The sequence below is a fragment of the Nocardia sp. NPDC056611 genome, from assembly GCF_042792755.1.
In the GTDB taxonomy this organism is placed as follows: Bacteria; Actinomycetota; Actinomycetes; order Mycobacteriales; family Mycobacteriaceae; genus Nocardia.
This window is the reverse complement of sequence record NZ_JBHTVV010000006.1, coordinates 344,805-400,008: the sequence shown is the minus strand read 5'-3', so window position 1 is coordinate 400,008 and position 55,204 is coordinate 344,805. Positions and strand designations below refer to the sequence as shown.

Annotated in this window: 53 protein-coding genes (2 of these 53 only partly in view); 28 read left to right on the top strand and 25 right to left on the bottom strand. The window is 69.6% G+C overall.

The window, feature by feature from the left end; genetic code table 11:
- Window positions 1-1,152 carry the 3' portion of an aldehyde dehydrogenase family protein gene (locus tag ACFRAQ_RS29800; RefSeq protein WP_379105496.1) on the top strand. The gene continues 378 nt to the left of window position 1, outside the view, so the window shows 1,152 of its 1,530 coding nt (coding positions 379-1,530); its start codon lies beyond the left edge, outside the window; its stop codon occupies window positions 1,150-1,152.
- Here ACFRAQ_RS29800 and ACFRAQ_RS29795 read toward each other — a convergent pair whose 3' ends face one another.
- On the bottom strand, window positions 1,153-1,998 hold the full coding sequence (locus ACFRAQ_RS29795) for an SDR family oxidoreductase (protein ID WP_379105494.1): 846 nt from the start codon (window positions 1,996-1,998) through the stop codon (window positions 1,153-1,155).
- Window positions 1,995-2,954: a patatin-like phospholipase family protein gene (locus tag ACFRAQ_RS29790; protein WP_379105492.1), complete on the bottom strand. Its 960-nt coding sequence runs from the start codon at window positions 2,952-2,954 to the stop codon at window positions 1,995-1,997. Before ACFRAQ_RS29790 ends, ACFRAQ_RS29795 begins: the two co-directional genes overlap by 4 nt.
- A gap of 69 nt (window positions 2,955-3,023) precedes the next feature.
- Here ACFRAQ_RS29790 and ACFRAQ_RS29785 point away from each other — a divergent pair, with 69 nt between their 5' ends.
- Entirely contained in the window at window positions 3,024-3,659 is a 636-nt protein-coding gene (locus ACFRAQ_RS29785; protein WP_379105490.1) for a TetR/AcrR family transcriptional regulator, read from the top strand.
- Here the strand turns inward: ACFRAQ_RS29785 and ACFRAQ_RS29780 are convergent.
- Window positions 3,607-4,149, bottom strand: a complete 543-nt coding sequence (locus ACFRAQ_RS29780) for a histidine phosphatase family protein (protein WP_357282165.1) — start codon at window positions 4,147-4,149, stop codon at window positions 3,607-3,609. The genes ACFRAQ_RS29785 and ACFRAQ_RS29780 overlap by 53 nt on opposite strands.
- Before the next feature lie 112 nt (window positions 4,150-4,261).
- Here ACFRAQ_RS29780 and ACFRAQ_RS29775 point away from each other — a divergent pair, with 112 nt between their 5' ends.
- The 3 genes from ACFRAQ_RS29775 to ACFRAQ_RS29765 all read left to right on the top strand — a co-directional run bounded on the left by ACFRAQ_RS29775 (window position 4,262) and on the right by ACFRAQ_RS29765 (window position 11,046).
- Window positions 4,262-9,358 carry an ATP-dependent helicase gene (locus ACFRAQ_RS29775; RefSeq protein WP_379105488.1) on the top strand — a complete coding sequence of 1,699 codons (5,097 nt, stop codon included), beginning with the start codon at window positions 4,262-4,264 and terminating at the stop codon, window positions 9,356-9,358.
- 174 nt (window positions 9,359-9,532) lie between these two features.
- Complete coding sequence (locus tag ACFRAQ_RS29770; RefSeq protein WP_379105486.1) at window positions 9,533-10,303, top strand: DNA-formamidopyrimidine glycosylase family protein; 771 nt, start codon at window positions 9,533-9,535, stop codon at window positions 10,301-10,303.
- A 104-nt stretch (window positions 10,304-10,407) separates the two neighbouring features.
- Window positions 10,408-11,046 (top strand): NADPH-dependent F420 reductase, encoded by a 639-nt coding sequence (locus ACFRAQ_RS29765; RefSeq protein WP_379105484.1) that lies wholly within the window; start codon window positions 10,408-10,410, stop codon window positions 11,044-11,046.
- Between the two features lie 50 nt (window positions 11,047-11,096).
- Here ACFRAQ_RS29765 and glpD read toward each other — a convergent pair whose 3' ends face one another.
- Window positions 11,097-12,845: a glycerol-3-phosphate dehydrogenase gene (gene glpD, locus ACFRAQ_RS29760; RefSeq protein ID WP_379105482.1), complete on the bottom strand. Its 1,749-nt coding sequence runs from the start codon at window positions 12,843-12,845 to the stop codon at window positions 11,097-11,099.
- A gap of 93 nt (window positions 12,846-12,938) precedes the next feature.
- Here glpD and glpK point away from each other — a divergent pair, with 93 nt between their 5' ends.
- Window positions 12,939-14,435 (top strand): glycerol kinase GlpK, encoded by a 1,497-nt coding sequence (gene glpK / locus ACFRAQ_RS29755; RefSeq protein WP_379105480.1) that lies wholly within the window; start codon window positions 12,939-12,941, stop codon window positions 14,433-14,435.
- Here the strand turns inward: glpK and ACFRAQ_RS29750 are convergent.
- The 4 genes from ACFRAQ_RS29750 to ACFRAQ_RS29735 form a co-directional block, all read right to left on the bottom strand.
- Entirely contained in the window at window positions 14,420-15,601 is a 1,182-nt protein-coding gene (locus ACFRAQ_RS29750; protein ID WP_379105478.1) for a PLP-dependent aminotransferase family protein, read from the bottom strand. The genes glpK and ACFRAQ_RS29750 overlap by 16 nt on opposite strands.
- Window positions 15,602-15,734: 133 nt before the next feature.
- Window positions 15,735-16,871: a hypothetical protein gene (locus tag ACFRAQ_RS29745; protein WP_379105476.1), complete on the bottom strand. Its 1,137-nt coding sequence runs from the start codon at window positions 16,869-16,871 to the stop codon at window positions 15,735-15,737.
- A gap of 103 nt (window positions 16,872-16,974) precedes the next feature.
- Window positions 16,975-18,195, bottom strand: coding sequence for a hypothetical protein (locus ACFRAQ_RS29740; protein WP_379105474.1), 1,221 nt, complete (start codon window positions 18,193-18,195; stop codon window positions 16,975-16,977).
- A gap of 195 nt (window positions 18,196-18,390) precedes the next feature.
- Window positions 18,391-19,794 carry an NAD(P)H-quinone dehydrogenase gene (locus ACFRAQ_RS29735; protein ID WP_379105472.1) on the bottom strand — a complete coding sequence of 468 codons (1,404 nt, stop codon included), beginning with the start codon at window positions 19,792-19,794 and terminating at the stop codon, window positions 18,391-18,393.
- A 303-nt stretch (window positions 19,795-20,097) separates the two neighbouring features.
- Between ACFRAQ_RS29735 and ACFRAQ_RS29730 the strand changes: the two genes are divergently transcribed.
- Together ACFRAQ_RS29730 and ACFRAQ_RS29725 are read left to right on the top strand one after the other, a co-directional pair.
- Window positions 20,098-20,577, top strand: coding sequence for a gamma-glutamylcyclotransferase (locus ACFRAQ_RS29730; RefSeq protein WP_357282179.1), 480 nt, complete (start codon window positions 20,098-20,100; stop codon window positions 20,575-20,577).
- Window positions 20,578-20,675: 98 nt separating this feature from the next.
- Entirely contained in the window at window positions 20,676-21,089 is a 414-nt protein-coding gene (locus ACFRAQ_RS29725) for a PPOX class F420-dependent oxidoreductase (RefSeq protein ID WP_379105467.1), read from the top strand.
- Window positions 21,090-21,182: 93 nt separating this feature from the next.
- Here ACFRAQ_RS29725 and ACFRAQ_RS29720 read toward each other — a convergent pair whose 3' ends face one another.
- From ACFRAQ_RS29720 to ACFRAQ_RS29710, 3 genes are all read right to left on the bottom strand, one after another.
- The gene (locus ACFRAQ_RS29720) at window positions 21,183-22,301 is read right to left on the bottom strand and encodes a M20 family metallopeptidase (protein ID WP_379105702.1); all 1,119 of its coding nucleotides are present in this window, start codon (window positions 22,299-22,301) and stop codon (window positions 21,183-21,185) included.
- Window positions 22,302-22,507: 206 nt separating this feature from the next.
- A complete protein-coding gene (locus ACFRAQ_RS29715; protein WP_379105700.1) occupies window positions 22,508-23,695 on the bottom strand; it encodes a M20 family metallopeptidase in 1,188 nt (395 codons plus the stop codon).
- Between the two features lie 184 nt (window positions 23,696-23,879).
- Window positions 23,880-24,584, bottom strand: a complete 705-nt coding sequence (locus tag ACFRAQ_RS29710; RefSeq protein ID WP_379105465.1) for an enoyl-CoA hydratase/isomerase family protein — start codon at window positions 24,582-24,584, stop codon at window positions 23,880-23,882.
- A gap of 205 nt (window positions 24,585-24,789) precedes the next feature.
- On the opposite strand from ACFRAQ_RS29710, the gene ACFRAQ_RS29705 reads away from it, so the two are divergent.
- Window positions 24,790-25,593 carry a purine-nucleoside phosphorylase gene (locus ACFRAQ_RS29705; protein ID WP_379105463.1) on the top strand — a complete coding sequence of 268 codons (804 nt, stop codon included), beginning with the start codon at window positions 24,790-24,792 and terminating at the stop codon, window positions 25,591-25,593.
- A 10-nt stretch (window positions 25,594-25,603) separates the two neighbouring features.
- Window positions 25,604-27,217: a phospho-sugar mutase gene (locus tag ACFRAQ_RS29700; RefSeq protein WP_379105461.1), complete on the top strand. Its 1,614-nt coding sequence runs from the start codon at window positions 25,604-25,606 to the stop codon at window positions 27,215-27,217.
- A 64-nt stretch (window positions 27,218-27,281) separates the two neighbouring features.
- Here ACFRAQ_RS29700 and upp read toward each other — a convergent pair whose 3' ends face one another.
- Complete coding sequence (gene upp / locus ACFRAQ_RS29695) at window positions 27,282-27,905, bottom strand: uracil phosphoribosyltransferase (RefSeq protein ID WP_379105459.1); 624 nt, start codon at window positions 27,903-27,905, stop codon at window positions 27,282-27,284.
- Between the two features lie 137 nt (window positions 27,906-28,042).
- Between upp and ACFRAQ_RS29690 the strand changes: the two genes are divergently transcribed.
- From ACFRAQ_RS29690 to ACFRAQ_RS29670, 5 genes are all read left to right on the top strand, one after another.
- Window positions 28,043-28,360: a type VII secretion target gene (locus ACFRAQ_RS29690; protein WP_379105457.1), complete on the top strand. Its 318-nt coding sequence runs from the start codon at window positions 28,043-28,045 to the stop codon at window positions 28,358-28,360.
- 558 nt (window positions 28,361-28,918) lie between these two features.
- Window positions 28,919-30,202 carry an NlpC/P60 family protein gene (locus ACFRAQ_RS29685; protein ID WP_379105454.1) on the top strand — a complete coding sequence of 428 codons (1,284 nt, stop codon included), beginning with the start codon at window positions 28,919-28,921 and terminating at the stop codon, window positions 30,200-30,202.
- Window positions 30,199-30,552, top strand: a complete 354-nt coding sequence (locus ACFRAQ_RS29680) for a hypothetical protein (protein WP_379105452.1) — start codon at window positions 30,199-30,201, stop codon at window positions 30,550-30,552. Before ACFRAQ_RS29685 ends, ACFRAQ_RS29680 begins: the two co-directional genes overlap by 4 nt.
- Complete coding sequence (locus ACFRAQ_RS29675; protein ID WP_379105450.1) at window positions 30,549-30,872, top strand: YbaB/EbfC family DNA-binding protein; 324 nt, start codon at window positions 30,549-30,551, stop codon at window positions 30,870-30,872. The genes ACFRAQ_RS29680 and ACFRAQ_RS29675 overlap by 4 nt, the downstream gene beginning before the upstream one ends.
- A gap of 33 nt (window positions 30,873-30,905) precedes the next feature.
- A complete protein-coding gene (locus ACFRAQ_RS29670) occupies window positions 30,906-32,144 on the top strand; it encodes a primosomal protein (RefSeq protein WP_379105448.1) in 1,239 nt (412 codons plus the stop codon).
- Window positions 32,145-32,211: 67 nt separating this feature from the next.
- Here the strand turns inward: ACFRAQ_RS29670 and ACFRAQ_RS29665 are convergent, their stop codons facing one another.
- The 3 genes from ACFRAQ_RS29665 to ACFRAQ_RS29655 all read right to left on the bottom strand — a co-directional run bounded on the left by ACFRAQ_RS29665 (window position 32,212) and on the right by ACFRAQ_RS29655 (window position 35,189).
- A complete protein-coding gene (locus tag ACFRAQ_RS29665; protein WP_379105446.1) occupies window positions 32,212-33,303 on the bottom strand; it encodes an adenosine deaminase in 1,092 nt (363 codons plus the stop codon).
- A gap of 110 nt (window positions 33,304-33,413) precedes the next feature.
- Window positions 33,414-34,700, bottom strand: a complete 1,287-nt coding sequence (locus ACFRAQ_RS29660) for a thymidine phosphorylase (RefSeq protein WP_379105698.1) — start codon at window positions 34,698-34,700, stop codon at window positions 33,414-33,416.
- 87 nt (window positions 34,701-34,787) lie between these two features.
- Complete coding sequence (locus ACFRAQ_RS29655; RefSeq protein ID WP_379105444.1) at window positions 34,788-35,189, bottom strand: cytidine deaminase; 402 nt, start codon at window positions 35,187-35,189, stop codon at window positions 34,788-34,790.
- 302 nt (window positions 35,190-35,491) lie between these two features.
- On the opposite strand from ACFRAQ_RS29655, the gene sdhC reads away from it, so the two are divergent.
- From sdhC to ACFRAQ_RS29635, 4 genes are read left to right on the top strand one after another with little or no spacing between them, the layout of a single operon-like run.
- Window positions 35,492-35,884, top strand: coding sequence for a succinate dehydrogenase, cytochrome b556 subunit (gene sdhC / locus ACFRAQ_RS29650; RefSeq protein WP_379105442.1), 393 nt, complete (start codon window positions 35,492-35,494; stop codon window positions 35,882-35,884).
- An 8-nt stretch (window positions 35,885-35,892) separates the two neighbouring features.
- On the top strand, window positions 35,893-36,324 hold the full coding sequence (locus ACFRAQ_RS29645) for a succinate dehydrogenase hydrophobic membrane anchor subunit (RefSeq protein ID WP_379105440.1): 432 nt from the start codon (window positions 35,893-35,895) through the stop codon (window positions 36,322-36,324).
- Between the two features lie 33 nt (window positions 36,325-36,357).
- Window positions 36,358-38,109 (top strand): succinate dehydrogenase flavoprotein subunit, encoded by a 1,752-nt coding sequence (gene sdhA, locus ACFRAQ_RS29640; RefSeq protein WP_379105696.1) that lies wholly within the window; start codon window positions 36,358-36,360, stop codon window positions 38,107-38,109.
- Window positions 38,109-38,876 carry a succinate dehydrogenase iron-sulfur subunit gene (locus ACFRAQ_RS29635; RefSeq protein ID WP_379105438.1) on the top strand — a complete coding sequence of 256 codons (768 nt, stop codon included), beginning with the start codon at window positions 38,109-38,111 and terminating at the stop codon, window positions 38,874-38,876. The genes sdhA and ACFRAQ_RS29635 overlap by 1 nt, the downstream gene beginning before the upstream one ends.
- 61 nt (window positions 38,877-38,937) lie before the next feature.
- Here ACFRAQ_RS29635 and ACFRAQ_RS29630 read toward each other — a convergent pair whose 3' ends face one another.
- The gene (locus ACFRAQ_RS29630; RefSeq protein WP_379105436.1) at window positions 38,938-39,561 is read right to left on the bottom strand and encodes a PadR family transcriptional regulator; all 624 of its coding nucleotides are present in this window, start codon (window positions 39,559-39,561) and stop codon (window positions 38,938-38,940) included.
- Window positions 39,562-39,688: 127 nt separating this feature from the next.
- Here ACFRAQ_RS29630 and ACFRAQ_RS29625 point away from each other — a divergent pair, with 127 nt between their 5' ends.
- Both ACFRAQ_RS29625 and ACFRAQ_RS29620 read left to right on the top strand, forming a co-directional pair.
- Window positions 39,689-40,150 carry a hypothetical protein gene (locus ACFRAQ_RS29625; protein WP_379105434.1) on the top strand — a complete coding sequence of 154 codons (462 nt, stop codon included), beginning with the start codon at window positions 39,689-39,691 and terminating at the stop codon, window positions 40,148-40,150.
- A gap of 162 nt (window positions 40,151-40,312) precedes the next feature.
- Window positions 40,313-41,203 carry a phenylalanine 4-monooxygenase gene (locus ACFRAQ_RS29620; protein ID WP_379105432.1) on the top strand — a complete coding sequence of 297 codons (891 nt, stop codon included), beginning with the start codon at window positions 40,313-40,315 and terminating at the stop codon, window positions 41,201-41,203.
- On the opposite strand, the gene ACFRAQ_RS29615 is transcribed toward ACFRAQ_RS29620, so the two are convergent.
- Both ACFRAQ_RS29615 and ACFRAQ_RS29610 read right to left on the bottom strand, forming a co-directional pair.
- Complete coding sequence (locus ACFRAQ_RS29615; RefSeq protein ID WP_379105430.1) at window positions 41,200-41,820, bottom strand: TetR family transcriptional regulator; 621 nt, start codon at window positions 41,818-41,820, stop codon at window positions 41,200-41,202. The two genes, ACFRAQ_RS29620 and ACFRAQ_RS29615, sit on opposite strands and share 4 nt — an antisense overlap.
- Window positions 41,810-43,324 (bottom strand): MFS transporter, encoded by a 1,515-nt coding sequence (locus tag ACFRAQ_RS29610; RefSeq protein WP_379105428.1) that lies wholly within the window; start codon window positions 43,322-43,324, stop codon window positions 41,810-41,812. Before ACFRAQ_RS29610 ends, ACFRAQ_RS29615 begins: the two co-directional genes overlap by 11 nt.
- 240 nt (window positions 43,325-43,564) lie before the next feature.
- Between ACFRAQ_RS29610 and ACFRAQ_RS29605 the strand changes: the two genes are divergently transcribed.
- From ACFRAQ_RS29605 to ACFRAQ_RS29595, 3 genes are all read left to right on the top strand, one after another.
- Window positions 43,565-44,236: an ester cyclase gene (locus ACFRAQ_RS29605; RefSeq protein WP_379105426.1), complete on the top strand. Its 672-nt coding sequence runs from the start codon at window positions 43,565-43,567 to the stop codon at window positions 44,234-44,236.
- 18 nt (window positions 44,237-44,254) lie between these two features.
- Window positions 44,255-45,559: a serine hydrolase gene (locus ACFRAQ_RS29600; protein WP_379105424.1), complete on the top strand. Its 1,305-nt coding sequence runs from the start codon at window positions 44,255-44,257 to the stop codon at window positions 45,557-45,559.
- Window positions 45,560-45,657: 98 nt separating this feature from the next.
- Complete coding sequence (locus tag ACFRAQ_RS29595) at window positions 45,658-46,113, top strand: DUF6294 family protein (RefSeq protein WP_379105422.1); 456 nt, start codon at window positions 45,658-45,660, stop codon at window positions 46,111-46,113.
- Here ACFRAQ_RS29595 and yhjD read toward each other — a convergent pair whose 3' ends face one another.
- From yhjD to ACFRAQ_RS29580, 3 genes are read right to left on the bottom strand one after another with little or no spacing between them, the layout of a single operon-like run.
- Complete coding sequence (gene yhjD / locus ACFRAQ_RS29590; RefSeq protein WP_379105420.1) at window positions 46,114-47,145, bottom strand: inner membrane protein YhjD; 1,032 nt, start codon at window positions 47,143-47,145, stop codon at window positions 46,114-46,116.
- Between the two features lie 30 nt (window positions 47,146-47,175).
- Entirely contained in the window at window positions 47,176-48,201 is a 1,026-nt protein-coding gene (gene trpS, locus ACFRAQ_RS29585) for a tryptophan--tRNA ligase (RefSeq protein ID WP_379105418.1), read from the bottom strand.
- Between the two features lie 21 nt (window positions 48,202-48,222).
- Entirely contained in the window at window positions 48,223-49,158 is a 936-nt protein-coding gene (locus ACFRAQ_RS29580) for an oxygenase MpaB family protein (RefSeq protein WP_379105416.1), read from the bottom strand.
- Window positions 49,159-49,272: 114 nt separating this feature from the next.
- Here ACFRAQ_RS29580 and ACFRAQ_RS29575 point away from each other — a divergent pair, with 114 nt between their 5' ends.
- The gene (locus ACFRAQ_RS29575) at window positions 49,273-49,911 is read left to right on the top strand and encodes a TetR/AcrR family transcriptional regulator (RefSeq protein ID WP_357282208.1); all 639 of its coding nucleotides are present in this window, start codon (window positions 49,273-49,275) and stop codon (window positions 49,909-49,911) included.
- On the opposite strand, the gene ACFRAQ_RS29570 is transcribed toward ACFRAQ_RS29575, so the two are convergent.
- From ACFRAQ_RS29570 to ACFRAQ_RS29555, 4 genes are all read right to left on the bottom strand, one after another.
- Entirely contained in the window at window positions 49,912-51,036 is a 1,125-nt protein-coding gene (locus tag ACFRAQ_RS29570) for a PQQ-binding-like beta-propeller repeat protein (protein ID WP_379105414.1), read from the bottom strand.
- A gap of 111 nt (window positions 51,037-51,147) precedes the next feature.
- Window positions 51,148-51,669, bottom strand: a complete 522-nt coding sequence (locus tag ACFRAQ_RS29565; protein WP_379105412.1) for a barstar family protein — start codon at window positions 51,667-51,669, stop codon at window positions 51,148-51,150.
- On the bottom strand, window positions 51,669-52,169 hold the full coding sequence (locus ACFRAQ_RS29560; RefSeq protein WP_379105410.1) for a ribonuclease domain-containing protein: 501 nt from the start codon (window positions 52,167-52,169) through the stop codon (window positions 51,669-51,671). Before ACFRAQ_RS29560 ends, ACFRAQ_RS29565 begins: the two co-directional genes overlap by 1 nt.
- Window positions 52,166-52,972, bottom strand: a complete 807-nt coding sequence (locus ACFRAQ_RS29555) for an exodeoxyribonuclease III (protein ID WP_379105408.1) — start codon at window positions 52,970-52,972, stop codon at window positions 52,166-52,168. The genes ACFRAQ_RS29560 and ACFRAQ_RS29555 overlap by 4 nt, the downstream gene beginning before the upstream one ends.
- 69 nt (window positions 52,973-53,041) lie before the next feature.
- Here ACFRAQ_RS29555 and ACFRAQ_RS29550 point away from each other — a divergent pair, with 69 nt between their 5' ends.
- The 3 genes from ACFRAQ_RS29550 to ACFRAQ_RS29540 all read left to right on the top strand — a co-directional run.
- The gene (locus ACFRAQ_RS29550) at window positions 53,042-53,896 is read left to right on the top strand and encodes an alpha/beta fold hydrolase (protein ID WP_379105406.1); all 855 of its coding nucleotides are present in this window, start codon (window positions 53,042-53,044) and stop codon (window positions 53,894-53,896) included.
- 82 nt (window positions 53,897-53,978) lie between these two features.
- Window positions 53,979-54,803 (top strand): SAM-dependent methyltransferase, encoded by an 825-nt coding sequence (locus ACFRAQ_RS29545; RefSeq protein ID WP_379105404.1) that lies wholly within the window; start codon window positions 53,979-53,981, stop codon window positions 54,801-54,803.
- 183 nt (window positions 54,804-54,986) lie between these two features.
- Window positions 54,987-55,204, top strand: partial view of a family 1 glycosylhydrolase gene (locus ACFRAQ_RS29540; RefSeq protein ID WP_379105402.1) — the 5' end (the start) only. The gene runs 1,165 nt beyond the window's last position; only the first 218 of its 1,383 coding nucleotides appear in the window; the start codon lies at window positions 54,987-54,989; its stop codon lies off the right edge, out of view.

Here is a 55,204-nt window from a genome sequence, read left to right as displayed (position 1 = left end):
GGTCTGTCGCGGCAGCTGTACGGGCGGACCATGCCGTCGGAGCGGCCCGGCCACCGGCTGATGGAGACCTGGCATCCACTCGGCGTGGCCGGGGTGATCTCGGCGTTCAACTTCCCGGTCGCGGTGTGGGCGTGGAACACCGCCATCGCGCTGGTGTGCGGGGACACGGTGGTGTGGAAGCCGTCGGAGACGACGCCGCTGACCGCGCTGGCCTGTCACGCGCTGCTGCGCCGGGCGGCGGTCGACGTGGGCGCGGATCCCGAAGTGCACCAGCTGATCCAGGGCCCGGCGGCGGTCGGCGAGCAGCTGGTAGACGATCCGCGGGTGGCGCTGGTGAGCGCGACCGGGTCGGTGCGGATGGGTCGGCTGGTCGCGCCGCGGGTGGCGGCCCGGTTCGGGCGCTGTCTGCTGGAGCTGGGCGGCAACAACGCCGCCATCGTGGCGCCCTCGGCGGATCTGGAGCTGGCCACCCGGGGCATCGTGTTCGCGGCCGCGGGCACGGCCGGTCAGCGCTGCACCACGCTGCGCCGATTGATCGTGCACGCCGAAGTGGCCGAGCCGCTGCTGAATCGAATTTCGGCGGCGTATCGGCAACTGCGCGTGGGTAATCCGCTCGAGGAGGGCGTTCTCGTCGGGCCGCTCATCAACGAGCGGGCCTACGACGGCATGTGCGCGGCGATCGATCGGGCACTGGCCGACGGCGGCGAACTGCTGTGCGGTGGTGAGCGTTTCGAGGGGCCGGACGAGAACGCCTTCTACGTCCGCCCGGCCCTGGTGCGCATGCCCGAGCAGACCACGGTGGTGCGGGAGGAGACCTTCGCGCCGATCCTGTACGCGATGACCTACCACGATCTGGATACCGCCATCGAGCTGCACAACGCGGTGCCGCAGGGTCTCTCGTCGTCCATCTTCACCCGCGATCAGCGGGAGGCGGAGCGGTTCCTGGCCGCCGACGGGTCGGACTGCGGCATCGCGAATGTCAATATCGGCACCTCGGGGGCCGAGATCGGCGGCGCGTTCGGCGGCGAGAAGCAGACGGGCGGTGGCCGCGAGTCCGGGTCGGACTCGTGGAAGGCGTACATGCGCCGGGCCACCAACACCGTCAACTACTCCACCGAACTGCCGCTGGCGCAGGGCATCCGGTTCGAGTGACTAGTCCTCGGCGTTGATCGCGCGCACCTGCTCCTCGTAGCGTGCGCGCGCCTGCTCGTCGGCGGGGTGCAGGGCCCGGTCGCCGTTGAAGAGCCGGCGGACCAGCCGGACCGCGGGCTCGGGCGCGGCGGCCAGGGCGACGTCGATGGGGCCGAGGTAGTTCGGGACGGCGACCTCGGCGCGACGGCTGCGGACCGTGCCGACGATGGCCTCGGCCACGTCCTCCGGGTCGACGGTGGGCATGCCGCCGCCCAGCGCGAGGCCCGAGGACAAGCGGGTGCGCACGGCCGAGGGCATGACGCAGCTGACGCTGACGCCCCGCGGCGCGAACTCCAGACGCGTCGCGGCGGAGAGGCCCACGGCGGCGAACTTGCTGGCGTTGTACACGGCCAGGCCGGCGACCGGGATCTTGCCGGCCAGTGACGCCACGTTCACCACATGGCCGTGGCCACGCTCGATCATGCCGGGGACCACGGCGCGCATGCCGTGGATGAGTCCCCAGACATTGACGTCGATGGTGGTGTGCCCCACCGCGTCCGCCTCGTCGAGGAAGGCGCCGGCGGGCATGACGCCGGCATTGTTGACCAGGATGTCGACGCGGCCGAAGTCGGCGACGACCTTGTCCCACTGGGCCCGATCGCGCACGTCGAGCTCGAACGCCTGCCCGTCCAGCGCGGCCGCGGCGGCCTGCGCGGCGGCGGTGTCCACGTCGGCGATGGCGACCTGCGCGCCCTTGCTCGCGAACAGTTCGGCCGTGCACTGGCCGATGCCGCGGCCCGCGCCGGTGATCAGGACTCGCGCGCCGGCGAGATCGATGGCCGGGTAACCGTTTCCGAAGAGGCTCATGCGAAGACTCCCTGCTCGACCCGGCCGCGGAGGCTGCCGAGGCCGTGTTCGAAGGTGGGCAGACGGCGGCGGCCGTCCATGAAGTTCGGGCCCATGACCGCGAGGTCATCGGCGGTGGCGTCGATGCGCAGCACCTTGACGCCGCTCGCGCGCAGCAACGCGATCTCGGCATCGAGCTTCTCGCTCATGCGGTTTCGCAGCTGCCGTTCGACGAAGTGGCCCGCACTGGTGACGGGCAGGCGGCCGGTGGAGGCCATGGGCGTGATCACCACGACCTCGTCGAGCCCGGCCGGGATGAGCAGGTCGGCCGAGGCGGTGGACGCCGCGCCGCCGTCGATGAACCGCCGGCCCGCGATCGGGACCGCCGGGAACCAGCCGGGCACCGCCCACGAAGCCCGCAGGGCCGCACCGAGATTCGTGTCCGGCGCGGACGGCGATCCGAACGCGACGCGTTCACCGCTGGCATTGTCCATGGCCACCAGCCAGGTCGCCGGGTGCTGGACCCAGTCGCGGCCCGGCTCGAGACGTTCGGCCAGGGACTGCAGCCAGGCCGGGTTGCCGCCCCCCAGCGGCAGCAACCCGCTGCCCGCGGTGAGCAGGGCGTGCCCGTTTCCGGGGCGGGCCAGCAGTTCTCGGACCGCGCGGCCGGGTGCGCCCAGGCGCGGGCGCGGCAGCGGCGGGAATCGTCCGGGCTCCGAACGCATGTGGGCGGTGAGGATCGGGTTGGTCGAGGTGCCGCGCTGCATGGCGACCAGTTCGTCGACGGCGATCCCGCTGCCCAGCATGGTGAGCGCTTCCGCGCCCGCCGAGGTGCCGATCATGACGTCGGCGGTGCGGGGATCCCAGTCCAGGACGTCCTGGACGGCGGCGAGCGCGGCGACGATCCAGGCCATCCCGACGGTGCCGCCGCAGCCGATGGCCAGGCCACGTCGCTGTGGCCCGTTCCTAGTACTCATGGTTTCACACACTAGCAGTTTTCAAATACCGTCGGTATCCCAAATCTGGGAGAACCTAGAATCTCAGTCATGGCACGACTGACCAGGACCGAGAGCCAGGCCCGCACCCGCGCGGACCTGCTGGCCACCGCGCGCGACATGTTCCTGACAGACGGCTACGCCAAGACCAGCCTGGAACGGGTGGCCGAGGAGGCCGGGTACTCCAAGGGCGCGGTCTACTCCAACTTCCGGACCAAGTCGGCGCTCTGCCTCGAGGTGCTCGCCCTCATACACGAGACCAAGTTCGGGGAGGTCAGCGAACTGCTCGCGGGCGAGGACACCTTGGAGACCCGGCTCGACCGCTTCCAGGACTGGGCCGAACACACTCTCGGCGACGTCGGCTGGACCATGCTGGAATTCGAGTTCGCCATCGTGGCTCGGGACGACCCGGCATTGCAGGCCGCCCTGGTGTCGAACCTGAGCCTGGTGCGCGGCACGGTCGCGGCGCAATTGCAGGCGCTGGCCGACTCCACGGGCCTGGCGCTGCCGATGCCGGCCGAGGACGCCGCCACCGCGGTGCTGAGTCTCGGTCTGGGACTGGGCATTCAGCGCGCCATCGATCCGAGCCTGCCCGCCCGGCTGATCACCGACGCCGTGCGGGCCATGGTGCTGGCTAACGGAAGTGCAGCGTCCATTCGCCGCGATAGTGCAGCCGGGTCACGCTGACCGGCGGAACGTCGATGCGCCAGAACGAATTCGCGGGCGCGTCCAGGGTGACGAGCAGTGCGGCGCGGATCACCGCCGGGTGCGTGATGGCGATGGTCGGCTCACCGTCGAGAGCGATGTCGGCGAGCCACTCCCCCGTGCGCTCGATGACGTCCACGACCGCCTCGCCGCCGTGGCCGCGAAAGTTCGGATCGGTGAGCCAGAGATAGAGGTCCTCCTTGGGGACGGACATGAGCTCACCACCGCGCCACGCCCCCGCGTCGAGGTCGCGTAATCGGTCGTCCTCGTCACCCATCAGGCCCATGAGGGTGGCGGTCTCGACGGTGCGGCGCTCCGGCGCGGTGATGACGCGCGCGGCATGCAGCCGCCCGCAGGAGGAGACCGCGCGGCGCCCGGCTTCGGTGAGGGGTTCGTCGACGGGGAATCGTGCTTTGCGCATGGCCTCGGTCATACCGTGACTGACCAGGTCCAGCCGGAGCACCTTCTGCACGATCCGAAGCCTACGCGCGGGGCCGGGGGCCGCGGCGGGATTGCCTGCCCTTCGCTCCGCGCCCGCGCACCGGTTCGCGGGCTCTGTCGGTGGGCGGGTGCAGACTGGGACGATGGATCGGTTCTCGCCCGCGACTCGAGAGTGGTTCGACGGCGCCTTCCCCGCGCCGACGGCCGCCCAGCTGGGGGCCTGGGAATCCATCGCGGCGGGGCAGCACACGCTGGTGATCGCGCCCACCGGGTCGGGCAAGACCCTGTCGGCGTTCCTGTGGGCCATCGACCGGCTGGCCGCCCGGGAACCCGAGCCGGGGCCGCGCAAGACCTCCGTCCTCTATATCTCGCCGTTGAAAGCGCTGGCGGTGGACGTGGAGCGGAATCTGCGCGCGCCGCTGGTGGGGATCACGCAGACGGCGAAACGGCTGGGGGTGGCCGCGCCCGAGATCCGGGTGGGGGTGCGGTCGGGTGATACCAGCGCGGCGGATCGTCGGGGCATGCAGCGCACGCCGCCGGACATTCTGATCACCACGCCGGAATCGCTGTTCCTCATGCTGACCTCGGCGGCGCGGGAGACGCTGAGCGGGGTGCACACGGTCATCGTCGACGAGGTGCACGCCATCGCGGGCTCCAAACGTGGTGCGCACCTGGCACTTTCGCTGGCACGGCTGGATCTGCTGCGTTCGGAGCAGTCGGCGCGGCCCGCCCAGCGGATCGGCCTGTCGGCGACGGTGCGGCCGCCCGAAGAGGTGGGGCGATTCCTGGTGGGGAGCGCGCCCATCACCATCGTCGCGCCGCCCGCGCCCAAGACCTTCGACCTGTCGGTGCGGGTGCCGGTCGCGGATATGACCGAACCCGATGCAGGAGCGGAGGATTCGGATCAGCCCGGCTCGATCTGGCCGCACGTGGACGAGGCGATCGTGGATCTGGTGCTGGAGCATCGGTCCTCGATCGTGTTCGCGAATTCGCGGCGGCTCTCCGAACGGCTCACCGCTCGCTTGAACGAGGCGTACGCGGCGCGCATCGGGGAATCGGTGGACACCGAGCACGCGCCGCCCGCGCAGCTGGGGGCGTCCACCGAGGTGATCCACGGCGCGACAACGCTTCTCGCGCGCGCCCACCACGGGTCGGTGAGCAAGGAGCAGCGGGCGCTCATCGAGGACGACCTCAAGACCGGGCGGCTGCGGTGCGTGGTCGCCACCAGCAGCCTCGAGCTCGGCATCGACATGGGCGCGGTGGAGCTGGTGGTGCAGGTCGAAGCGCCGCCTTCGGTGGCGTCCGGACTGCAGCGGGTCGGCCGGGCCGGGCACCAGGTGGGCGAGATCTCGCGGGGCGTCATCTTCCCCAAGCACCGCACCGACGTCATCCACTGCGCGGTGGCGTCGCAGCGCATGGTGGCCGGGCAGATCGAACAGCTCCAGGTCCCCGCGCATCCCCTCGACATCCTGGCGCAGCAGACGGTCGCGGCCTGCGCGCTGGAGCCCATCGACGCCGACGCCTGGTTCGACACCGTCCGCGGCACCGGAAGCTATGCGGCGCTGCCGCGTTCGGCCTACGAATCGGTGCTGGATCTGCTGGCGGGCCGCTACCCCTCCGACGAGTTCGCCGAGCTGCGGCCCCGCATCGTGTGGGATCGCGACGCCGGAACGCTCACCGGCCGTCCGGGGGCGCAGCGGCTGGCGGTGACCTCCGGCGGCGCGATCCCGGATCGCGGCCTGTTCCCGGTGTTCATGGTCGGCGAAAAGGCTTCCCGGGTCGGCGAACTCGACGAGGAGATGGTCTACGAGTCGCGGGTGGGCGACGTCTTCGCCCTCGGCGCGACGAGCTGGCGCATCGAGGAGATCAGCTTCGACCGGGTACTGGTGACGCCGGCTTTCGGCCAACCCGGGCGTCTCCCCTTCTGGCACGGCGACTCCCTGGGCCGTCCCGCCGAACTGGGCGCGGCTCTGGGCGAATTCGTGCGACAGGCGGGGCAGGCCGTCGAACAACACCGCGCACCCGCTCGAACCGCGGCCGAGGTGAAGACCGCGGCCGCCGGAAAGGCCACCGCGCGAAAGGCCACCGCCGCGACGGCCGAAGGGCGTGCGCCCGTCGAATTGGCCCGGGCGCTGACCGAATTCGCCGCGGAGCACGACGCCGAGGCGACGGCGGCGGACTCCTCGACAACCGGTGTCGCGCGGGCACGCGCCTCGAAAGCCGGTGCCACCGGTCGCAAGGCCGCACCGGAGACAGAGCTGGAGCGGGTCTCACGGGTGGCGGGCCTGGATGCGAACGCCACCGGGAATCTGGTGTCGCTGCTGGCCGAACAGCGGGAGGCGACCGGGCAGTTGCCGACGGACAAGACGCTGGTCGTGGAACGCTTCCGTGATGAGCTCGGCGACTGGCGGGTGGTGTTGCACTCGCCGTACGGGCTGCCGGTGCACGCGCCGTGGGCCTTGGCGGTCGGAGCGCGGCTGCGGGAGCGGTTCGGGGTGGATGCCGCGCCCACGCCGTCCGATGACGGGATCGTGGTCCGGCTCCCGGACACCACCGATGATCCGCCCGGCGCGGAACTGTTCGTCTTCGAGACCGACGAGATCGACGACCTGGTCACCGAACAGGTCGGCGGCTCCGCGCTTTTCGCGTCTCGCTTCCGGGAGTGCGCGGCCCGGGCGCTGCTGCTGCCGCGCCGCGACCCCGGCAAACGCGCGCCGCTGTGGCAGCAGCGGCAGCGGGCCGCCCAGCTGCTGGACGTGGCGCGCAAGTTCCCCGAATTCCCGATCCTGCTGGAGACGGTCCGCGAGTGCCTGCAGGACGTGTACGACCTGCCGTCGCTGCGGGATCTGCTGGGCCGGGTGGCGCGGCGGCAGATCCGGCTGGTGGAGGTGGAGACCGCCGCCCCGTCGCCGTTCGCGAACTCGCTGCTGTTCGACTACATCGGGCAGTTCATGTACGAGGGCGACAGCCCGCTCGCCGAACGACGCGCGGCCGCACTGTCGCTGGACTCCAGTCTGCTCGCGGAGCTGCTCGGCCGGGTCGAGCTGCGCGAGCTGCTCGATGCCGCCGTCCTCGAACAGACCGAGCGGGAGTTGCAGCGGCTCACGCCCGAGCGTCACGCCCGGGACATGGAAGGACTCGCGGACCTGCTGCGGCTGCTCGGGCCGTTGACCGTCGAGGAGGCCGCCGAGCGGTGCGTGGACGATCCCCGGAAGTGGTTCGCCGAACTCGTGACATCACGCCGCGCGCTGGAGGTTTCCTTCGCCGGGTCGCGGTGGTGGGTGGCCATCGAGGACGCGTCCCGCCTTCGCGACGCCCTCGGCGTCCCGCTGCCGATCGGCGTCCCCGCCGCCTTCATCGAGCCCGTCGCCGACCCGCTGGGCGACCTGATCGGCCGCTACGCCCGCACCCACGGACCGTTCACCCTCACCCAGGCGGCCCACCGTTTCGGTCTCGGTCCGGCCGTGGCGGCGACCGCCCTGCACCGCTTGGCCTTCGAAAAGCGCGTGGTGGAAGGCGAATTCACGCCCGGCGCGGCGGGCACCGAGTGGTGTGACAGCGAAGTCCTGCGCCGCCTCCGCCGCCGCTCCCTGGCCGCCGCCCGCAAGGAGGTGGAACCGGTCGCCACCGCCGCCCTGGGCCGCTTCCTCCCGTCCTGGCAGCACGTCGGCACCGGCGAACTCCGCGGCGTGGACGGCGTCGCGGCCGTGGTGGAACAGCTCGCGGGCGTGCCGATCCCGGCCTCCGCCTGGGAATCCCTCATCCTTCCGCTCCGGGTCCGCGACTACTCCCCCGCCATGCTCGACGAACTCATGGCCACCGGTGAGGTGATCTGGTCCGGCCACGGCTCCATCACCGCCAAGGACGGCTGGATCGCGCTGCACCCCGCCGAGCACGCGGGCCTGACCCTGCCCCCGCCCGACGACATCGACCTGTCCGACCGGCACATCAGCCTGCTGACGGCCTTGGGCGCCACGGTGATCGGCGGCACCCTGCCCCCTGCCGGAGGCTCAGCCGGTGTGCGCGGTGCGGCGAGCCCGGACGACGCCGGACGCGACGACCCGACCACCGCCGCCGGTGCGAACGACAATGCGTCCGGCCACCGTGACAGTGCAGGTGTCGGCGGCGAGGACTCCGAGCCGGTCGGCGTCGCGCTGCCGAAGGGCGAGTACCAGGTCGTCGCGGGCAGCACCGGGGGCGCGTACTTCTTCCGGCAATTGCTGGACAGCGTCAGCTCCGCGGGGTCGGCGGGTGGCATCGGTCCCCGGGGTGGGAGCGACCGTGGCCCGATTCGTTTCGGCGGCGATGTCGGTCCCGGTGGTGGTTTCGATTCGGCGAGCGGCGTCGAGGAGGCCGCGGTGACGGCGGCGCTGTGGGATCTCGTGTGGGCCGGTCACATCGGCGGCGACACCTTCGCCCCCGTGCGCGCCCTGCTGGCGGGGACCGCTCGCACCACCACCGCGCATCGGACTCCCCGGCGCGCGCCACGCGGCCGGATGTACCTGCCGCGCGGTGGAATGCCCGCGCGCACGTCCTCCCCGCAGGTGGCCGGGCGCTGGTCATTGCTGCCGGAGCGGGTGGCCGACCCGACGGTTCGCGCGCATGCCACCGCGGATGTGCTGCTGGAGCGCTACGGCGTGCTGACTAGGGGTCCGGTGCAGAGCGAAGGGGTGCCGGGCGGGTTCGCGCTGATGTACCGGGTGCTGACCGAGTTCGAGGACCGGGGGCGTTGCCGTCGCGGCTACTTCGTGGATTCGCTGGGCGGTGCGCAGTTCTCGACCACCGATGTGGTCGATCGGTTGCGGTCGTTCGACACCGATCGGAATCGGTCGGTCGGAGACGGCTTCTCGCACGAGCCGGTGGGTAAGGCCGTGGTGCTGGCCTCCTGCGATCCGGCCAATCCCTATGGCGCGGCGCTACCCTGGCCCAAGGCTGCGGCCGAGGGCGCGGGACATCGGCCGGGTCGTAAGGCGGGCGCACTCGTGGTGCTGGTGGACGGCGAGCTGGCGCTGTATCTGGAACGCGGCGGCAAGACGTTGCTGACCTTCACCGAGGATCCGGCCGTGCGGACGGCCGCGGCCGCTGCGCTGGCCGGGCTGGTCCACGATCGCCGCGTCGATTCGCTGGTCATCGACCGGGTGAACGGCGAATCGGTGCACGGCAACACCTTCGCCGGTTTCCTGGCCGAGGCCGGTTTCGCCGCCACGCCGAAGGGCTTCCGGCTCCGGAGCCGACCTTGAGTCGCATGTCGCCCGGTGTACCGCGGGCCGGGGTCCGGCGGCGGAAGGTAGCCCTCCGACGGCGATCGGACACCCGGCGTGGGGCCTCGGTCGCCGCCACAGCCCGAGCTTCGTGCCCGGTCGTGCCCACCCCGGGCGACCACACGCCGCCCTCGGACCGCGTCGGAGTCGGCCGTGCCTGAGGGCGATGCCGTCTTCCTCACCGCGGCACGGCTGCGGAAGGCACTCGACGGCAAGGTGTTGACGCGCAGTGACTTCCGGGTGCCCCGGTACGCGACGCTGGATCTGCGCGGGCAGCGGGTCGAGAGCGTCGCAACCTACGGCAAGCATTTGTTCGTGCGGGCGCCCGAGCTGAGCATTCACACGCATCTGAAGATGGAGGGTGAGTGGCGGGTGTTCACGCCCGGGCAGCGGTGGAATCGGCCCGGGTTCACCGCGCGGCTGGTGCTGGGCACGGAGGACGCGGAGGCGGTCGGGTTCTCGCTGGGGCTGGTGGAGGTGCTGCGGCGGGGTGAGGAGCACACCGTCACCGACCATCTCGGGCCGGATCTGCTCGGGCCGGAGTGGGATGCCGCCGAGGCGGTGCGCCGGTTGCTGCGCGAGCCCTCGACGCCGATCGGGGTGGCGTTGCTGGATCAGACCAATCTGGCCGGGATCGGCAATATCTACCGGAGCGAGATCTGCTTTCTGCGGCGCGTCCACCCGGTGACGCCGGTGGGCGCGGTCGACGATCTGCCCGGTCTGGTCGACGAGGCGCACCGGGTGCTGACGAAGGCGGCGCACGAACCGCCGTGGCGGGCACTGGCTTACGGTCGTCAGCGGCGCCCGTGCCGGCGCTGCGGCACCAACCTGGTCGTGCATCTGCTCGGTGACGACGCGCGGGCCGATCGGGCCGAACGGGGCATCTATTTCTGTCCCCGCTGCCAGCTCCCACCGGACAGCTGACCAGCTCGTACCGGGCGGGTGGCCCGGCGCGCACTGTGACGACCGGGTTTCAATGGCCCCGAAAGGTGTTCCCGGGCTGGGCTTCCGGGCCTAGGGTGGGCGGCATGAAAATCGGAATCCTGGGTACCGGGGCGGTCGGGCGCACCCTGTCGGCGCGGTTGGCAGAGCTGGGACACGATGTGGTGATCGGCACCCGCGATGTGGCCGCCACCGAGGCGCGGTCGGAGGATCCGTTCCCGGCCCCCCTGGCCACCGCGGCGGAGGCGGCCGCGGGCGCGGAGTTGATCATCAATGCGACCGCCGGACAGGCCAGCGTGGTCGCCCTGGACGGCGCGGGGGCCTCGAATCTGGCGGGCAAGGTGGTGATCGACGTGTCGAACCCCCTCGACTTCTCGGAGGGGTTCCCGCCGTTCCTCGCGGTCTGCAATACCGATTCGGTCGGCGAGCGGGTGCAGCGGGCGTTCCCCGAGGCGCGGGTGGTGAAGACGCTCAATACCGTCACCGCCGAGGTGATGGTGCATCCGGAGCGGGTGGCGAGCGGCGACCACACCATCTTCCTGTCCGGCGACGATGCCGCCGCCAAGGGCGTCGTCACCGATCTGCTGCGCGAGTTCGGCTGGGACGACATCGTCGATCTGGGCGACATCACCACCGCCCGCGGCACCGAGATGATGCTGCCGCTGTGGGTGCGGCTCATGGGCGCGCTGGGCACCACGGAGTTCAACTACAAACTGATGCGCTGAACGGCGAACCGGCGCCGCGGAATCCGTGGCGCCGGTTCATCCGATCGGGCTCAGACCGACTCGGGCTGGTTGATCGGCACCGGGTCGAGCACTTCCCGCCGCGCCTCGGGCGCCTCCGAGCGCAGCGCGTCGGCGGAGGCGTCGTCGGGCTGGGTCTGGGATTCGACCTCGGCCCGCACCCGGGCCCGGTACACGCTCACCTCGCGTTCGATGTCGGCCTCGGACCAGCCGAGCACCGGGGCCACCAGCCGCGCCACCTCGTCGGCGGAATCCACGCCGCGGTGGGCGTATTCGATGCTGATCCGGGTGCGCCGGGCCAGGATGTCGTCCAGGTGCAGGGCGGCTTCGGCGGCGGCCGCGTAGACGGCCTCGACCCGCAGGTAGCCGGGTGAGTCGGTGATCGGTTGCAGCAGATCGGGTTTCCCGGCGGCCAGCCCGAGCACCTCGTCGATGAGTGAGCCGTACCGGTTGAGCAGGTGCTGGATCCGGTACGGGTGGACGCCGTACTTCTCGGCCAGGTGCGGGGTCTGGTTCATCAGCGCGTGGTAGCCGTCGGCGCCGAGCAGCGGCACCTTCTCGGTGATGGTGGGCGACACCCGGCGCGGAATGTACTGTGCCGCTTCGTCGACGGCGTCGTAGGCCATATTGCGGTAGGTGGTGTACTTGCCGCCCGCGATGGCGACCAGGCCGGGCGCGATGCGGGCGACGGCGTGTTCGCGGGAGAGTTTGGAGGTCTGGTCGCTCTCCCCGGCCAGCAGCGGCCGCAGGCCCGCGTACACGCCGGTGATGTCGGCGTGGGTGAGCGGCGTGACCAGCACCGAGTTGATGCGTTCGAGCAGGTAGTCGATATCGGATTTGGTGGCGGCGGGGTGCGCGAGGTCGAGGTTCCAGTCGGTGTCGGTGGTGCCGATGATCCAGTGGTCGGTGCTCCAGGCGATGACGAAGAGCACGGACTTCTCGGTGCGCAGGATGATGGAGGTGTCGCTGGCGATGCGGTCGCGCGGCACCACTATGTGCACGCCCTTGGACGCTCGCACATGGAATCGCCCGCGTTGCTTCGCGAGGGCCTGGAGTTCGTCGGTCCAGACTCCGGTGGCATTGATGACGACGCTGCCGTGCACCTCGGCGGTGCGCCCGTCCTCGCTGTCGCGCACCTTGACGCCGACGACGCGGTCGGCCTCCTTGAGGAATCCGACCACCTGGGTGGAGGTGCGGATGACCGCGCCGTAGTGGGCGGCGGTGCGGGCCACGGTCATGGTGTGGCGGGCGTCGTCGACGACGGTGTCGTAGTAGTTGACGCCGCCGGTGAGGGCGTCCCGTTTCAGGCCGGGCGCCTGGCGCAGGGCCGCGGACCGGGTCAGATGATGCTGTCCGGGAACCGATTTCGCGCCGCCCATGGTGTCGTAGAGGACGAGACCGGCGGTGACGTAGGGGCGTTCCCAGCCGAGATGGGTGAGCGGGTAGAGGAATTTGAGCGGCTTGACCAGGTGCGGCGCGAGGGTGGACAGCGCCAGTTCGCGCTCCTTCAGCGCCTCACGGACCAGCCCGAATTCCATCATCTCCAGGTAGCGCAGGCCGCCGTGGAACATCTTCGAGGACCGGCTGGAGGTGCCGGACGCCAGGTCGCGGGCCTCGACCAGAGCGACTTCCAGCCCCCGGGTGGCCGCGTCCAGGGCGATGCCCGCGCCGACCACGCCGCCGCCGATCACGATGACGTCGAAGGTGTCCTTGCCGAGCTGTCCCCACGCAGCTTCGCGCTGCTCGGGGCCGAGGAACTGCGATCGCGGTTGATTCGTCATACGGAGACTCCTCCGGGCTAATATTCGGCTACCCAGCGCTACCGTAGCCCACACTAGCCCGGCGGCCGGGCTGTCGTCGGTTAGCCTCGATCAATGCGTCGCTATGTGGCCGCCATCGATCAAGGCACGACGTCGAGTCGTTGCATCGTCTTCGATCAGCAGGGCCGAATCGCCGGAGTCGCCCAGCGCGAACACGAGCAGATCTTCCCGAAACCCGGATGGGTCGAGCACGATGCCGAATCCATCTGGCGCAATACCGAATCCGTGATCGCCGAGGCCCTCCAGGCCTGTGGAATCGGGGCGTCGGACGTGGCGGCCGCCGGGGTCACCAATCAGCGCGAGACCACCGTGGTGTGGGAACGCGCCACCGGCAAGCCGATCCACCACGCCATCGTCTGGCAGGACACCCGCACCGCCGACCTGACCACCCTGCTGGCCGGCGACCAGGGCCCGAACCGGTACGCCGACCGCACCGGACTGCCGCTGTCCACCTACTTCGCCGGACCCAAGCTGCGCTGGATCCTGGACACCGTGCCGGGCGCCCGGCTGCGCGCCGAGTCCGGGGAACTGTGCTTCGGCACCATGGACAGCTGGATCCTGTGGAACCTGACCGGCGAGCACATCACCGACGTCACCAATGCCTCGCGCACCATGCTGATGGATCTGCGCACCCTGCGCTGGGACCCGCGGATCTGCGCCGAGTTCGACATCCCGATGGCCATGCTGCCCGAGATCCGCAGCAGCTCCGAGGTTTACGCGCCCATCACCGCCGGCGCGCTGGCCGGGGTCCCGGTGGCGGGCATTCTCGGCGACCAGCAGGCCGCCACCTTCGGCCAGGCCTGCCTGTCCCCCGGCGACACCAAGAACACCTACGGCACCGGCAATTTCATGCTGATGAACACCGGCACCACCCCGGTGTTCAGCGAGCACGGCCTGCTCACCACGGTCTGCTATCAGCTGGGCGACCAGCCCGCCGTGTACGCGCTGGAGGGCTCCATCGCCGTCACCGGTTCACTGGTGCAGTGGCTGCGCGACAATCTCGGCATCATCTCCTCGGCCGAGGAGATCGAGCCGCTGGCCCGCACCGTCGCCGACAATGGCGGCGCGTACGTGGTGCCCGCCTTCTCCGGCCTGTTCGCCCCGCGCTGGCGGCCGGACGCGCGCGGCGTGGTGGCGGGCCTGACCCGCTTCGTGAACAAGGGCCATCTGGCGCGAGCGGTATTGGAGGCCACGGCTTTCCAGACCCGCGAGGTCATCGACGCCATGCGCGCCGACGCCGACGCGCAGCGCCTCGACGTCGAGAAGGTGACCTTGAAGGTCGACGGCGGCATGGTCGCCAACGAACTGCTCATGCAGTTCCAGTCCGACATCCTGGACGCCACGGTGGTGCGCCCGGTGGTCACCGAGACCACGGCGCTGGGCGCGGCCTACGCGGCGGGCCTGGCCGTCGGCTACTGGTCCTCCACCGACGACATCCGGGCCAACTGGGCCGAGGACAAGCGCTGGACCCCGAACATGCCGGCCGCCGACCGCGACCACCTGCTGCGCGAGTGGAACAAGGCGGTGGAGCGCACCTACGACTGGGCGTGAGCCGCCGCCAGCCGATCGACCGCCTGCTCGAGGGTGGCTTCCCCGGAGGTGGTGAAGCACAGGCGCATCGAGCGGGTGTAGTCGGTGGAGACGGCGAAGGCGTTGCCGGGCACGTAGGCGACGCCCGCGTCCAGGGCGCGCGGCAGCAGGGCCGCGGTGTCGGTGCCGTCGGTGAAGTCGACCCAGACGAACATGCCGCCGGAGGCGTCGGTGCTGACCACGCGGTCCCCGAAGCGGGACCGCACCGCGCCGACCAGCGCCTTGGCCCGGGCGCCGTATACCTGGCGCACCGAATCCACGTGGGCGGCAAGCCAATCGGTGTCGGCGAGCAGATCGGCGGCGATCTGCTGGGTGAGGGCCGAACCGCACAGGTCCGCGCCCTGCTTGAGCAGTTCCACCGCGCGGCAGACCTGGGTCGGTGCGATCATCCAGCCCGCGCGCAGCGTGGGGGCCAGGATCTTGGACGCGCTGGACAGGCGGATCACGTTGGGCGAGTAGGTCGCGACCGGCGCGGGTGAGGGCCGATCGAACCAGAGTTCGCCGTACGGGTCGTCCTCGATGATCCAGAAGCCGTACCGCTCGGCCAGCTCCGCCAGCTCACGGCGGCGCTCCGGGACCAGGGTGACCCCGCCCGGGTTGTGGAAGTTGCTGACCGTGTGCACCACGGCGGGCCGCTCACCGGCGTCCAGGAGCTCACGCAGGGCGTCGATGCGCATGCCCTCGGCATCCAAGGGAACAGCCTCGATGCGAGCCCCGGCGGCCCGGAAGACCTGCAGCGCACCGACATACGCGGGATCCTCGACCACGACGAGCGCGCCCGGATCCAGCAGCACCTCCGACAGCAGCGACAGCGCCTGCTGCGAGCCGTGGGTCACGAAGATCTCCTCGACCGGCACCGGGCGGCCCAGCCGGGCGGACTCGCGGACGGCCAGCACCTCGCGCAGCGGACCCCAGCCGGGCGACTCGGTGTACTGCAACCGGGCGCGGTCGGACAGGGCGGCGTCGGCGGCCTCGGCGATGCGGTCGCGGGGCATGAGCTCGGCGTCGGGCAGACCTCCGGCCAAGCTGATGATGTCCGCGCGCGAGGTGAGTTTGAGCAGGTCACGGATCGCCGAGCTCTGCAGGCCGTCGAGCCGCCGCGCGAGGGGCGGGAAGGTCGCGGACATGAACCACCTCCGAGGGAACGCCGGGGTATGCGAAATCCCACCATGTCACACGGCGACCAGGATATGAAATCGATATCCCATATATTGAGACGTCGGGTCCAGTTTCCAGGGCCTGGACTCGGCCGGTCCCGGCCTACTCGATCGACTGGATCAGATGCTTGCCGTCGACCACCGTGGTTCTGATGTGCTCCACGTACACCTCGGTGGTGCCGTCCACCCGGTGCTCGGTGATGTCCACGTCATAGGCCTCCGGGCCGGTCTCGACGATCTTCAGACAGTAGGTGGTGCCGGGCTTGAGCGGATCGATGCCCTTGGCCTGCATGACCTCGGCGGGCGCCACCGTGGTCGCGCCGGGCACCACGAACGAGTGCGCCTTCGCGCCGCTGCGGTCCACGTAGAAGGCGTACTGGAAGCCGAGAATCGCGTCCACGCCGCTGCCGGTGCCGCCCGCGCCGTTGCCGATGGTGAGCTTGCCGTCCCGTTTGGCCGGACAGCTCAGCGCCGCCACGGTCGGTGAGGGCTTGCCGGTGGTGACCCCGGCCGTCGGAGCGGTGTCGGCGCCGCCCCGAGTCAGCGCGAAGGTGACGCCGCCGGCCACCGCGAGCACCGTCACCGCCGCTCCCGCGATCAGCCCGATCTTGCGCCACGACCGCGGCTCGGGTTCCGGTTTACGCTGCGGGACAGTAGTTTTCGGCGCGAGCGCCTTGGCGATCGGATCGTCGGCCCAGGACAGCGACTCCTCCTGCCCCGCGGCCGATTCCGCCGGCGGTGCGGGCGGGAAACCGCTGGGTGCGGACCGCCACCAGGAGTCGGCGGACCCGTCGGTCTCGGCCGGGGCCGAATTCCGTTCCGCGGCCACCGAATCGGCCTCGGGGATCCTGGTCGTCCGCTCCACGTCCACGGCGGCCGATGGCGGCCCGCCGGCCGGGATCTTGACGGTCTCTTCGACGTCGGGGGTGGCGGGAACCTGCGCCGCGGGGTTCACGGCCGGATACTGGCCCGTGGACGGTCCGGTCGCCGCCGGATACTGCCCGGTGGCGGGCTGCCACGCGTCGGGGGCCCGATACTGCGGCGCGCCCGCGGGGCGCCAGGCCAGATCGGGGCTCTGCGGACCCGGGGCCGGACTCCAGCCCGGGCCGTCGGCGACCGGGGCCGGACCGAAATCGTTGAGGGACGGCCCGAAATCATTGAGCGAGGGCCCGAACTCGGACTCCGGCGCTCCCCCCTCGGATGCCTGACGGTCCGCGGGTTCGTCCTTGCCCGAAACCATCACCCGTCCTTTCGCCACAGACGCGTGGGGCGGTCGCTACCGACCGCCCCACGCGACGACACTGCTCCTACCGGCACCGTTCCCGGTGTATTCGAACGGCCGGTCAGTACTGGACCGAACCACCCGTCTGCGCGGTCACGCCACCGATGTCGATCGACTGCGACGGCCGGTCACCTTCGGGGAGCCTACCAATCTGGGCGGCGGCCTCGAGCACCGTGGCGCCGCCCGGGAGCAGGCGGATGAAGTTCTCGGCATTGGCCTTGGCGGCATTGGCCGCGGCCGTGTCCAGCACGAACTCGACCTTCTGGTCGTTGTCCGGGCCGCTGCCCGCGAACGCCGTCACCTTGATCTGGTTGACCGTGGTGAAGTCCAGCGACATGCCGGCCTCGCCCAGCCCACCCGGCGTGGTGTAGCCGATGGTGCCGACGTAGCCGTCCAGGTTGCTGAAGTGGTGGGTGTTGGCGGCCCAGCCCGGCAGCACCGCGCCGCCGTCGAGGTTGACGCCGAGCTCGGAGTGCGGACCGGCCATGGCGACCACCGGGGCGGCCGGAGCCGCGTCCACCGCGGGCGACTGCCACTGCGGCTTCGCCTGCGGGGTGACCGTCTGCGGGCCGGTCATGGTGTCGGCGTCCGGGTTCTGCGCCGGGGTGGTGACCGCCGGGTCCGCGCTGCGGTCGTTCGGCTTGACCGGCTGGGTGCCCGGCTGCGCCGGCACGGTGGTGCCCGGCTGGGTCGACGGCGGGGTGGCCGCGTCCTGCTGCGGGGTGACGACCGCGGGCTGGGCCGGGGTCGACTGGCCCGGCACCGGCAGCGGCGCCACACGCGGCACGGTCACGCCCGGCTGCGACGGGCGCACCGACTTCGGCTGACCCGGGTTGGTGCCCGCGGGCTGCGCGCCCGGATCGTTCTTGGGGGCGTTGGCATCCGGCTTGGGCGCGTTGGCGTCCGGCTTCGGGGTGTTGGTGCCGTCGGGCTGGGTCGCGCCCTGCGGCTGACCCGAATCCGGCTTGTCCGCACCGTTGTCCGGCGCGGAGTTGTTCGGCGTGGTGGGTGTGGTGACGCCCGGCTGGCTCTGCTGCGGCTTGGTGGTGCCCGGCTGCGTCTTCTCCGGCTTCGGCGCGGGAACCGACTGCGCCTTCGGGTCCGGGGTGGGAGTGTCGGCGGGCGGCTGCGCGCCGTCGGGCTGCTGCTGATCGGCCGGTACGGCGCCCGGGTCGGCGGGGGCGGCACTGGCGGGCGCGGACAGCAGCGACACCACCGCGGCCGCACCGGCCAGCGTCAGGGAGGTGCTCGCCTTGATCCGACTCGGCTTGCGGTGCTTCACGTTTCGCTCAATTCCTTCGTCCCTCGGCGGCACGATCAGCCTGGGCATCGAAGAGCACCGAACGGAGGGAAACGATCACCCCCGATACGTAACACTCGCGACCGCCCTGCCGATCGCTTCCGCCGCGAACTTAATCACAAGGGAGACAAGGCAGCAAGACGGGCCGGTGACAAAGGGGTGCGAAACACGTTGCGGCTAGTCCAGATCGTCGTGCCGCATGAGCTGCCGCGCGGCCTCGGTGACCGATCCGGTGAGGGAGGGATACACCGAGAAGGTCTGCGCCAGATCGTTCACCGTGAGGTTGTTCTGCACCGCCAGCGCGATCGGCAGGATCAACTCCGACGCGATCGGCGCGACCACCACGCCGCCGATCACCACACCGGTGGCGGGACGGCAGAAGATCTTCACGAAACCCCGTCGCAGGCCCGACATCTTGGCCCGCGGATTGGTGTTCAGCGGCAGCATGACCGTGCGCGCGGGGACCTCGCCCTCGTCGATGGCGGTCTGCGCGACGCCGACCGTCGCGATCTCCGGGCGCGTGAACACCGCGGAGGCAACGGTCTTCAGGCGAATCGGCTGCACGCCCTCACCCAGCGCGTGATACATGGCGATGCGGCCCTGCATGGCGGCCACCGAGGCCAGCGGCAGCAAGCCCGTGCAGTCGCCGGCGGCGTACACGCCCGGCGCGGTGGTCCGCGACACCCGGTCCACGCGCAGGAAACCACCCTTGTCGAGTTCGATGCCGAGCCGATCCAGGCCCAGCCCGTTGGTGTTCGGGACCGAACCGACCGTCATGAGCGCGTGGGTGCCGGTGACCGTGCGGCCGTCGGACAGCTTCACCACGATGCCCTCGGCGGTGCGCTCCACCGCGTCCGCGCGAGCATGCTTGACCAGCTCCACACCGCGCTCGGCGAGCGCCTCCTCCAGCACCAGCGCGGCGTCGGCGTCCTCACCGGGCAGCACGCGGTCGCGGCTGGAGACCACCTTCACCTGCACGCCCATCTCGGTATAGGCGGAGACGAATTCGGCGCCGGTGACACCGGAACCCACGACCACCAGGGTCTCGGGCAGTTCCTCGAGGTCGTAGAGCTGACGCCAGTTCAGGATTCGCTCACCGTCGGGCTCCGCGCCGGGCAGCACGCGCGGGCTGGCGCCGGTCGCGATCAGCACCACCTCGGCCTCGATGACCCGCTGCTGACCATCCTCGAGGGTGGCCTTCACCAGATGGGTGGCCAGCCCGGGGGCCTGGTCGATGAGTTCGCCGTAGCCGGACAGCACGGTCACGCCCGCGGTCATCAGCTTGGCGCGGATATCGGAGGACTGCGCCTGCGCGAGCGCCTTCACCCGGGAGTTCACCTCGGCGAGACGCACCTGCGCCTGCGAGGGATGCACCGTGATGCCCAGGTCCCGGGCGCGGCGCAGATCGGTGCGCACACCGGTGGAGGCGATGAAGGTCTTGGACGGCACGCAATCCCACAGCACGCACGCGCCGCCGATGCCGTCACTGTCGAGCAGCGTGACCGGCGCGCCGTGTTGTGCCGCTACCAGTGCCGCCTCGTAACCGGCGGGACCGCCACCGATGATCGCAATGCGGGTCATTGTTCCTCCGCTCGAGCTCCGGCCTCGGGATCTCCGATGCCGGTCCTTAACGTTATCCGCCCAGCTCCGTGCCGCTATCACCGCATCTCCGGATGATTTTGTCACTGTGGCGCATCCCATTCGTGAACGTCGGCCGTCATGGCCGGAGAGTCGCGCGAACCCGATGCGGCAGCCCGGTGAATCACCTCCGAACGGCAGTTTTACGCAATCCGGCGATCGCGCGGCAATCGGTCATTCGGGGACGAACCGCCTTGTGATCGGGATCAGGGGAGCCTTAGGGCGAATGTTCGATAGGCTCTTATGGTGCCGATTTACGCCGCCTACGGGTCCAACATGGATCCCGAGCAGATGCTCAAGCGCTGTCCGCACTCCCCTGTGTACGGAACCGGCTGGCTGGAAGGGTGGCGACTCACCTTCGCCGGGGACGACATCGGCTGGGAGGGACCGCTGGCGACGGTGGTCGAAGAGCCCGGGCAACGCGTCTTCGTAGTCCTCTACGACGTGCCCGACGACGACGAGCTCAGCCTCGACCGCTGGGAGGGTTCGGACTTCGGTATCCACAAGAAGATCCGCCTGCGCGTCACCACGAACCAGGGCCCCACGCCCACACCGGTCCTGGCCTGGCTCTACGTCCTGGACGCCTACGAGGGCGGCCTGCCGTCCGCGCGCTACATCGGCGTCATCTCCGACGCCGCGGAGAAGGCGGGCGCGCCAGGCGATTACGTGCACGCGCTACGCACCCGCAACAGCAAGAACGTGGGCCCCGGCACCTTCGGGATGTAAGTATCCGATCGGGCGCCGCGCACCGTGCCGGAAGATTCGGCGCGGCAGCGGTGTTGCGGGAATCGGAACGATCTTCGAACCGTCGAAAGAGGAAGCCGATGCCCGCCACGCCCGTCCCCGCCCCGATCGCCGAATTCCTGGCCCGCCCCAACCCGGCCGTCTTCGCCTCCAACCGCCCGGACGGGCAGCCGGTGTCGGTCGCCACCTGGTACCTGTACGAGAACGGCCGAATCCTGGTGAACCTGGCCGACTTCCGCAAGCGCCTGGACTACCTGCGCGAGGACCCGCGGGTCACGCTGACCGTGCTGGAAGGCGACAACTGGTACAGCCACGTCAGCATCCAGGGCCGCATCGCCTCCATCGAGAACGACCCGGACTCCTCGGTCATCGACCGCATCGCCGAGCACTACACCGGCGGCCAGTACCCGGTCCGCGATCAGAAGCGCGTCTCGGTCTGGATCGAGATCGACCGCTGGCACGCCTGGGGCGACATCGCAGCCAAGGCCGAGTAAACCGGCCGTGCACGGTCGCGGCAGTCTCCGAACATGAAGCCGGGCCGCACTTTTCAGTGCGGCCCGGCTTCAGTGTTTCGGCAACGCCCGAAGTCAGCGGGCGTTCAGCACGATATTGGTGAACACCCGGACACCCGCCGCGAGCGCGCGCTCGTCGATGCCGAAGGTCGGCTGATGCAGGTCGAGCTGCTCCCCCGAACCGGACCAGACACCGAGCCGGCCCATCGCGCCGGGCACCTCCTCCAGGTACCAGGAGAAGTCCTCGCCGCCGCCGGACTGCTGGGTGTCGGCCAGCCCGTCCGGGCCGAGGCCGTGGATCGCGTCCTCGAACATGCGCACGGCCTGTTCGTCGTTCACCACCGGCGGCACGCCGCGCTTGTAGTTGAGCTGGTAGCGCACGCCGGTCGGGGCGAGCAGCCCCTCCACGATCTCGCGGACCATGGGCTCGAGCAGGGACCAGGTGGCGTGATCGCCGGTGCGGACGGTGCCGGTCAGCATGCCGGTCTGCGGAATCGCGTTGGGCGCCTTGCCCGCCGACACCGCGCCCCACACCATGACCGTGCTGGTGCGCGGGTCGATGCGGCGCGAGAGCAGGCCGGGCAGGCCGGTGATGACGGTGCCCATGGCGTAGACCAGGTCGCTGGTCAGGTGCGGGCGGGAGGTGTGGCCGCCGGGGGAATCGAGCACCAGCTCGACGGTGTCGGCGGCCGAGGTGATGGCGCCGGTCCGGATGCCGACCCGGCCCACCTCCAGCCGCGGGTCGCAGTGCAGCGCGAACATGCGCGAGACGTCTTCCATGGCGCCAGCGGCGACCATGTCGACGGCGCCGCCGGGCATGACCTCCTCGGCGTGCTGGAACACCAGCCGCACGCCGACCGGGAGGTCCTCGATCTCGGCCAGCGCGAGCGCGGTGCCGAGCAGGATCGTGGTGTGCGCGTCGTGCCCGCAGGCGTGCGAGACGCCCGGCACGGTGGAGGCGAACGGCAGGCCCGTGTACTCCTGCAGCGGCAGCGCGTCCATGTCGGCGCGTAGGCCGATGCGCGGGCCGTCGGGGCCGATGTCACAGATCAGGCCGGTGCCGCTCGGTAGTTTGCGGGGTTCGAGACCGGCCTTGACCAGCCAGGACTCCACGAATTCGGTGGTGGCGAACTCGGTTCGGGACAGTTCCGGGTTGGCGTGGATGTGGCGACGCCACGCGATCAGGTCGTCCATGTGCTCGGCGAGCCAGGACTCCACCGCCTCGTGCCCGGACACCGGTTCGCCCGCGACGCCCGACGGCGGCTGCGTGGTCACGCACGACGCCGCGAGTGGCCCGTTGACCCGCGCGGCGTACGTCGGGGCGCTCGCGGGGCCCTGCGTGGTCGCGCGAGCCGCCGCCTCCGGGCCTGACGCTCCCGCCCGGGACCGGCCGGTTGTGCTCACCGAATGTCCTCCTGTCGCTGAAACTGCCGTTGACCGACTCTCTCCGACAACCTGTCCCTGTGCATTTTGTCGCCTGCGATATGTATCGCCGTGCGGGCCAACGCCGTTGCCCCGTCCAGCACCGCACGGTCGGCCGAGGCGTTGACCGCGGCCGCCGCGAAGGCGGGCTGATGGGTCACCGCGCCTCCGGCATCGATGCCGATGACCGGGTGAATACCGGCGATGACGTTGGTGACGTTGCCCATATCGGTACTGCCCAGCGGCCGTGCCGCCTCGAATTCCGGGGCGATGGGCTCGCGGCCGAGCGCGGTGATCTGCTCGCGATAGGCACACAGTAGTGCGCTATCGGGAGTGAGCTCGGTATATGTCGGCGCGAGCTTCCGGATTTCGTGGGTGCATCCGGTTGCCAGGGCACCTGCCTCGAAACAAGCCGATGCTCGTTGCATCAGATCGTCGAGGGTCGCGGAGTCGACCGCACGTAGGTAATACAGCAGTTCCGCGTGACCGGGCACGATATTGGGGGCGACGCCGCCCGACCCGACTATACCGTGCAGCTGCTGTCCGGGGAGGAGATGTTGACGCAGCAAACCAAGGGCAACCTGCGCGACGGTGACGGCGTCGAGCGCGTTCCGGCCGTATTGGGGCGCCGCGCTGGCATGCGATTCGCGGCCGCTGTAGACCACCGAGAGATCGGCGAGGGCCAGCGAATGCGCGCCGGCGATGTCCTCCGGGCCCGGGTGCACCATCATGGCCATGGCCAGGTCGTCGAACACGCCGCGGTCCAGCATGAGCACCTTGCCGCCGCCCGACTCCTCGGCCGGGGTGCCCAGCACCTTCACGGTGATGTCGCAGGCGTCGGCGACGGCGGCCAGCCCGAGCGCCGCGCCCACCGCGGACGCGGCGATGATGTTGTGGCCGCAGGCGTGACCGATTTCGGGCAAAGCATCATATTCGGCGCAAATACCCACAACGAGTTCACCGCTGCCGAATTCCGCGGTGAATGCGGTCGGCAGATCCGCCACACCCGATTCGATGCGGAATCCGCGTTCGCGCAGCGGCTCGATCGTCTTGGCGACACTCCGGAATTCCTCGAATGCCAATTCGGGCTCGGAGTGGATGTCGTGCGAGAGCGCGATCAGCTGATCGCGGTAGCCGGCGATCGCGGCATCGGCCGCGGCCAGCAACGCCGGATCCGCCGATGCCACGGCCGGACGATGCGACGACGACACGGACGTCTCGGGACGTCCGATCGGTGCGCAGGATCTCCGGTCATCGCCGTTGCGCGATGGTGACATCCCAACAGTCTCGCACTGCCGCGCAACTCTGTCGCAGCAGGTAAGCCGGAAAATCTCCGGTGTAGGCCGTCGGTTACGGGTTGAACGCCAGGTTCTCGGGGGTGGTCTCCACCGCCAGCCCGGCCAGCGCCACCTGATGCAGGGCCTTCTTGATGACCGGCAGGTTCGGCTTGCGGTTGCCCTTGAGCAGGTCCGCGCGGGCGATGGCGGTGGCCAGCAACGACTCAGCGTCCGCCTTGGCGTCCACGATTCCGGCCGCGAGGGCGTCGTCCGCGCCGTAACGGCGGCCCGTGGTCATGGCCTCCACCGCGACCTGGTTGATCAGGCGGTTGGTGAGCAGCGCGTTCATGGCGACCGTGAACGGCATGCCCAGATTCACCTCGGGCAGGCACCAGAAGCCGCGGTCGGCGCGCATGACGCGGAAGTCGCAGGAGGTGGCGAGCATGGCGCCCGCGCCGAAGGCGTGCCCGTTCACCGCGGCCACGGTCGGCATGCCGAAGGTCAGCAGCCGGGAGTACAGCGAGTGCACGCGGTCCAGGTACCAGCAGTTCTTGTCGAAGTTGCCGAACAGCCAGTCGGTGTCGAGGCCGTTGGAGAAGAACTTGCCGTTGGCGGTGACCACCAGCGCGGCCGGGCCCTCGGACGCCTCGACCTCGTCGAGCAGCGCGTGGACCTCGGTGATCCAGTCCGGGTGGAAACGGTTCTCGCTGTCGATGGTCTGACCCTCGGTACCGAGGAACAGCACGAACACATCCCCGTCACGCTTCAAATACGCCATGCGCAGAGGGTAACGCCCACAAAAGGGCTTGCTACTCGCGGGTAGCAAGCCTCGCAGGTTCGCGGTCCGCCCCGGTCCGGGCTGCGGCTGGAATAGACCTCCGCCTTGGAGCGGGGGAGCGAAGCGGAGGAGCGGAGGAGGGAAGACCGGGGTTACGAGGGCCGCGAACAGCCGCAGCGAAGCGGAGGCAATTAGACTCGGCGACATGCTAGCCGAGAAGGCCATGGGCGGGGTTTCCGAACTAGCCGCCGCAGCCATTGCCGAACGTACGGGAGTGCAGCAGCATCGCGTCGCCGTGGTGCTGGGATCAGGCTGGCAGGAAGCTGCCGCCGAGATCGGCGAACCATCCACATCCATCCCCATGTCCGAGGTGCCGGGGTTCGGATCGCCCACGGCGCAGGGACATCAGGGCACCATCCATTCGGTGCACGTCGGCGACTCGCCCGTGCTGCTGCTCATGGGCCGCCAGCACCTCTACGAGGGACACGAGCCGAGCAAGGTTGTTCACAACGTGCGCACCGCGCTGGCCGCCGGTGCGCAGACCGTACTGCTCACCAACGCGGCGGGCGGCATTCGCGACGGGCTGTCGGTCGGCGAGCCCGTACTGATCAGCGACCACATCAATCTCACCGGCCGCACCCCCATCGAGGGCGCGAACTTCGTCGACCTGGTCGACGCCTGGGATCCCGAATTACGCGCGCTGGCAAAGGAAATCGACCCCAGCCTCACCGAAGGCGTGTACGCGGGCCTGACCGGACCGCAGTACGAGACCCCCGCCGAGATCCGCATGCTGCGCACCATCGGCGCGGACCTGGTCGGCATGTCCACGGTGCTCGAGGCCATCGCCTGCCGCGAGGGCGGGGCCAAGGTGCTCGGCATCTCGCTGGTCACCAATCTGGCGGCGGGCGTCACCGGACAGCACCTCTCACACGCCGAAGTCCTGGCCGAAGGCCACGCCGCCGCACCGAGATTGGGCAAGCTGCTGCGCGGCGTGCTGGAACGCCTCTAGGCGCGCGGGCATGCTGCGTTTCGGAACCGCCGGGCTGCGCGGTCCCCTCCAGGACGGCCCGGACGGCATGAACATCGACACCGTCGCGCGGGCGTCGGCGGGCATCGCCGCGTGGCTGCGCGACCGCTGTCTCGGCGGCGGGATCGTCATCGTCGGCCGCGATGCCCGGCACGGCTCGGACGAATTCGCCACCGCGGCGGCGGAAGTCTTCGCCGCGGCCGGATTCTCCGTGCTCGCGCTCCCCCACCCGGTGCCGACCCCGGTGGTCGCGTTCGCGGTGCGGGAGTTGAAAGCCGTTGCGGGCGTGCAGATCACCGCCTCGCACAATCCGGCCACCGATAACGGCTACAAGGTCTACCTCGACGGCGGCTCACAGATCGTCCCGCCCGCCGACACCGAGATCGAGCGCTGCATCGACGCGATCCACGGCCACATCGCCCGCACCGACCCCGACCCGACCGCCCCGGACCCCGAGCGGCTCGCACTACCCGAGGGCACCCCGCCGGACGCGATCGGCGCGGAGATCGTCCGCCGGTACCTGGCCCGGGTCACCCGATTGCCCCGCCTCATCGGCGGCGACGCACCACTCAGCATCGAGGACATCGAGACGACCGCCGACGATCCCGCCGCGGCCACGCGAGATGTCCGGCGGCGCGGCGATATCCGGATCGTGCTGACCCCCATGCACGGCGTGGGCGGGGAGCTGGGCGTCGCCGCGCTGCGAGGCGCCGGGTTCGACGAAGTACTGGTGGTCGCGGAACAGTTCGCGCCGGACCCGGACTTCCCGACCGTGGCGTTCCCGAATCCCGAGGAGCCGGGGACGGCGGATCTGCTGCTCGATCTGGGCGAACGGCTCGACGCGGACCTCGCCATCGCGCTGGACCCGGACGCGGATCGGTGTGCGCTCGGCGTGCGCGGGCCGGATGGCTGGCGGATGCTGCGCGGCGACGAAACCGGGGTGCTGCTGGGCGATTTCGTGCTGCGGACCGCCGCACCGGACGCCCTGGTCGCCACCACCATCGTGTCCTCACGGCTGCTGAGCAAGATCGCCGCCGCTCGCGGAGCGCGGTACGCCGAGACGCTGACCGGGTTCAAGTGGCTGGCCCGCGCGGGCGAGGGGCTCGTCTACGCGTACGAGGAGGCGATCGGGCACTGCGTCGATCCGTCCGCCGTGCGCGACAAGGACGGCATCTCGGCCGCGGTCGTCGCCGCCGATCTGGTCGCCCAGCTGAAGGCGCAGGGCCGCACCGTGCTCGACGTCCTCGACGAGTACGCGGTCGAGTTCGGTGTCCACGCCGGCGACCAGGTGTCGCTGCGTCTGGCCGATGCGGCGGCCGCCGCGGACGTCGTGGCGCGACTGCGGGAGACACCCCCGCGCGAGATCGCCGGGGAACCCGTGACCTGCACCGACATGGCACAGCTCCGGGGGCGGATGCGTACCGACGCATTGGTTTTCGAGGCGGACTCGTTCCGGGTGGTGGTGCGCCCGTCCGGCACCGAGCCTAAGCTCAAGTGCTATCTGGAAGCGTTCGAACCCGTGGCGGGACCGGATGCGCTCGACGACGCGAAAGCGGTGGCCGCGCAGCGGCTCGCCGAACTCCGCAAGTACTTCCAGCAGCTCTGAGCCGCTGCCGCGACCACTTCCGGAATCGCACCCCGGGCGTGGTTCGGCGCGGCCTGGGAGTGATTCAGCGCGGCCCGAACTGGCGGTCCCCCGCGTCGCCGAGACCCGGCACGATGTAGGCGTCGGAGTTGAGGCCACGGTCCACCGAGGCGGTGACCAGCAGCACGGCGTGCCCCGACTTCTCCAGCGCCTCAATGCCTTCCGGCGCGGCCACCACGCACACCACGGTGATGTCACGAGCCTTGCGCGTCGCCAGCAGATCCAGCGTGTACACCATGGATCCGCCGGTCGCCAGCATCGGATCCAGCACCATCACCGGCGTGGTCGACAGGTCCTCCGGCAGCGACTCCATGTACGGCGTCGGCTGATGCGTCTCCTCGTCGCGGGCCAGCCCCACGAACCCGATCCGCGCGTCCGGAATCAGATTCTCCGCCGTCTCCACCATCCCCAGGCCGGCCCGCAGCACCGGCACCAGCAGCGGCGGCGCGTTCAACCGCGCCCCCTCCGCCGCGGCCACCGGCGTGGCGATGGGAAACCGCTCGACCGGTGCGTCCCGCATCGCCTCGTACACCAGAATCCCCGTCAAATCCCGAAGCGCCGCCCGGAAAGTCGGATTGGTCGTCCGAGCGTCTCGCATGGTGGTCAACAACGCGGCCGCCAGCGGATGGTCCACAACGAGTGTGCGCATAGGAAAACCATAGGTCAGCCCCCGCCCTGAAGATCCCTCCACCGCGATTCTCCACACCGGGAACCATCCGGCCCCCACCCGCGTCCAACCCGGTACACCACATTTCCGCCCGCCGACCGGGCAAGAAGGGGGCACCAATGCACGTCTCGATCCACCCCGAGGGCCTGACCACCTACGCGACCGCCACCACCGCCCTCGCCACCCGCCTCACCACCGCCACCACCCACGCCGCCACCGCCGCCCCCACCGCCCTCGCCGACACCCTCGGCCTGATCGGCGCCGACCTGCTGACCGCCTACGCCGCCGCCCACGCCACCCACACGACCACCCTGACCCACCTCACCACCGTCTTCACCGCCACCAGCGCCGCCACCGACACCGCCGCGACGACCTACACCGACCACGACCACACCCGGGCCGCCGCCCTGCGCGCCACCGCCGAGCTGGACGCATGATCGCGTCACCCCAAAGACCGTGCGCGGCAATCATGCTGATTCACCGCGACGCCGCGCGTGCTGGCCACGCGCCGCACGAAGAGCCGCGATTCGTCCACCGCCGGACGCCGCACCGCCGGGCCGCGCGCCGCTGCCCTGCGCGCCACCACCGAGCTGGACGCATGATCGCGTCACCCCAAAGACCGTGCGCGGCAAACATGCTGATTCGGCGCGACCCCGGCGGGCGTACCAACCGAACGCTCACGAAGAGCCGCGATTCGTTCACGGGCGGATGCCGCGCCACCGAGCCGCGCGCCGCTGCGGAGCCGGGCGCACGTCCACGCCACCGGGGCAGCAGACCCGGCCACGGACCATCACCGCTCTTGGGCGCCCCTGCCGATGCTGCTCGACCCCCGTGGATTTCACCGTCCCCCCAGTACTTTCCGACGGTCGGTGGCCGGATCCTGCGGGCGGCTCGGGGTCCGGCTCGGAAGTCGGAGGACCTCCCCGGCGGAGCCGAGGTCGCGGCACCGACCGAAAGGGGCGGACGGACAGGGCAATTCGGCCGGGGGTTCGTCGATGAGCGATGACGTGACGGCGGCGGAGCTGGAGAGGCCGATCGTCGAGCTGCTGCGGAGTTTCGGGTCCGGGCGCGGCACCACCGCCGACGTGCTGCGGGAGACCGCGCGGATCGTCGATGAGGCGCACGCGGAGAGCCGGGGCAGTGTCGATCGGATGTACGACGCGTGGCGGGGACGAGCCGGGGATGCGGCGCTGGACAACGCATTGCGGACGCGGACCACGGCGGCGACGGCGTCCGAACGCGGGCAGGCGATGGCGGAGATCCTGGAGCGTGCGGATACGGAGGTCGCGAACGGGCGGCGGGAGTTGGAGGAGATTCTGCGGGCGTTCCGGGCCGAGTTGGCTGCGCTCGGAGCGAGTGCGGATACGCCGGGCGGGACGACGGCCGCTGTCGAGTCCGCGATCGACCACATCGGCCGAGCGGTGCGGGTCGTCGAACGGGTGCGGGCGGAGTTGGCGAGTGAGACGGCTGCCATGGCGGAATTGAGCGGTCCGATTCCGGCACCGGCGATCGTGAGTCCCGGGGGTGATGCGCCGGGCGATATCGCGGGTGTTCCGGTCGATGAGGGCACCGGTCCCGCCGGCGCGAGTCCGCTGCCGGCCGGGGCGGGCACTGCTCCGGCGGTGAGCCCGTCACCAGATGCGGTGGAGACCGTCCCGGCTTCGGCGGGCACGCACCCCGGCGACCGGTGGCCTCATGTCAGCCCAGCCACCTCGACCGGCGATCCGGTCACGAGTGGCGGTGACACGATCACGGCTGTCGGGCGCACGTTACTCGGGACCGGGCACTCGCCGGGCGGTGTGCGGACCACCACGGCGTCCGCGTTCACGCCGAAGTCGTCCGGGGTCGGCCATGATTCGCCGGGCGGCGGGACGCACCCGGGCGGGGTGTGGGTGACGTTGCCGGACGGGAGTCGGGTGGAGGCGCCGAACGAGCAGGCGGCGGAGGCGGTTCGGCAGGCGTTGAGTGCGGTGGGGACCCCGTATGTGTGGGGTGGGGTGACGCCCGGGGTGGGGGTGGATTGCAGTGGTCTGACGCAGTGGGCCTATGGGCAGGCGGGGGTTTCGCTGCCGCGGCTGGCGCAGGAGCAGGGCCTCGGGCATCCCAGTGTCGGTCCAGGGGGCTTGATGCCCGGTGATCTTGCGGTGTGGGACGGGCACGTGGCGATGGTGATCGGGAACGGGCAGTTGGTGGAGGCGGGCGATCCCGTCCAGATCGGACCGATACGAACGGAGAATTCGGGCATGCGTTTCCTCGGTTTCTACAGGCCGACGACATGAGCGGGCCGCGGGATACGGCGCAGGTGCCGCCGGTGACGGTCGCGGCGTCGGGAAATCGGGCGGGCACGGTGACGGTGTCGGCCACCGATCAGGGCATGCCGGTCGAGATCCGGTTCGAGCGCGGTGAATACCGGTACGGCGCACAGGCTCTCGCCGACGAGATCCTCCGATTGACCCGACGGTCCGCGCTGGTGGCGCGGTCGCGGCGGCGCGAACAGCTGGCTGCGACGGGGGTGCCGGACCCGGTCCTGGACCGGCTCGGCCTGCCCTCCCGCCAGGCCGCGGTGGACGAGCTGGATCGGCTCGACGACGCCGACACCGGCCGGGCCGGTTGGTTGCGGAACCGATGAGCGCCGAGATGGACGCCCTGGTCCGAGGCGTCAACGACCAGCTGGAAGCCCTCGAAGCGACCCTGCGCGACCTGGGCGGAGTGCGCGGCCGCTGCGTCGCCGAGGACGGTTCGGTCACCGCCGAGGTGGACGCCCACGGCGCGCTGACCGGCCTGTGGCTGGCCGAATCGGTGACGTCCCGGCCTCCGGCCGAGGTCTCCCGGCTGATCCTGTGGGCGGCGCGGCGGGCCGCCGCCGAGGCGACCGCGCAGCGGGCCCGGATCATCACCCGCCTGAACGACGCGCTGATTTCCAAAAAATGTTGGGGGCGACCCGGATAGTGCCTGACGCGACGACTGGATAGGCTTCCGGTCATGGCTTCTGGAGACATCGTCCCGATCGCGCTGGGCCTGACCAAAGGCGATCTTGTCACCCTCTGGGCACCCCGCTGGCGAGACGGTGACGATGAGTGGCAGGCATTCCTCGGTCACGAGGAAGACCTCTACGGTTTCGACTCCGTCGCGGAGCTGGCCGCGTTCATCCGCACCAACTCCGACAACGATCTGGTGGATCATCCGGCCTGGAAGATCATCGCCGGTCTGTCGGCGGCCGAACTGGAGCCCGAGGAGCAGTTCGTCTTCGATCTGGTCGGCGTGCCCGAGCTGGCCGCCGACGACCCGGACCCGGAGGTGGTCTCCGAGCTCGAGGAGACCCTCGAGATGGTCCGCAATATCGGCGACGTGTGCGAACTCGACCCCGTCACCAAGTTCTTCGGCTCGCACCCGGTGCTGGGCGCGCTGGCCGGCGGGGTGAGCGCCTTCCTCGGGCGTGAGGGCGAGGAGCTGTGGGACCAGATCGGCGCGGCCATCGCCAAGGACTGGGAAGCCGTCATCGACGCCATCGATTCGGTGGTGACGGTGCCCGACGTGGACGCCGACGCGGTCTCGGTGGCCGAGGCGGAACTGCTTGCGGCGCAGGAGAACATCGTCGACGCTGAGGACGCGGCCGAGGGTGACGACGAGATCGAGGACGTCGACCTGGACGAGGACGACGAGGAGGGCGAGCCGTCCTTCTGGCACGAGGTCGGCATCGACCCGGTGAAGATCATCTCCTCGGACGGCACCTTCTTCACGCTGCGCTGCTACGTCGACGACGAGCCCATCTTCCTGGGCAAGGACGGCTCGATCACGGTCTTCGGTTCGGAGCGCGCCCTGGCCCGTTACCTGGCCGACGACCACGATCACGACCTGGCCCGGGTGAGCACCTACGGCGAGGTGCAGACCGCCGCCGTGGACGGTTCGCTCGAGGTGGAGGTCGACGAGGAGAACGTCTACGTGCTGCCCGGTCTGTCCGAGGACCTGGCCTCCGGCCCGAAGTCCGTGGACACCGATCAGCTCGACCTGGCGGTCGAATTGTTCACCGACGCCGCCGACTACGCCGACGACGACGCCGTCGAGTCGGCGCTGGCGGTCTCCACTCCCCTGGGCTGGTACGTCTCCTACCTGCTGAACCCGGACCCGACCCGGATGGCCCCGAACCCGCCGTTCCAGGCCGAGTCGGAGGCGTGGAAGGCGCTGGAGTCGGTCTTCGAGGCCCGCCTGCAGAAGGGCTGACCCGGTCCGACCCCCGACACGATTCGAGCCGCACCCCGTGGGTGCGGCTCGAATCGCTTTCCGGGCGCTATCCCAGCAGCACCGCGTAGCCGGGCTTGATCACCTCGTCGATCAGCCGCAGTCGTTCCGGGAACGGGATGAACGCGGACTTCATGGCATTGATGGTGAACCGTTCCAGATCGCTCCAGCCGTACCCGAAGGTCTCCGACAGCTTGAGCATCTCCTTGCTCATGGTGGTGTCGCTCATGAGCCGGTTGTCGGTGTTCACGGTGACCCGGAACCGCAGCCGCGCGAGCAGGTCGAACGGGTGCTTGTCGAGCGAGGGCACCGCCCCGGTCTGCACGTTCGAGGAGGGGCACAGTTCCAGCGGAATCCGCATGTCCCGCACGTAGTTCGCGACCACGCCGAGGACCGGCCCGTCGGGGCCGTCGGTGATGTCGTCGGTGATGCGCACGCCGTGCCCGAGTCGTTCGCAGCCGCAGAAGGCGACGGCCTCGTGGATGGACGGCAGCCCGAACGCCTCGCCCGCGTGAATCGTGAAGTGCGCGAGGTTGGCCCGCATGTAGTCGAAGGCGTCGAGGTGGCGGCTGGGCGGGTAGCCGGCTTCCGCGCCCGCGATGTCGAAGCCGCCGACACCGCGGTCGCGCCAGCGCACGGTGAGTTCGGCGATCTCGCGGGAGCGGGCGGCGTGCCGCATGGCGGTGAGCAGGCAGACCACGGTGATGGGGGTGCCCGCCGCGGCGGCGGCCGCCTCGCCTTCCCGGAATCCGGCGATGGTGTGCTCGACGACCTCGTCGAGGGTGAGTCCGGCCTCGATGTGCTGTTCGGGCGCGAACCGCACCTCGGCGTAGATGACGCCGTCGGCGGCGAGGTCCTCGGCGCATTCGCGAGCGACCCGGCGCAGACCTTCGGGGGTCTGCATGACGGCGACGGTGTGGGCGAAGGTCTCCAGGTAGCGTTCGAGCGAGCCGCTGTCGGCCGCGTCCCGGAACCAGGCGCCGAGGGATTCGGCGTCGCTTGCAGGTAGCTGGTCGTATCCGGCGGCGCGCGCGAGCTCCAGCACCGTCGCGGGTCGCAGCCCGCCGTCGAGGTGATCGTGCAGGACCGCCTTGGGAGCCTGGCGGATCGAGGCGAGAGTGAGGGGCGTCGGTCCAGTCATGTAGCAACGTTAGCCGCATTCCCGTTCTGCGGCAGGACTGTTGGCCCGACTCACCGACAGTTCGGCATGTCGTTGCCCTCACGTTGCTGACCGGCGCGAATCCTTCATCTTCAGGCGGTGACGCGGTCCAGGATCAAGGGTTGCAGCGGCAACTGGACGGTGCCGTCGATGGTGAACGCGCCACGCAGCAGGTCCAACGCCACCGGGAAGGCCTCGGGGGTGTCGGTGTGCAGGGTCAGCAGCGGCTGCCCCTCGGTGATGGAATCGCCTGGCTTGGCGTGCATTTCGACGCCCGCCCCGGCCTGCACCGGGTCGCCCTGCCGGGCCCGGCCCGCGCCGAGCCGCCAGGCGGCGAGTCCGACGTCGAGGGCGTCGAGGCGGATCAGGGTGCCCGCGGCGGGCGCGCGCAGGGTTTCGGTGTGGCGGGCCTGCGGCAGCGGGGCGTCCGGATCACCGCCCTGGGCGCGCACCATGGCCCGCCACTGGTCCATGGCGCGGCCGTCGGCGAGCGCGTCAGCGGGGTCGACATCGGTGATCCCGGCCTGCGCGAGCATCTCCCGGGCCAGGGCGAGGGTGAGGTCGACGACATCGGCGGGGCCGCCGCCGGCGAGCACGTCGAGGGATTCGCAGACTTCCAGGGCGTTTCCGGCGGTGTGGCCGAGCGGGGTGTCCATGGCGGTGAGCAGGGCCACGGTCCGCACCCCGGCGTCGGTGCCGAGTTCGACCATGGCGGTGGCCAGTTCACGCGCCTGCGCCTCCTCGCGCAGGAACGCCCCGCGGCCGACCTTCACGTCCAGGACCAGCGCCCCGGTGCCCTCGGCGATCTTCTTGCTCATGATGGAGCTGGCGATCAGGGGGATGGATTCCACGGTCCCGGTGACGTCACGCAGCGCGTAGAGCCGTTTGTCGGCGGGGGCCAGGTCGGCTCCGGCGGCGCAGACGACGGCGCCGACGGCGGGATCGGACAAGAGCTCCCGCATGCGCGCGACCGGAAGGTCGGCCTGCCAGCCGGGTATCGCCTCGAGCTTGTCGAGTGTGCCTCCGGTGTGCCCCAACCCGCGTCCGGAGAGCTGGGGCACGGCGGCCCCGCAGGCCGCGACCAGCGGCGACAGCGGCAGGGTGATCTTGTCGCCGACCCCGCCGGTGGAGTGTTTGTCGACGGTGGGGCGGCCCAGATCGGTGAAGTCCAAACGCTTCCCGGAGTCGATCATGGCGTGGGTCCAGCGGGCGGTCTCGCGGCGGGTCATGCCGCGCCAGACGATGGCCATCGCCAGCGCCGACATCTGTTCGTCGGCGACCTCGCCGCGGGTGAACGCGTCCACCACCCAATCGATCTGCGCGTCGCTGAGCTGTCCGCCGTCGCGCTTGGCCCGAATCACGTCCACCGCCGAGTGCACCGTCACGCCCTCCACCCTGGCACGGGCTCGGCCGCCTTTCCACGGATTCCCCCGCGCGCCACGATGATCAGCCGTTATAGCGAGGTTCTACCGCTGCCCGGCGGCGAGGTCGTCGGGCCCGAAGGAGTCCGGCAGCAGCGCATTCAGGGTGACGGGCCCGTCGCGGTGATCGACGAGCAAATCACCGCCGCCGTGCTCGAGCAGAATCTGCCGGCAGCGTCCACAGGGCATGAGCACCGCGCCCCGCGAATCGCAGACCGAGACCGCCCGGAGTCGCCCGCCTCCGCCCGAAATCAAGTTACCGACCAGTACACATTCAGCGCAGAGGCCCAAACCGTATGAGACATTTTCCACATTGCAGCCGCTCACCACGCGGTCGTCGACGGTGAGAGCCGCGGCCCCGACGGGGAATCCGGAATAGGGGGCATACGCCTCTTGCATAACTTCAAAAGCCTTGTCACGCAGGGCTTTCCAGTCAATTTCGGACATTTCGGACCATCCTCCTATGGACGTGACAGCACCCCCGTGTTACACGTTCTGCCTGGTCGCGAAAATCAGGAAAGGCAAACCTAACTCACAACAATTTGAGCCAACGAGCGGCACGCCGAATTAGTTCCCCTCCAAAGCTGGGTTTAGAGTTCACGACAGATCGGTTCAGGTTCCCGACAACGGGCCTGCAGCACTGCCACCGGATGTTGATTCCGCTCGTGAGCAGGTGGTTTCGACAGTCCGAAGGCTCCGCGGCCGGATTCTGACCGGGTCCATCAACGACGTTGGAGGCACCGCACTCTATGACCACGCTAGAAGCTCCGGCCAAGCCGAAGCGCACCTTGTACCGAGGCGACCCCGGCATGTGGTCCTGGGCACTGCACCGCATCACCGGCGTGACGATCTTCTTCTTCCTGTTCGTCCACGTCCTCGATACCGCGTTGGTGCGAGTCAGCCCGGACACCTACGACCGCGCGATCGAGACCTACAAGAACCCCCTCGTCGCCCTCATGGAGATGGGTCTGGTTGTCTGCGTGCTGTTCCACGCGTTCAACGGCATCCGCATCATCCTCGTCGACTTCTGGTCGCAGGGCCCGCGCTACCAGCGGCAGATGCTCTGGATCGTGCTCGCGATCTGGATCCTCGTCGCCGGTGCCGGAGTCGGCCGCCAGTTCTTCTACCTGCTGACGAATTGAGAGCCGACATGACCGCACCTGTTCTCGGTAAGTCCTACGACCGCCCCGCCTCGCTCGACGCCCCCCGCGCGCCCCGCCGCGCCGGCGGCAACAACTTCGAGAAGTACGCCTGGCTCTTCATGCGTGCCTCGGGCCTGCTGCTGGTCATCCTGGTCATCGGCCACATGACGATCATGCTGATGCTCGACGGCGGCGTGCACCGCCTGAACTTCGCGTTCGTCGCCGGCCGCTGGGCCTCCCCGTTCTGGCAGCTCTGGGACCTCACCATGCTGTGGCTGGCCCAGCTGCACGGCGGCAACGGCCTGCGCACCGTGATCGACGATTACGCGCGCAAGGACTCCACCCGCTTCTGGCTGAAGACCGCGCTGGTCGTGTCCATGATCCTGGTCATGGTCACCGGCACCTACGTGATCTTCACCTTCGACCCCAACATCAGTTAGGAACAGGCCACCTCGATGAGTGAATCCCGACCGATTCAGGAGCACCGCTACGACGTCGTCATCGTCGGTGCCGGTGGCGCTGGAATGCGTGCGGCGATCGAGGCCGGTCCTCGGGCGCGCACCGCCGTCCTGACCAAGCTCTACCCGACCCGTTCTCACACCGGTGCGGCGCAGGGCGGCATGTGCGCCGCGCTGGCGAACGTGGAAGAGGACAACTGGGAGTGGCACACCTTCGACACCGTCAAGGGTGGTGACTACCTGGTCGACCAGGACGCCGCGGAGATCATGGCCAAGGAAGCCATCGACGCCGTGCTCGACCTGGAGAAGATGGGCCTGCCGTTCAACCGCACGCCCGAGGGCAAGATCGACCAGCGTCGCTTCGGTGGCCACACCCGTGACCACGGCAAGGCGCCCGTGCGTCGCGCGTGCTACGCCGCCGACCGCACCGGCCACATGATCCTGCAGACGCTGTACCAGAACTGCGTCAAGCACGACGTGGAGTTCTACAACGAGTTCTACGTGCTCGACCTGATCCTGTCCGACGGCCCCAACGGCCCGATCGCGACCGGCGTCGTGGCCTACGAGCTGGCCACCGGCGAGCTGCACGTGTTCCACGCGAAGTCGATCATCTTCGCCACCGGTGGTTCGGGTCGTATGTACAAGACCACCTCCAACGCCCACACCCTCACCGGTGACGGCATGGCGATCGTGTTCCGCAAGGGACTTCCGCTGGAGGACATGGAGTTCCACCAGTTCCACCCGACAGGCCTCGCGGGCCTCGGCATCCTCATCTCCGAGGCGGTCCGTGGTGAGGGCGGCATCCTGCGCAACGCCTCCGGTGAGCGCTTCATGGAGCGCTACGCGCCGACCATCAAGGACCTGGCGCCGCGTGACATCGTCGCGCGCTCCATGGTGCTCGAGGTCCGTGAGGGCCGCGGCGCGGGCCCGAACAAGGACTACGTGCTCATCGACGTGACCCACCTCGGTGAGGACGTGCTCGAGGAGAAGCTCCCCGACATCACCGAGTTCGCCCGCACCTACCTGGGCGTCGACCCGGTCAAGGAGCCGGTGCCGGTCATGCCGACCTGTCACTACGTGATGGGTGGCATCCCGACCCGCATCCGCGGCGAGGTGCTGCGCAACAACACCGACATCGTGCCCGGCCTGTACGCCGCCGGTGAGTGCGCCTGTGTCTCCGTGCACGGCGCCAACCGTCTGGGCACCAACTCGCTGCTGGACATCAACGTGTTCGGCCGGCGCGCGGGCATCGCGGCCGCCGAGTACGCGCAGCGCGCCGAGTTCGTCGACATGCCGGAGAACCCGGCGCAGATGGTGCAGGACTGGCTGGCCAACCTGCTGGGCGAGCACGGCAACGAGCGCGTCGCCGACATCCGCACCGAGCTGCAGAACTCCATGGACGACAAGGCCGGTGTGTACCGCACCGAGGAGTCGCTGAAGTCCATGCTCGAGGAGATCCAGGTCTTCAAGGAGCGCTACTCGCGGATCACCGTGCAGGACAAGGGCCGTCGCTACAACAGCGACCTGCTCGAGGCCGTCGAGCTGGGCTTCCTGCTGGAGCTGGCCGAGGTGACCGTGGCGGGTGCGGTGAACCGCAAGGAATCCCGCGGCGGCCACGCGCGCGAGGACTACCCGGACCGCGACGACGTCAACTTCATGCGGCACACCATGGCCTACAAGCAGAGCCCGGAGCTCATCTCCGACATCCGCCTGGACTACAAGCCGGTTGTGCAGACCCGCTACGAGCCGATGGAGCGTAAGTACTGATGACTGCTGTCGCTGAAACGCCGCAGAAGCCGGCTCCGGTGCCGGACGGGTCGACCCTGATCACCGTCAAGGTCGCCCGCTTCAACCCGGAGGACGGGCAGGGCCAGCACTGGGACGAGTTCAAGGTCCCCGTGCTGCCGACCGACCGGTTCCTGAACGTGCTCATCTACATCAAGTCCTACCTGGACGGCACGCTCACCTTCCGTCGCTCCTGCGCGCACGGCGTGTGTGGCTCGGATGCCATGCGCATCAACGGCGTCAACCGCCTGGCGTGCAAGATCCTCATGAAGGACATGCTGCCCAAGGGCAGCAAGGAGCTGACGGTCACCGTCGAGCCGATCCGCGGCCTGCCCGTGGAGAAGGACCTCGTGGTGAACATGGAGCCGTTCTTCGACGCGTTCAAGGCAGTCAAGCCCTACCTGATCACCAAGGGCAACGAGCCGACCTACGAGCGCATCCAGTCCCAGCACGACCGCGCCCGCTTCGATGACACCACCAAGTGCATCCTGTGCGCCTGCTGCACCACCTCCTGCCCCGTGTACTGGAGCGACGGCAGCTACTTCGGCCCGGCCGCGATCGTGAACGCGCACCGCTTCATCTTCGACAGCCGGGACGAGGGCGCCCGCGAGCGTCTGGACATCCTCAACGATGTCGAGGGTGTGTGGCGCTGCCGCACCACCTTCAACTGCACCGACGCGTGCCCCCGCGGCATCGAGGTCACCAAGGCGATCCAGGAAGTCAAGCGCGCGCTGCTGTTCGCCCGCTGACTCCGGCTGAGCCGAAATACCAAGGCCGCCCGCATCTTCGGATGCGGGCGGCTTTTCGTTGTCAGGCCGGGGACCGATCCTGGAACGGGGCCAGCATTTCCCAGGACCAGGTGAGGCTGCCGTCGGCGAGATCCGCGAGAACGGCGTGCAGCCAATTCAATTCGGCTGCCGTGACGGCGCGCTGATACTCGTCCTCGAGCAATGCGACGCGCGGGAGGCCGAACTCGGTGGCCCCCGCCAGGCCCGCCTCGATCTGCTCGAGCGCGGCGCGCACGGCGTCGGCCCGCCGCCCGAGTTCGATCCGGGCCCCGTCGGGCGGCAGCAGCATCAGAAACGACAGTGCCGCAGGGAATTCCGGGAATTCGTTGCGCGGCGTCGCGACCATGTCGTTGATCCACGCGAGGCAGGCGGTCCGGCCGTCGTCGGTGATCTCGTAGACCGTGCGCTCGGGGTACTGCTGGTCGCGGCCGGTCTCGCGGACCGCCACCAGTCCCGCGTCCTGCAACCGCGCGATCGTCTTGTACAGCTGCGCCCGCTGCCCGACATTGACGACCTTGTCCTTGCCCCACTCCTTGATCCGGCGCTGGATGGCGTAGGGATGCATCGGTTCCAGGTGCAGGATGCCGAGCACCGCCATGGCCAAGGGCGAGCGCTTGAACCGCGCGGCCGGAGTCGAGGCTGTCATGTCAACCACTTTACTAGGTGCCCAAGAACTAGTTTCTTCGAACTAGTTGCTTGGAAACTAGTCTCCATGTCACTATTGAGGAGCAGGCGAACCAGACCAGCACCGACTCCCCGAAGGGACCGAGGCCATGAAAACCACCGACACCGTGAAGATCCACACCGATCACGACACCACCAAGCACCTGGGCGACTGGACCGATGCCAACACCTTCCAGGTGAAGGCCCGCTACGGCAGCGTCGTCATCGACCTGCGCTCGCCGCGGATCGAGGGCGCGGCGGAGATCGTCGTCCACGCCGACCTCGACCACGCCATGGTCAAGCTGCTGGTCCCCGAGGACGCGGTCATCGACTCCTCCGAACTGGAGTGGACCGGCCGGGGCCGGGTCAAGGACATGACCCGCCCGCTGCGCGCCGAGGGCCGCGTCATCCGGCTGACCGGTTCCGCCGCCAAGAGCGAGTTCCGGATTCACCGCGGCGGCATCGCGATCCTCTCGGCGCTGTTCAGCCGGGACTTCCTGGCGGAGGTCACGGGCCCGGACCGGGAGACCCGGGTGCCGGCGCTGCTCGACCCCGAGCACGCGGCCCGCTGACGCGAGCGCGGTGTTCGGCCCGGCTGCAAACGGGACCGGATGCCTAGCTGGCGGCGGATCATCATTGGGAATTCACGGACAAAACGGCGGCCCAGCTGGTCAAACTGACCAGCTGGGCCATCGTTCGTTGTATAGATCACCGGGCGGTGCTTGCATCGAAGTATGTTCACCGAGGCGCAGCTGTACTCGCCGGTCACGACGGGGGCCGACGGCGATGTGACTGTGCACTTGAGCGACGAGCATCCGGGCGTGCACGATCCCGTGTACCGGACCCGCCGCAATGCCATCGCGGCCATGGCCCTCGAGTACCGGCCGGGCGATCCGGTGCCGCACGTCGAGTACACCGCCGAGGAGCAGGAAGTGTGGCGGATCGTGTCCGCCGAGCTGGCCCGCAAGCGGGCGAAGTACGCGTGCGCGGAGGTCATCGACGCGGCCGAGCGGCTGGGGCTGCCGTCGGACCACATTCCGCAATTGGACGAGGTGTCCGCGAAACTGGTGCCGCTCACCGGATTCCGGTACGCGCCCGCCGCCGGGCTGGTGCCGTTGCGGCAGTTCTTCGGGTCCTTCGCGGACCGGACCTTCCACTCCACCCAGTACATTCGCCATCACTCGGCGCCGCTGTACACGCCCGAGCCGGACGCCATCCACGAAATCATCGGCCACGCTAACCAATTGGCCTGCCCGCGCTTCGCGGCCCTGTACGAGACGGTCGGCGCGGCGGTGGCCCGGCTGGAGACCGAGCGGGCGCTGAAGTTCCTGGCCGACGTGTTCTGGTTCTCGCTCGAGTTCGGGGTGCTGCGCGAACACGGCGAAGTGCGTTGCTACGGTGCGGGACTGCTATCCTCGTACGGGGAGATCGAGGAGTTCCGCGACGCCGACCTGCGGCCGCTGGACATCCACGCCATGGGCACCATCGTCTACGACATCACGCACTATCAGCCGGTGCTGTACTGCGCCGAGTCGGTCACCGAGATCGAGGACGTGGTGGGCGGGTTCTTCGAGACCATGACCGATGACACGGTGGCGCGACTGGTGGGCGTTAAACCGGTCTAGAGCGAGGTCATGCCCCCGTCGAGGAAATCGATGACCCGCACGATCTGATCCGGCGAGAACGGATACTGGTCGATGAACGCCATCATGGCCCCGGTGAGCGCGCCGGCGAAGGCCATCAGCTCGAAGTCGTCGGCGGCGCGCCCGGTCCAGCGGGCCGCGATCTCGGTGACCATCACCAGGTTGCGCTGGATCTCCTGGGTGACCGCGCCGCGCAGCTCCGGCACCGAGTAGAGCAGTTCGATGCGCTCCTTCTCGAACGCGTACTCCTCGGGGGTGAGCGCGGCGAAGGCGTCCAGGGTGGCCTGTCTGAAGGCGGCCAGCAGTGTGATGTCGCGGGGCTGGGCCTCGATGGCCGCGATCATCAGCGGGTCCAGGTCGTCGGCGAGCGCGACCTGCTCCTTGGACGGGAAGTACCGGAAGAAGGTGCTCGGCGAGATGTCGGCGGCGGCCGCGATCTGCTCGACCGTGGTCTCGGTGTAGCCCTGCTCCCGGAAGAGCCGGAACGCCTCGGTGCGAATGGTCCGGCGGGTGCGTTCCTTCTTCCGTTCACGCAGGCCGCCCCCGGCCGCGGCTTTCGCCGGGGCCGGGGGCGTCGCGGAGGCAGTCTCAGCCGACATGGACCGATTGTCCCGCATCGAGATCGGTGAGCACGACCGGATCCTTGCGGCGGATCACCACGGCGGCCAGCACCGCGGCGGCCGCGCAGATGGCGGTGCACACCCACAGCATCGCGCTCATGCCGTCGACGAACGCGCTCTGCACCTGCGCCAGCAGCGCCGGGTCGCCGAGCTTGCGGGCGACGCCGACCCCGGCGTTCACACCATCGGAAATCGGATCCCGATCGAATTCGCCCAGCCCCGAACGGTATCGGTTGGACAGCACCGTGCCCAGGATGGCGACGCCGATGGTGCCGCCCGCCTGCCGGAGGGCTTGCAGCAGCGCCGAGCCGGACCCGGCGCGCTCGGGGGTCAGGTCGTCGGTCGCCGCGCCCATGGCGGCGGGCATCACGAAGCCCATGCCCACTCCCAGCAGCACCAGCCCGATGGCCGCGAACCCGTACCCACTGTGCACGGTGATCAGCGCCGCCAGCCCGAGACCGGCTGCGAGCAGCACGAATCCGGCGACCAGCACCGCCCGCGCGCCCACCTTGGGCAGCAACCGGTCCACCAGCCGGGACCCGACCGCCAGGCCGCCGATGAGCGGCAACAGGCGCAGACCGCTGCCGAAGGTGTCCGCCCCCAGCACCGCCTGGAAGTACTGCGGCATGGTGAAGAACAGCCCGAACATGGCGAAGTTGACCAGGATCATGAACACGGTGCCCCACCGGAATCCGGGCTCGGCGAACAGGCCCAGGTCGACCAGCGGGTGCGCGGTGCGGCGCTGCCACAGCACGAACGCCGCGCCCAGCGCGAGGCCGGCGGCGATGGCGGTCCAGGCCACGGCGTCGCCCCAGCCCTCTTGGCCACAGCGGATGAAACCGTAAGTGATACCGGCCATTCCAGCCGCGGACAGCAGCGCGCCGGGCAGGTCGATGCGGAATCGGCTGCCGCTGCTGGATTCCGGCACCAGCAGGCCGACGGCGAGGGCGCCGACGATCACCAGCGGCACATTGAGCAGGAACGCCGAACCCCACCAGTAGTGCTGCAGCAGCCAGCCGCCGACGATCGGGCCCAGCGGCAGGCCGACGGCGGTGGAGGTGATCCAGATGGTGAGGGCCCGCTGCCGCTCGCCCGGTTCCGGGAACAGCGTGGGCAGCACCGCCATGGACAGCGGCATCATGACCGCGGCCGCCAGCCCGAGTACCACGCGCCCGGCGATGAGCTGGCCGGAGCTGGTGGCGAACGCGCACGCGACGGAGGCCACTCCGAACAGCACCAGCGCGCCGAGCAGGAACTTCTTGCGGCCGAAGCGGTCGCCGAGCGCGCCCGCCGGAAGCATGAAGGCGGCCAGGGCCAGGGTGTACGCGCTGCTGAACCACTGCAGCGCGGAGGTGTCGGCGTGCAGGTCGGTCGCCAGGGTGGGCAGGGCGACGGTGAGGACGGTGACGTCGAGCCCGATGGTCAGCATGGCGATGGCCAGGGCTCCCAGCGCCAGCCAGCGGCGCACTCCCTCAGCTTTCATGACAGTTCCAATCATTTGAGTGCTTCTCGATAATGAGAGAGTCTCTCATTTTGGAGAGACTGTCAATTCTTGTCGTGTCATGAGTTCAGAGGGGCCGCAATGGGGTGTGTCACCATTCCGCCCTTTGGTACTGGTGTCTCAAATGCTCGTCGCGACACGGCATCTTCCTGCTGTTACCGTCATGCGGTCCGTTTTCGAGATCGACGACCCCACAAAGGGTCTGGACACGTGAGGCACGAAATGACCGACCAAGCAACAGAATCCGTCGAGACCCCTCTGCACCTGCAGGGCCGCGACGCCGTGATCGCCGCGGCCGCGCCGGAGGACTGGCGTGAGGGCGCGCCCGACTACCACCTCAGCAAGGAAGTCATTCCGGTCGAGCGCAGCACCCAGCACGCGCCGGATTCGTTGGAGCACATCGTCGAAGAGCTCGTGAAGGTCTTCGAGATGGAGGTCTCGCACAAGAAGGACCCCGCCAAGTGGGTGTCCCTGGTGGCCGAGCACTACCGCGGCCGCGTCAACGGCGGCCAGTGGCAGGACGCCGAGGAATTCGCGCGCATCGGGTCCTACAACATCCTGATCGGCGAGAACCCCTTCTACGATGTCGCCGGCGAGGACTTCGAGTCCTCGCACAAGATCTTCCACACCGCCTTCCCCGGCGGCTTCTTCTGGGAGGTCCTCGAGGTGCTGTCCGGCCCGCCGACCGTCACCTTCAAGTGGCGCCACTGGGGTCGCTACGAAGGCGAGTACAAGGGCCACCAGCCCACCGGCGAGCTCATCGAGATGACCGGCGTGACCATCGCCAAGGTCTCCGAGGACCTGCGCATCGTCGAGCTCGAGCACTTCTACGACAACAACAAGCTGCTCAGCCCGCTCGCCCACGGCTGCCCTGTCAACCACTCCGCCAACTAGGCGATAAAGTCGGGCGCGATGAGTAACCGCAGGTATTCGCGCCTCCTCGCCGCCGCGACGCTCGCGACGGGCCTCACCGCGTTCTCGGGCACCGCCTTCGGGCCGGTGCTACCGGGAACCGCGGGGGCCGAGCCGTCGACCACCGCGCCGTCCACGACGCCGTTCACCACCCCCAATACCGACACCTGCCCGAACAAGACCACACCACCGTCCCCCATCGACTCCTCCGAGGTGCCCGAACCCGGGCAGAAGGCTCCGGCGGCCCTGCCGATCCCGGATCCGCCCATCGGGGGCAAGCGGCTGGGCGGGTGCGGGGTGATCCTGCCGGCGGGGGCCGCGCCGCTGCCGGAAGGGATTTCGGCGACGGCGTGGGAGGTGGCGGACCTGGACTCCGGCGCGGTCCTCGCGGCCAAGGATCCACACGGCCGGTATCGCCCCGCCTCCACCATCAAGGTGCTGCTGGCGGCGGTGGCGATCCCGGCCCTGGACCTGGACGCCGTGGTGACCGGCACCCAGGACGACGCGAACGCCGACGGCACCCGGGTCGGCATCGGACCGGGCGGCACGTACACCAACAAGCAGCTGTTCCAGGCACTCATCATGGCGTCGGGAAACGATGCGGCGCATGCCATCTCGACCCAGCTGGGCGGCGACGACGCCACCGTCGCGAAGATGAACGCGATGGCGAAACGGTTGCAGGCGTTCGACACTCGCGCCGCCACCCCGTCCGGGCTGGACGGGCCGGGCATGAGCACCTCGGCCTACGACCTGGCCATGCTGTTCCGGCATTCCATGACGCTGCCGCTGTTCGCGGAGCTGATCCACACCGAGCAGGTGGACTTCCCCGGCTTCCCCGCCGACCCGAAGATCCCCGGCGACAAGGATCATCCCGGCTTCCCCATCGCCAACGACAACCATCTGCTCTTCGAGTACGACGGCGCGATCGGCGGCAAGACCGGCTACACCGACGACGCCCGGCAGACCTTCGTGGCGGCCGCCGAACGCAATGGCCGCCGCTATGTGGTGAGCCTGCTCAAGGCGGATGTGCGGCCGTTCCGGCCGTGGGAGCAGGCGGCCAAACTGCTCGACTGGGCCTACGCGCTCCCGGCCGGGTCGAGTATCGGCACCATGCCCGACGGGTCCGCCGCGGCGAATCCCTCGGTGGCACTGGCCAGTCCGCCCGCGCCGCAGTCGGAGGCCGCCCCGGAGTCGGACACCGGCTCGGGTGACCACCAGGATCTGCGCACCGTGCTCATCGGCGGCGGCGTCTTCCTGGTCGTGGCGCTGCTGCTGGCGGCGCGGAGGCTGAGCCGCCGCCGCTGATCGGCGGCCGTTGGTCCGTCATTGGTTCCCCGTTGGTGGGTCCTCGCACAGTGGTCACACGCCGGAATCCCGGTCACGACTCTGGAGGGGACCCCACCATGAAAACCACCCGCAGCTCCCGCCTGCGCCGCCTGGCCCCGCTGGCCGCCGCGGTGCTCGCCCTCGGCGTCTTCGGCGCCACCACCTCCGCCGGGCCCGCGTCCGCGGCCGCCCAGAAGTGGTACTCCTGGGACCATGACCTGCACAGCGGCGACTGCACCCTGTTCGGCGGCGCCAAGTGGACCATCGACTCCGATGGGCACGCCTGGTTCGACGGGACCGTCACCTCGTCGAGCAACGACGACGCCTGGCTGATGTGGGCGGAGCTGCGCGACAGCAATGGCGCGGTGCTCACCACGCTGCACAATGTGCACTACTACGACTACAACGACCAGGCGAAGTTCTCCCAGAACCTGCCCGACAAGCACAAGAAGTACCGCTGGTTCGCCGATGGCTCGTTCAACAAGAACCTCTACCCGCTGGTCGCGAAGATGAACCTGCGCAGCCACTGCTAGTCAGCGACGGCGCAGCATCGAAAGCAGTACTCCCGCAAACGCTCCCGCGCCGAACCACGCCGCACCCGCTCCCGCCGGGAAGCCCGCCGCCGTCACCCGCGGCCGGATGACCGCCGGGGCGGGCGCCGGAATGTCCTCGGGCACTTCGTTGTCCGAGGCGGTGGCGGCCCAGGCGGTGGCGAACAGGATGATCCGCGCGGTGACGTAGCTGAACACCATGAGCCCGATGATCGGACCGAACACCACGCCCGCCGGGCCGTTCACCACCGATCGCAGGATGATCGTGGCCAGCTGTTTGAACGCCTCGAACACCACCGCGGCCATCAGGGCCGCGCGGGCCGCGCTGCGGAAGGTGACCGGGTGCAGCGGCAGCCGCGCGATCATCCACGCGAAGACCGCCCAGTTGGCGAGCACCGCGAGCAGCAGCGACACCAGCGTGAGCAGCGCTGTCATCCAGGCCGTCTGATGGATGTGCAGGCGATCCAGCAGGTTACTGATCAGCCCGCTCGACGCCAGCACGGACAGGCCCAGCGAGACGAGGATGGCCAGGAACAACCCGATCAGCGCCAACAGGTCGGACGCCTTGGATGCGAACCAGTTCCGCTTCTTGGTGGGCTGATCCCACTGCTCGGTGAGCGCGGCCCGCAGGTTGGCGATCCAGCCGAGCCCGGCGTACGCGCCGGCCAGCAGACCGATGGTGCCCACGCTCGCCCGCGAATTCACGGCCTGGTGGATCAGATCGTTGATGGAGCTGCCCGCGGCGCCCGGAATGTTCTCCACGATCTTGTCCTGGATGTCGGTGAGCCACTGCGGATTCCGCGACAGCACGAAGCCCGCCACCGCGAAACCCACCATCAGCAGCGGGAACAGCGACAGCACCGTGAAGTAGGTGATGCCCGCGGCGTAGTAGTCGCCGCGCTGCCGCTGATACCGGCCCCCGGCCCGGACCATGTGGTCGAGCCAGGGCCGTCGCCGGATCTGGGTCCTGATCCACGTCTCGACGTTGTCGACGAGATTCCCGAACACCGCCACCTCCGCACACCTGGGCGCGCGGCGGCCGGGTCAGCGGGCGAGGAAACCCACCCGGTCGTACACCTGCGCGAGAGTCCGCCCGGCGACCTCCCGTGCCCGCTCGGCTCCGGCGGCGAGGACACGGTCGAGTTCACCCTGGTCAGACATGTATTCTTGCACCTTCGCGCGCAGCGGAGTCACGAACTCGATGAACGCGTCGGCGGTATCCGATTTCAGGTCACCGTAACCCTTGCCGGCATAGTCCTGTTCGAGCGTGACGATCGGAGTGTCGGTCAGCGAGCTCAGGATGACCAGCAGATTGCTCACACCCGCCTTGGTCTCCGGGTCGTAGCGGATCTCCCGTTCGGTGTCGGTGACCGCGGAGCGGATCTTCTTGGCCGAGACCTTCGGGTCGTCGAGCAGGCTCAGCAGACCCGACTCCGAGGCCGCCGACTTGCTCATCTTCGAGGTCGGGTCCTGCAGGTCGTAGATCTTGGCGGTGCCGGTCACGATGTGCGCCTCGGGCACCACGAAGGTCTTCTTGTAGCGAGTGTTGAAGCGCTGCGCCAGGTTTCGGGTCAGCTCCAGGTGCTGACGCTGATCCTCACCGACCGGCACCAGCTGGGGCCGGTAGAGCAGGATGTCGGCGGCCATCAGCACCGGGTAGGTGAACAGGCCGACGGTGGCGTTGTCCGCGCCCTGCTTGACCGACTTGTCCTTGAACTGGGTCATCCGGCTCGCCTCGCCGAACCCGGTGATGCAGTTCAGCACCCAGGTCAGCTCGGCGTGCTCGGGCACCTGCGACTGCACGAACAGCGTCGACTTCTTGGGGTCGACGCCCAGGGCCAGCAACTGTGCCGCCGACACCTTGGTCCGCGTACGCAGCTCCTTCGGGTCCTGCGGCACGGTGATGGCGTGCAGGTCGGGGATGAAGTAGAAGGCGTCGAAGTCGTCCTGCAGCCGCACCCAATACTGCAGCGCGCCAAGGTAGTTGCCGAGGTGGAAGGAATCGCTGGTGGGCTGGATTCCGGACAGTACCCGCTGCTTACGCTCAGCGGTCGGCTCAGGACTCGACATACCCCGATCTTCGCATGTCGGCTAGGCCGTATTTCTGGCCACCCAGGACCGCGGGTCCACCCCCGGCATGCTGGCCCGGCCCGAGCCGATCAGGCGCTGTTCGCGCCGGGTGACCAGCTTGTACAGCGGGTAGCTGGGGCCGGTCATGGGGGCGGTGAGCGGGTTGCCGAGCAGGGGCGGGGAGATGTGGGCGGTGCGGACCGCGCGGGCCAGGCCGCGGAAGGCGACCTCCTCGCGCAGGCCCCAGGACAGGTCGTACAGGTCGCGGATGCACTGGGGGAGGCTGCCCTGAACCAGGAGGGAGAAGCCGGAGAGGGCCTGCTGGGCGGGCATCGGGAGGGGGTGGGGGACGCGCTGGCCCATCAGGTAGGAGCCGACCAGTTTGGCCTCGTCGGTGAGGTGGGGTTGATCGGAGGCCAGGTAGCCGTCGAAGTAGTCGCGGAATTCGCGGTAGGTGTAGGGCGCGGCGGTGCGCGGCATGCCGAACAGTTCGCCCCAGCGCACGTAGTCCTGGTAGAGGCCCTCGCGCTCGGTCGGGGTGAGGCGGCGGACCAGCAGATCGTGCATGACCTCGGCGGAGTCGAAGGTGAAGGCCATGGTCATGAACATCAGGTGCGGGTCGTTGGCGGAGTAGCGGGTGCCCGCCGGGTTGGCCGTGCCCGCGGACTCGGGCAGCGCGCCCTCCACAGGGGCGTGGCGCTTGCGGGTGAATTCCCGTGCGCGGTCGGCTTCTTCGCGGGTGCCCAGGGAGACGGCCTCGAACAGGCGGCCGGTGAGGGCCAGGCGGGTGTACGGGGTGGTCCGGTGCTGGGTGTTCTCGGCGGTCCCGACGTAGAGCAGTGGATGCACCGCGCCGATGACCAGCGCCCGCTGGCCGTAGGTGACTCCGACCGCGCGTTTGCGCATGACCCGCCGGATCATCGAGTCGTCGGAGAAGTAGCCACTCTGTGCAGGCATCGTTGCCTCCCGGTCCGGTGTGATGGCCGCCACCACATCTGGAAACAGAGTCCCCCAGATCACGGATTCTGGCAAGACCTTCTGCCAGAATCGCTCCCGTGCCAGAATCGGTTCGTGACCGGGCAACGGACCTACGGCGGCGTCTCCGCCGACGAGCGGCGCACCCAGCGCCGCGCCGCCCTGATCGGCGCGGCTCTCGACATCCTCGGCACCCAGGGGCTCGACAAACTCACCGTCTCCGCGCTGTGCACCGGCGCGGGCCTCAACGAGCGCTACTACTACGAGAACTTCGACGGCCGTGACGCCGTGCTGTCGGCCCTGTTCGACACCATCGCCGAGGAGCTGGCCGCCGCCCTGATCGCGGGCCTGCACGCCGCCCCCGACGACACCCGCGCCAAGGCGCACGCCGCCATCAGCGCCGGCATCGGCGTCCTCACCGACGACCCCCGCAAGGCCCGGGTGGCCCTGGTCGTCAGCACCGCCACCCCCGAATTGCGCACCCGCACAACCCACACCATCAAGGCGTTCGCGAATCTGGTGGCCGCCGAGGGCATCGACTTCTACGGCATCGCCGAGGCCGAACCCGACGCCCTGATCGGCTTCCGCGCGAACTACCTGGTCGGCGGCCTGGTCCACACCCTCTCCGCGTGGCTCCAGGGCGATCTCCCCATGACCCGCGAAGACCTCGTCGACGCCACCACCGACATCTTCGTCCTGCTCGGCGAGGACCTGGCCCGCGGACTGCGCCGCTGATCAGCGCGCGATGGCGGTGAGCGTCGCGGGATCGGCGGTGGATTCCACGTAGCAGTGGGTGTCGCCGACGGCGAAGTGGACCTCCTGGCCCGGCTTGTCCGGAATCGTCTGCATCCAGCGGATTTTGCTGGTGCGGGCGTCGATCGCACGCAGGGTGCGGGCGGCCAGCAGGTAGAAGGAGCCCGCGGCGCCGTAACCGGCCGCGTCGACGGCGTCGCCCTTGTCGGAGACGGTGAGGCTCCAGAGCGGGGAGGTGTCGCCGCCGGGGCTCATGGCGTGCAGTTTCGAACCGTCGCACAGGAAGTAGGCGTCGCCGGAGCCGAAGACCGTGCCGGCGGCGTAGGGCAGGGCGGGTGTGGTCCACAGCGCCGCACCGGTTTTCGGGTCGAGGCCGGACACGGTGTGCGCGCCGTCGCTGGCCAGCACCGCGCCCTTGACCAGGCCGGAGGCGATGGTGCTCGCCGAGACCGCGCTGTCGCCCGCCCGCGACCAGGCCGTCTCACCGGTCTCCCGGTCGAGCGCGACGAGATCGCCGCCGCTGCCCGGCTTCCGGTTGTACAGCAGCGAACCGCTCTCGGGCACGGTCAGCCCGTCACTCTCGCAGGGCACCCGCCAGCGGACCGTCTTGCTCGCCATGTCCACGGCCCATGCTTCCCGCCCCTTGCCGCCGTGGTCGGCCGCGATCAGGTACAGCACCTGGTCCCGAACCCCGTACACGCCGGCGACCGTCACGCCGTCGGGCGCGTCGAAGACCCATTTCCGTTGCCCGGACGCCAGATCCACGGCCACCACCCGGTCGCCGGCGGCGTCGGGTTCGGCGCCGGGCGCCACCAGCGCGCCGTTCCACAGGCAGGACCGCTGCCCGATACCGGGCGTCGTGATCGGCAGCCGCCACAACTCCCGCCCGGCCTTGGCATCGATCCCCGTCAGCGTCGAGTCGGATTCGGCCACGACCATCCCGGCCCCGTACCGCACCCCCTTGACCGCGCTGTCAGCCTTGTATTCCCAGGCCACGCTGCCCGACGCCGCGGTCGCGCGCTCCCGCCGCGGCGTCCCGCACGCGGCCAGCACCCCCGCGGTCGCCAGAATCACCCCGCCCCGCAACACATTCCGACGCTCGATCACACCGATTCCCTACTCGCTCGACACACTGTCAGCGACTATAGGTCCAACCGGCCCCGCCCGAATACGAAACCGCCCGGCCTTTTCGAAGTGACAGGGCCGGGCGGTCGGGAGTCAGGAAGCGGAGGTTTCCGGCTCCAGGGCCAGGGGGATCACCGGGAGGCCGGGCGGGGTGGCGTCCTGGAGGACGACGCGGAACGGGATCCCGCGGGCGGCCCAGATGGCGGCGCAGTCGGTCATGGCCTCGGCGAACCAGTCGCGTTCGCCGGGCTGCCGGTCGAGCATGAGGGCCGCGTTGCGGATGGCCACCACGTACCCCGGTGCGGCGCCGACGAAGTCGTCGATGTCGCGCAGGCATTCGTCGAAGGCGTCCTTGTTCTCCCCGAAGTAGTACGGGAACTGGAAGGCCGCGGCGAACTCGTCGAAGACCTCGGTGACGGTGCGCATCTTGCGGCCGCGCAGTTCCCGGCACAGGTAGCCGTCCGGCATCCGGTAGCGGACGCCGGAGAACTCGGCCGCGCCGACGGGCAGCACGCCCAGGACGGGTGCGGGGGCGGCCGTGCGAGCGGCGGTATCGGAGATCTCGGCGGCGGCGGGGGCGGAGAGGAACTGCGATAACGGCGTGGGCTCGGTCATCAGCGCATCCTCGTGAATGTCTTGTAGTGGTCCCCCGTGTAATAGGCCGAACCGTCGCTGCCGGTGATGATGCGTTCGGCATCGCGGGTCTGGCCGCGCTGCTTGGGATTCACATCCCATTCCTGATAGGCGATGGCCTTTCCGGCGGCGTCCTTGCGGGCCAGGCTGCCGTCCCGGTTCTGCCAGGTGTCACCGCCCTTGGTGCCGGGCGAATCGGCCGAGTCGGGCCAGCGCCCGGCGTCGATCTCCACCAGGGTCGTGTAGGCGCGGTCGGGCACGCCCGCGACCTTGGACGGCGGCGCGGCCTGGTCGGCCGGCGCCGGGGTGGCGCCGCCCGGCTTGGCGGTGGTCCGAACCGTCGAGGTGGCGACGGGCTTGGCGCTGCCCGTGTCCCGCGGATGATCGTTGTTGGCGCGATTGGCGATGAAGGCCACGAGCAACAGCAGGATCGCGACGCCCAGCGTCAGCCAGGCGCTCGACTTCTTCGACAACTTCTTCATCGGTACTGCACCGTCACCGGCGCGTGGTCGGACCAGCGTTCGGCGTAGGTGGCGGCGCGTTCCACGATGGCCTGCTTGGCGCGCGTGGCGATCTCACCGCGGGCCAGCTGATAGTCGATCCGCCACCCGGCGTCGTTGTCGTACGCGCGGCCGCGGTAGGAGTGCCAGCTGTACGGTCCCGGCACGCCCGGGTGCAGGTCTCGCACCACGTCGGCGTATCCGGCGGCCAGCATGGACGACACCCACGCGCGTTCCTGCGGCAGGAAGCCCGCGTTCTTGAGGTTGCCCTTCCAGTTCTTGATATCGAGTTCGGTGTGCGCCACGTTCCAGTCGCCCATGATCACGAACTCGCCGGGGTGGGCCAGCATGCGCGCGCCGATGGCGTCGAGGAAGCGGTACTTCTCGTCCTGCATCGGGGTGTCGGCCTCGCCGGTGTGGACGTAGACGCTGGCGATGGTGAGGTCCTCGAAATCGGCCTCGATATAGCGGCCCAGGGTGGCGAATTCCTCGACGGGCGACCAGGTTCCGCCGGTGAGCAGGCCGACCCCGATCCGCACCGCGTCCGGCTGGTGCCGGGACAGGATGGCCACGCCCGCCCGGCCCTTCAGACCGGGTTCGGCATGGCTGAGGAACCATCCGGCGTCCAGCGCGGGCGCTAGTGCGCTACGCGTTTGCTCATCGGTCGCCCGGGTCTCCTGCAGGCAGACGATATCGGCCTCGGTAGCGGCCAGCCACTCGAGCAGTCCCTTGCCCGAGGCGGCACGAACTCCGTTCACGTTGCACGTACTGATGATTTTCGCCACTTCACGACCGTACAATGCGCATTACCGACTCTCTTCACGGACATCGAGGTCCAGGAAGGGGTGACGACGATGACGTCAGGCACCGCCAAGCCCTCCACCCCGCGCGCGCCCGTTCGGGCCATTCACACCGGCTCCGGTGAACCACTGCTCCTCCTGCACGGATTCATGATGTCCCCGCATTGCTGGGAGCAGGTGGCACAACGCATGGCCGGCCATTGCGAAGTGTTCGCTCCCGCCTTCACCGGACACTGGGGCGGGCCCGAACTCGACGGCTGGTTCATCGATATCAGTGCCCTTGCCGACAAGGTCGAGGACCAGCTCGACGAGATGGGCTGGCGCACCTGCCATATCGCCGGCAATTCGCTCGGCGGCTGGGTCGGCTTCGAACTCGCCCGCCGCGGCCGGGCCCGCACCCTCACCGCGATCGCGCCCGCAGGCGGCTGGCAATCCCCCTCGCTGCTGCAACTGCGGGTGGGACTGAAGTTCGCGGCGCTGGTGCCGCTGGTCGAGATCGGCAAGCATCTGCCCGACGCGATCACCTACAGCGGCCTCACCCGGCAGGCGGTGGCCATGCTGCTCACCAAGAACACCGAGGCGGCCTCGCGATCCGGGCTGGAGGCGGCCATCACCTCGGCCCTGCACTGCCCGGCCATGCTGCCGATGCTGGTGAGCGGCTTGCGTTTCCCCGCCCTCGAGCAGCTGTCCACGCTGAGCACGCCGGTGCGACTGCTGCTGTGCGAGAACGACCGGATCATCCCGAATCGCGTGTACGCGAAGCGTTTTCTCGAGGAACTCCCCGAATCCACGGACCGCATCCTGGTCCACGATGTCGGGCATGTCCCGATGTTGGAGGCCCCGGACCGCATCGCGACCCTCATCGCCGAACACGTCTACGCCAGCCGCACCCGCCTGCGGGCCGTCTGAATCGGACGTTGCCGCGAACCCACGCTGGAAAGCGTTCTCTTCCATAGGATTACTCCGACCGAGGCGTCCCTCCGATTGGGGTATGAGGAAGATGGAACAACCGCAGATCGATCAGTCCAAGCCCAGCATCGCCCGGGTGTACGACTACCTGTTGGGCGGCAAGGACAATTACACCGCCGATCGGGAGATCGGGGACTTCTTCATCAAGGATCTGCCGGGGTCGGTGGATATCGCGTACGCCAATCGTAATTGCCTGGTGCGCGCGATCGGCGAGATCTCCCGCGCGGGCATCACCCAGTTCATCGACATCGGCAGCGGGCTGCCCACCGCCGACAATGTGCACCAGGTGGCGCAGCGGCACCAGACCGATCCGCACGTGGTCTACGTCGACAACGACCCGATCGTGCTGGCGCACGGCCGCGCCCTGCTGGAGACCGACGAGTACACCACCGTGCTGCACGCGGACCTGCGCGACTCCGAGGAGATCCGCCATCACTCGGAAGTGGAGCGGCTCATCGACTTCGACCGTCCGGTGGCGGTGATCTTCAGCGCGATCCTGCACCACCTCAACAATGACGAGAAGCCCGACCAGATCGTCCGCTACTGGGCCGACCAGATCCCGTCCGGCAGCATGCTCTACATCTCCCACTTCCGTTCCGGCTTCAACGAGGAGACCCGCCTCGCCGAGCAGAAGCTGCAGGCCAGTTTCGGCCGCGGCCGCTGGCGCTCCGACGAGGAGATCCTCGCCCTCTTCGGCAACCTCGAGATCCTCGAACCCGGTCTGGTCCCCTGCCCCCTGTGGCGCCCCGAACCCACCGCCGAGGGCGTCTCCCGCATCGGCGGCGACCACCATGACCTGAGCGTCTGGGAGCAGCTGATCTCCGCCGCCCTGGCCCGCAAGCCCTGACCCCGCCCGAATTCTTTGGGAAACCAGATCTGAAATGAGTTCCAGTCGAAAGGGTCCCATTCTGGACGATTGACCAGTAGAGTCTGGGCGGCCACCCCAGCGGCGTCACGCCGCGCCCGCCCAAGTTCTGGAGATTCCGCCGCGATGAGACCTACGCGCGTCCTGTGTTCGATTCTGTCGGCCGTGGCCATTGTGGCGGGCGGGTCAGCCGTGGCGGCCTCCGCACCCGCGGACGTCGCCGGAACCGGTAGCGCCGGTACGGGCAGCGCGGGCTCGGGTAGCTCCAGCGGTTCGGGATCGGGTAGCGCCAGCGGGTCCGGCACCGGAAGTTCGGGCGCGCCGACCACGGTGAATCCCTTCGGCTCCGACTTCATGTGGGGCGTCGCCATGTCCGGGTTCCA

Excerpts from the sequence above, each read along its gene's own strand:
- ACFRAQ_RS29795 (WP_379105494.1), bottom strand. The coding sequence starts at position 1,998 with ATGAGCCTCTTCGGAAACGGTTACCCGGCCATCGATCTCGCCGGCGCG.
- ACFRAQ_RS29790 (WP_379105492.1), bottom strand. The coding sequence starts at position 2,954 with ATGAGTACTAGGAACGGGCCACAGCGACGTGGCCTGGCCATCGGCTGC.
- ACFRAQ_RS29785 (WP_379105490.1), top strand. The coding sequence starts at position 3,024 with ATGGCACGACTGACCAGGACCGAGAGCCAGGCCCGCACCCGCGCGGAC.
- ACFRAQ_RS29775 (WP_379105488.1), top strand. The coding sequence starts at position 4,262 with ATGGATCGGTTCTCGCCCGCGACTCGAGAGTGGTTCGACGGCGCCTTC.
- ACFRAQ_RS29765 (WP_379105484.1), top strand. The coding sequence starts at position 10,408 with ATGAAAATCGGAATCCTGGGTACCGGGGCGGTCGGGCGCACCCTGTCG.
- glpD (WP_379105482.1), bottom strand. The coding sequence starts at position 12,845 with ATGACGAATCAACCGCGATCGCAGTTCCTCGGCCCCGAGCAGCGCGAA.
- glpK (WP_379105480.1), top strand. The coding sequence starts at position 12,939 with ATGCGTCGCTATGTGGCCGCCATCGATCAAGGCACGACGTCGAGTCGT.
- ACFRAQ_RS29750 (WP_379105478.1), bottom strand. The coding sequence starts at position 15,601 with ATGTCCGCGACCTTCCCGCCCCTCGCGCGGCGGCTCGACGGCCTGCAG.
- ACFRAQ_RS29745 (WP_379105476.1), bottom strand. The coding sequence starts at position 16,871 with ATGGTTTCGGGCAAGGACGAACCCGCGGACCGTCAGGCATCCGAGGGG.
- ACFRAQ_RS29735 (WP_379105472.1), bottom strand. The coding sequence starts at position 19,794 with ATGACCCGCATTGCGATCATCGGTGGCGGTCCCGCCGGTTACGAGGCG.
- ACFRAQ_RS29725 (WP_379105467.1), top strand. The coding sequence starts at position 20,676 with ATGCCCGCCACGCCCGTCCCCGCCCCGATCGCCGAATTCCTGGCCCGC.
- ACFRAQ_RS29720 (WP_379105702.1), bottom strand. The coding sequence starts at position 22,301 with ATGGACGACCTGATCGCGTGGCGTCGCCACATCCACGCCAACCCGGAA.
- ACFRAQ_RS29710 (WP_379105465.1), bottom strand. The coding sequence starts at position 24,584 with ATGGCGTATTTGAAGCGTGACGGGGATGTGTTCGTGCTGTTCCTCGGT.
- ACFRAQ_RS29705 (WP_379105463.1), top strand. The coding sequence starts at position 24,790 with ATGCTAGCCGAGAAGGCCATGGGCGGGGTTTCCGAACTAGCCGCCGCA.
- ACFRAQ_RS29700 (WP_379105461.1), top strand. The coding sequence starts at position 25,604 with ATGCTGCGTTTCGGAACCGCCGGGCTGCGCGGTCCCCTCCAGGACGGC.
- upp (WP_379105459.1), bottom strand. The coding sequence starts at position 27,905 with ATGCGCACACTCGTTGTGGACCATCCGCTGGCGGCCGCGTTGTTGACC.
- ACFRAQ_RS29690 (WP_379105457.1), top strand. The coding sequence starts at position 28,043 with ATGCACGTCTCGATCCACCCCGAGGGCCTGACCACCTACGCGACCGCC.
- ACFRAQ_RS29685 (WP_379105454.1), top strand. The coding sequence starts at position 28,919 with ATGAGCGATGACGTGACGGCGGCGGAGCTGGAGAGGCCGATCGTCGAG.
- ACFRAQ_RS29680 (WP_379105452.1), top strand. The coding sequence starts at position 30,199 with ATGAGCGGGCCGCGGGATACGGCGCAGGTGCCGCCGGTGACGGTCGCG.
- ACFRAQ_RS29675 (WP_379105450.1), top strand. The coding sequence starts at position 30,549 with ATGAGCGCCGAGATGGACGCCCTGGTCCGAGGCGTCAACGACCAGCTG.
- ACFRAQ_RS29670 (WP_379105448.1), top strand. The coding sequence starts at position 30,906 with ATGGCTTCTGGAGACATCGTCCCGATCGCGCTGGGCCTGACCAAAGGC.
- ACFRAQ_RS29665 (WP_379105446.1), bottom strand. The coding sequence starts at position 33,303 with ATGACTGGACCGACGCCCCTCACTCTCGCCTCGATCCGCCAGGCTCCC.
- ACFRAQ_RS29655 (WP_379105444.1), bottom strand. The coding sequence starts at position 35,189 with ATGTCCGAAATTGACTGGAAAGCCCTGCGTGACAAGGCTTTTGAAGTT.
- sdhC (WP_379105442.1), top strand. The coding sequence starts at position 35,492 with ATGACCACGCTAGAAGCTCCGGCCAAGCCGAAGCGCACCTTGTACCGA.
- ACFRAQ_RS29645 (WP_379105440.1), top strand. The coding sequence starts at position 35,893 with ATGACCGCACCTGTTCTCGGTAAGTCCTACGACCGCCCCGCCTCGCTC.
- ACFRAQ_RS29635 (WP_379105438.1), top strand. The coding sequence starts at position 38,109 with ATGACTGCTGTCGCTGAAACGCCGCAGAAGCCGGCTCCGGTGCCGGAC.
- ACFRAQ_RS29630 (WP_379105436.1), bottom strand. The coding sequence starts at position 39,561 with ATGACAGCCTCGACTCCGGCCGCGCGGTTCAAGCGCTCGCCCTTGGCC.
- ACFRAQ_RS29625 (WP_379105434.1), top strand. The coding sequence starts at position 39,689 with ATGAAAACCACCGACACCGTGAAGATCCACACCGATCACGACACCACC.
- ACFRAQ_RS29620 (WP_379105432.1), top strand. The coding sequence starts at position 40,313 with ATGTTCACCGAGGCGCAGCTGTACTCGCCGGTCACGACGGGGGCCGAC.
- ACFRAQ_RS29615 (WP_379105430.1), bottom strand. The coding sequence starts at position 41,820 with ATGTCGGCTGAGACTGCCTCCGCGACGCCCCCGGCCCCGGCGAAAGCC.
- ACFRAQ_RS29610 (WP_379105428.1), bottom strand. The coding sequence starts at position 43,324 with ATGAAAGCTGAGGGAGTGCGCCGCTGGCTGGCGCTGGGAGCCCTGGCC.
- ACFRAQ_RS29605 (WP_379105426.1), top strand. The coding sequence starts at position 43,565 with ATGACCGACCAAGCAACAGAATCCGTCGAGACCCCTCTGCACCTGCAG.
- ACFRAQ_RS29600 (WP_379105424.1), top strand. The coding sequence starts at position 44,255 with ATGAGTAACCGCAGGTATTCGCGCCTCCTCGCCGCCGCGACGCTCGCG.
- ACFRAQ_RS29595 (WP_379105422.1), top strand. The coding sequence starts at position 45,658 with ATGAAAACCACCCGCAGCTCCCGCCTGCGCCGCCTGGCCCCGCTGGCC.
- trpS (WP_379105418.1), bottom strand. The coding sequence starts at position 48,201 with ATGTCGAGTCCTGAGCCGACCGCTGAGCGTAAGCAGCGGGTACTGTCC.
- ACFRAQ_RS29580 (WP_379105416.1), bottom strand. The coding sequence starts at position 49,158 with ATGCCTGCACAGAGTGGCTACTTCTCCGACGACTCGATGATCCGGCGG.
- ACFRAQ_RS29565 (WP_379105412.1), bottom strand. The coding sequence starts at position 51,669 with ATGACCGAGCCCACGCCGTTATCGCAGTTCCTCTCCGCCCCCGCCGCC.
- ACFRAQ_RS29560 (WP_379105410.1), bottom strand. The coding sequence starts at position 52,169 with ATGAAGAAGTTGTCGAAGAAGTCGAGCGCCTGGCTGACGCTGGGCGTC.
- ACFRAQ_RS29550 (WP_379105406.1), top strand. The coding sequence starts at position 53,042 with ATGACGTCAGGCACCGCCAAGCCCTCCACCCCGCGCGCGCCCGTTCGG.
- ACFRAQ_RS29545 (WP_379105404.1), top strand. The coding sequence starts at position 53,979 with ATGAGGAAGATGGAACAACCGCAGATCGATCAGTCCAAGCCCAGCATC.